Origin of the sequence: Candidatus Zymogenus saltonus (genome assembly GCA_016929395.1) — a bacterium.
Classification (GTDB): Bacteria; Desulfobacterota; Zymogenia; order Zymogenales; family Zymogenaceae; genus Zymogenus; species Zymogenus saltonus.
In genome coordinates this window covers 57,672-115,342 of record JAFGIX010000003.1, presented here as the reverse complement: position 1 = coordinate 115,342, position 57,671 = coordinate 57,672, and the positions used below count along the sequence as shown (strand labels likewise).

At 51.9% G+C, this 57,671-nt stretch carries 44 protein-coding genes and 1 riboswitch (2 of these 45 cut by a window edge); of the genes, 13 read left to right on the top strand and 31 right to left on the bottom strand.

Annotation, left to right across the window (positions count from 1 at the left end; translation table 11 throughout):
• Window positions 1-574 carry the 3' portion of a TAXI family TRAP transporter solute-binding subunit gene (locus JW984_00850; protein MBN1571727.1) on the top strand. 383 nt of this gene lie to the left of the window's left edge, so the window shows 574 of its 957 coding nt (coding positions 384-957); its start codon lies beyond the left edge, outside the window; the stop codon is at window positions 572-574.
• Window positions 575-762: 188 nt separating this feature from the next.
• A complete protein-coding gene (locus tag JW984_00845) occupies window positions 763-1,815 on the top strand; it encodes a hypothetical protein (protein ID MBN1571726.1) in 1,053 nt (350 codons plus the stop codon).
• A gap of 158 nt (window positions 1,816-1,973) precedes the next feature.
• Here the strand turns inward: JW984_00845 and JW984_00840 are convergent, their stop codons facing one another.
• From JW984_00840 to JW984_00830, 3 genes are all read right to left on the bottom strand, one after another.
• Window positions 1,974-3,704: an AMP-binding protein gene (locus tag JW984_00840; protein ID MBN1571725.1), complete on the bottom strand. Its 1,731-nt coding sequence runs from the start codon at window positions 3,702-3,704 to the stop codon at window positions 1,974-1,976.
• 452 nt (window positions 3,705-4,156) lie between these two features.
• A complete protein-coding gene (locus tag JW984_00835) occupies window positions 4,157-5,389 on the bottom strand; it encodes an inner membrane CreD family protein (GenBank protein ID MBN1571724.1) in 1,233 nt (410 codons plus the stop codon).
• A 90-nt stretch (window positions 5,390-5,479) separates the two neighbouring features.
• The gene (locus tag JW984_00830) at window positions 5,480-6,559 is read right to left on the bottom strand and encodes a DSD1 family PLP-dependent enzyme (protein MBN1571723.1); all 1,080 of its coding nucleotides are present in this window, start codon (window positions 6,557-6,559) and stop codon (window positions 5,480-5,482) included.
• Between the two features lie 253 nt (window positions 6,560-6,812).
• Here JW984_00830 and trxA point away from each other — a divergent pair, with 253 nt between their 5' ends.
• Complete coding sequence (trxA, locus tag JW984_00825; protein MBN1571722.1) at window positions 6,813-7,142, top strand: thioredoxin; 330 nt, start codon at window positions 6,813-6,815, stop codon at window positions 7,140-7,142.
• Between the two features lie 552 nt (window positions 7,143-7,694).
• Here the strand turns inward: trxA and rfaE2 are convergent.
• The 8 genes from rfaE2 to JW984_00785 all read right to left on the bottom strand — a co-directional run bounded on the left by rfaE2 (window position 7,695) and on the right by JW984_00785 (window position 17,195).
• Window positions 7,695-8,171: a D-glycero-beta-D-manno-heptose 1-phosphate adenylyltransferase gene (gene rfaE2 / locus JW984_00820; GenBank protein MBN1571721.1), complete on the bottom strand. Its 477-nt coding sequence runs from the start codon at window positions 8,169-8,171 to the stop codon at window positions 7,695-7,697.
• 12 nt (window positions 8,172-8,183) lie between these two features.
• The gene (locus tag JW984_00815) at window positions 8,184-10,769 is read right to left on the bottom strand and encodes an AsmA-like C-terminal domain-containing protein (GenBank protein ID MBN1571720.1); all 2,586 of its coding nucleotides are present in this window, start codon (window positions 10,767-10,769) and stop codon (window positions 8,184-8,186) included.
• Window positions 10,770-10,794: 25 nt separating this feature from the next.
• The gene (locus JW984_00810; GenBank protein MBN1571719.1) at window positions 10,795-11,715 is read right to left on the bottom strand and encodes a DUF2520 domain-containing protein; all 921 of its coding nucleotides are present in this window, start codon (window positions 11,713-11,715) and stop codon (window positions 10,795-10,797) included.
• An 18-nt stretch (window positions 11,716-11,733) separates the two neighbouring features.
• A complete protein-coding gene (locus JW984_00805) occupies window positions 11,734-12,636 on the bottom strand; it encodes a hypothetical protein (protein MBN1571718.1) in 903 nt (300 codons plus the stop codon).
• 545 nt (window positions 12,637-13,181) lie between these two features.
• Window positions 13,182-13,550 carry a roadblock/LC7 domain-containing protein gene (locus JW984_00800; protein MBN1571717.1) on the bottom strand — a complete coding sequence of 123 codons (369 nt, stop codon included), beginning with the start codon at window positions 13,548-13,550 and terminating at the stop codon, window positions 13,182-13,184.
• 73 nt (window positions 13,551-13,623) lie between these two features.
• A complete protein-coding gene (locus tag JW984_00795) occupies window positions 13,624-14,538 on the bottom strand; it encodes a response regulator (GenBank protein MBN1571716.1) in 915 nt (304 codons plus the stop codon).
• Window positions 14,539-14,771: 233 nt separating this feature from the next.
• The gene (locus JW984_00790) at window positions 14,772-16,109 is read right to left on the bottom strand and encodes a sigma-54-dependent Fis family transcriptional regulator (GenBank protein MBN1571715.1); all 1,338 of its coding nucleotides are present in this window, start codon (window positions 16,107-16,109) and stop codon (window positions 14,772-14,774) included.
• A 3-nt stretch (window positions 16,110-16,112) separates the two neighbouring features.
• A complete protein-coding gene (locus JW984_00785; GenBank protein MBN1571714.1) occupies window positions 16,113-17,195 on the bottom strand; it encodes a PAS domain S-box protein in 1,083 nt (360 codons plus the stop codon).
• 263 nt (window positions 17,196-17,458) lie between these two features.
• On the opposite strand from JW984_00785, the gene JW984_00780 reads away from it, so the two are divergent.
• From JW984_00780 to JW984_00770, 3 genes are all read left to right on the top strand, one after another.
• Window positions 17,459-18,514 (top strand): histone deacetylase, encoded by a 1,056-nt coding sequence (locus JW984_00780; protein MBN1571713.1) that lies wholly within the window; start codon window positions 17,459-17,461, stop codon window positions 18,512-18,514.
• Window positions 18,515-18,840: 326 nt separating this feature from the next.
• On the top strand, window positions 18,841-22,056 hold the full coding sequence (locus tag JW984_00775) for an exodeoxyribonuclease V subunit gamma (protein ID MBN1571712.1): 3,216 nt from the start codon (window positions 18,841-18,843) through the stop codon (window positions 22,054-22,056).
• Window positions 22,057-22,109: 53 nt separating this feature from the next.
• Window positions 22,110-25,484: a UvrD-helicase domain-containing protein gene (locus tag JW984_00770; GenBank protein MBN1571711.1), complete on the top strand. Its 3,375-nt coding sequence runs from the start codon at window positions 22,110-22,112 to the stop codon at window positions 25,482-25,484.
• Between the two features lie 323 nt (window positions 25,485-25,807).
• Here JW984_00770 and asnS read toward each other — a convergent pair whose 3' ends face one another.
• The gene (gene asnS / locus JW984_00765) at window positions 25,808-27,106 is read right to left on the bottom strand and encodes an asparagine--tRNA ligase (protein ID MBN1571710.1); all 1,299 of its coding nucleotides are present in this window, start codon (window positions 27,104-27,106) and stop codon (window positions 25,808-25,810) included.
• A 202-nt stretch (window positions 27,107-27,308) separates the two neighbouring features.
• Between asnS and JW984_00760 the strand changes: the two genes are divergently transcribed.
• The 5 genes from JW984_00760 to JW984_00740 all read left to right on the top strand — a co-directional run bounded on the left by JW984_00760 (window position 27,309) and on the right by JW984_00740 (window position 33,548).
• Window positions 27,309-28,061, top strand: coding sequence for a sulfite exporter TauE/SafE family protein (locus JW984_00760; GenBank protein MBN1571709.1), 753 nt, complete (start codon window positions 27,309-27,311; stop codon window positions 28,059-28,061).
• A gap of 510 nt (window positions 28,062-28,571) precedes the next feature.
• A complete protein-coding gene (locus JW984_00755) occupies window positions 28,572-29,537 on the top strand; it encodes a 3-hydroxyacyl-CoA dehydrogenase family protein (protein MBN1571708.1) in 966 nt (321 codons plus the stop codon).
• Window positions 29,538-29,786: 249 nt separating this feature from the next.
• Window positions 29,787-29,930: riboswitch (molybdenum cofactor riboswitch) on the top strand.
• 336 nt (window positions 29,931-30,266) lie between these two features.
• A complete protein-coding gene (locus JW984_00750; GenBank protein MBN1571707.1) occupies window positions 30,267-31,874 on the top strand; it encodes an aldehyde dehydrogenase family protein in 1,608 nt (535 codons plus the stop codon).
• Between the two features lie 351 nt (window positions 31,875-32,225).
• Entirely contained in the window at window positions 32,226-33,062 is an 837-nt protein-coding gene (locus JW984_00745) for a peptidylprolyl isomerase (protein MBN1571706.1), read from the top strand.
• Between the two features lie 84 nt (window positions 33,063-33,146).
• On the top strand, window positions 33,147-33,548 hold the full coding sequence (locus tag JW984_00740; protein MBN1571705.1) for a hypothetical protein: 402 nt from the start codon (window positions 33,147-33,149) through the stop codon (window positions 33,546-33,548).
• Between the two features lie 728 nt (window positions 33,549-34,276).
• Here JW984_00740 and JW984_00735 read toward each other — a convergent pair.
• The 7 genes from JW984_00735 to JW984_00705 all read right to left on the bottom strand — a co-directional run bounded on the left by JW984_00735 (window position 34,277) and on the right by JW984_00705 (window position 44,613).
• Window positions 34,277-34,903: a tetratricopeptide repeat protein gene (locus tag JW984_00735; GenBank protein MBN1571704.1), complete on the bottom strand. Its 627-nt coding sequence runs from the start codon at window positions 34,901-34,903 to the stop codon at window positions 34,277-34,279.
• Complete coding sequence (locus tag JW984_00730) at window positions 34,900-35,460, bottom strand: tetratricopeptide repeat protein (protein ID MBN1571703.1); 561 nt, start codon at window positions 35,458-35,460, stop codon at window positions 34,900-34,902. The genes JW984_00735 and JW984_00730 overlap by 4 nt, the downstream gene beginning before the upstream one ends.
• Before the next feature lie 119 nt (window positions 35,461-35,579).
• Window positions 35,580-37,214 (bottom strand): chaperonin GroEL, encoded by a 1,635-nt coding sequence (groL, locus tag JW984_00725; protein ID MBN1571702.1) that lies wholly within the window; start codon window positions 37,212-37,214, stop codon window positions 35,580-35,582.
• A 31-nt stretch (window positions 37,215-37,245) separates the two neighbouring features.
• Window positions 37,246-37,536 (bottom strand): co-chaperone GroES, encoded by a 291-nt coding sequence (gene groES / locus JW984_00720; protein MBN1571701.1) that lies wholly within the window; start codon window positions 37,534-37,536, stop codon window positions 37,246-37,248.
• A 327-nt stretch (window positions 37,537-37,863) separates the two neighbouring features.
• Window positions 37,864-39,405: an Rne/Rng family ribonuclease gene (locus JW984_00715; protein ID MBN1571700.1), complete on the bottom strand. Its 1,542-nt coding sequence runs from the start codon at window positions 39,403-39,405 to the stop codon at window positions 37,864-37,866.
• A 73-nt stretch (window positions 39,406-39,478) separates the two neighbouring features.
• A complete protein-coding gene (locus JW984_00710) occupies window positions 39,479-42,139 on the bottom strand; it encodes a DUF2344 domain-containing protein (GenBank protein ID MBN1571699.1) in 2,661 nt (886 codons plus the stop codon).
• The gene (locus JW984_00705) at window positions 42,139-44,613 is read right to left on the bottom strand and encodes a GAF domain-containing protein (GenBank protein MBN1571698.1); all 2,475 of its coding nucleotides are present in this window, start codon (window positions 44,611-44,613) and stop codon (window positions 42,139-42,141) included. The genes JW984_00710 and JW984_00705 overlap by 1 nt, the downstream gene beginning before the upstream one ends.
• Before the next feature lie 303 nt (window positions 44,614-44,916).
• Here JW984_00705 and JW984_00700 point away from each other — a divergent pair, with 303 nt between their 5' ends.
• Both JW984_00700 and JW984_00695 read left to right on the top strand, forming a co-directional pair.
• Window positions 44,917-45,609 (top strand): hypothetical protein, encoded by a 693-nt coding sequence (locus tag JW984_00700; protein MBN1571697.1) that lies wholly within the window; start codon window positions 44,917-44,919, stop codon window positions 45,607-45,609.
• 130 nt (window positions 45,610-45,739) lie between these two features.
• Complete coding sequence (locus JW984_00695; GenBank protein MBN1571696.1) at window positions 45,740-46,225, top strand: DUF488 domain-containing protein; 486 nt, start codon at window positions 45,740-45,742, stop codon at window positions 46,223-46,225.
• Window positions 46,226-46,284: 59 nt separating this feature from the next.
• Here the strand turns inward: JW984_00695 and JW984_00690 are convergent, their stop codons facing one another.
• The 12 genes from JW984_00690 to rplU all read right to left on the bottom strand — a co-directional run.
• Complete coding sequence (locus tag JW984_00690; protein ID MBN1571695.1) at window positions 46,285-47,250, bottom strand: hypothetical protein; 966 nt, start codon at window positions 47,248-47,250, stop codon at window positions 46,285-46,287.
• Window positions 47,247-47,801, bottom strand: coding sequence for a biotin transporter BioY (locus JW984_00685; protein ID MBN1571694.1), 555 nt, complete (start codon window positions 47,799-47,801; stop codon window positions 47,247-47,249). Before JW984_00685 ends, JW984_00690 begins: the two co-directional genes overlap by 4 nt.
• Window positions 47,798-48,538, bottom strand: a complete 741-nt coding sequence (truA, locus tag JW984_00680) for a tRNA pseudouridine(38-40) synthase TruA (GenBank protein MBN1571693.1) — start codon at window positions 48,536-48,538, stop codon at window positions 47,798-47,800. Before truA ends, JW984_00685 begins: the two co-directional genes overlap by 4 nt.
• A 1-nt stretch (window position 48,539) precedes the next feature.
• Window positions 48,540-49,337 carry an energy-coupling factor transporter transmembrane protein EcfT gene (locus JW984_00675; protein ID MBN1571692.1) on the bottom strand — a complete coding sequence of 266 codons (798 nt, stop codon included), beginning with the start codon at window positions 49,335-49,337 and terminating at the stop codon, window positions 48,540-48,542.
• 9 nt (window positions 49,338-49,346) lie between these two features.
• Window positions 49,347-51,785 carry a hypothetical protein gene (locus JW984_00670; GenBank protein MBN1571691.1) on the bottom strand — a complete coding sequence of 813 codons (2,439 nt, stop codon included), beginning with the start codon at window positions 51,783-51,785 and terminating at the stop codon, window positions 49,347-49,349.
• Between the two features lie 9 nt (window positions 51,786-51,794).
• On the bottom strand, window positions 51,795-52,817 hold the full coding sequence (locus JW984_00665) for an aspartate-semialdehyde dehydrogenase (protein ID MBN1571690.1): 1,023 nt from the start codon (window positions 52,815-52,817) through the stop codon (window positions 51,795-51,797).
• A gap of 22 nt (window positions 52,818-52,839) precedes the next feature.
• Entirely contained in the window at window positions 52,840-53,964 is a 1,125-nt protein-coding gene (leuB, locus tag JW984_00660) for a 3-isopropylmalate dehydrogenase (protein ID MBN1571689.1), read from the bottom strand.
• Window positions 53,961-54,461, bottom strand: coding sequence for a 3-isopropylmalate dehydratase small subunit (locus JW984_00655; protein MBN1571688.1), 501 nt, complete (start codon window positions 54,459-54,461; stop codon window positions 53,961-53,963). The genes leuB and JW984_00655 overlap by 4 nt, the downstream gene beginning before the upstream one ends.
• A 118-nt stretch (window positions 54,462-54,579) precedes the next feature.
• A complete protein-coding gene (gene proB / locus JW984_00650) occupies window positions 54,580-55,704 on the bottom strand; it encodes a glutamate 5-kinase (GenBank protein ID MBN1571687.1) in 1,125 nt (374 codons plus the stop codon).
• A 59-nt stretch (window positions 55,705-55,763) separates the two neighbouring features.
• Window positions 55,764-56,783: a GTPase ObgE gene (gene obgE / locus JW984_00645; protein MBN1571686.1), complete on the bottom strand. Its 1,020-nt coding sequence runs from the start codon at window positions 56,781-56,783 to the stop codon at window positions 55,764-55,766.
• Window positions 56,784-57,159: 376 nt separating this feature from the next.
• Entirely contained in the window at window positions 57,160-57,417 is a 258-nt protein-coding gene (gene rpmA / locus JW984_00640) for a 50S ribosomal protein L27 (GenBank protein MBN1571685.1), read from the bottom strand.
• 217 nt (window positions 57,418-57,634) lie between these two features.
• Window positions 57,635-57,671 carry the end of a 50S ribosomal protein L21 gene (gene rplU / locus JW984_00635; protein ID MBN1571684.1) on the bottom strand. The gene runs 275 nt beyond the window's last position, so the window shows 37 of its 312 coding nt (coding positions 276-312); its start codon lies beyond the right edge, outside the window — the gene reads right to left on this strand; the stop codon is at window positions 57,635-57,637.

Sequence of the window (57,671 nt, the reverse complement as noted above, 5' to 3'; positions counted from 1 at the left end):
CGAAAAAAACAACGTCTTGGACATGACGGAAAAGATGATCTATCTCGGGAGAAAGGGCGATTACAGGAGATACGGGGCATACGTAAGCCTGAAGTCTCTCGGGGTTGAAAACTTCCACGAGGGGGGAAACGAGTGGGATTACGAAACGTCCGCGGAGCTGATGATCGACGGCTCTATAGACGGGGCCGTGTATTTTGGAATTCCCCCGGTTAAGGCGGTTCAAGATATTAAAAAGGTCATGGGAAGCTCCCTCGTTATCCTGTCGGTCGACGATTCCGCCGTCTCGGAGTTAAGGGGGTCTTCCCCGATCTGGTTTTCGCACACGATTGCCGCAAACAAATACCCCAAACAAAAAGAGCCGGTGGTAACTGTGGCAAAACCTATCCTACTTGTGTCTACAAGATCGTTGAACAAGAAGACGGCGAAGGCTCTCTTGTCAGACCTCTTTGATGCAAAGAGCATGGAATATCTCAATTCAGTCAATCTTCCGATAGACGCTCAGATGAGCCAAAGATACAAGGTGATAGAGTACCACCCGGGAGCCGTGGAATTTTTTAAAAGCGGTGGTGATTGAATTCCACGGCCTGATTCCCTGCAAATGGCGATTACCTTGAAGATACGGGCCTGCCGGGGAAATTGTTAAGAGATGAGAAACGGCCTAATAGTGTAAAAATGGCCGATTTCAAGATGTTACGTTTCATATTCAAGTTTAGACAGACCTTGCATTTTTAAAAAACACTTACGAGTCTTTTGGGGAATAAAATGATAACGATCTCCCTTGAGGGGAACATAGAGACGAGGGGTTTTGAAGAGGGAAGGTACATAAAGGATATTCTGGAGAAAATCATCTGGGGAGACGCCCTCAAGCAGATAGACAACATGGACGGGCGGGCGCTTTCCAAGAAGATGGGCAGGGCCTACGGCGAATCGCTTAAAATGGAACTTAAAAGGATAAACGCCCTCTCGAGGGGGGCGGTCATCGAGCCGGAGGAGCTTTTCAAGATTTATTTGACGGAGCTGGGAGAGGTCTTCCGGTACGCCCCGCCAACCACGGCCCTTCTTATGGGCCTGTCCTATAAGAACTTCGAGGAAGGATTCCCGGCCCTTTGCGTCAACCTCGACGCGCCCTTTTACCTGCACCCCTTTATGACCTTCAAGAAGATATACGCCGATGACGAGTTCTCCCGACTCGAGGTCTCCCTCATCACGTCCCCGGGAGCGATCTTTGGTATCAACGACGGGGGGCTGTCCGTTGCCCTGGGTCTGAAGCCCTTCGAGGGGAACGGCAAAGGCTTTTTACCCCTGTCCGGAACCATTTCCGAGATATTGAGGAAATGCAAGAGCGTGGACACGGCAAAAGAATTGATCGGCAAAATCCCGAGGGGGGCTTCCGGCATGATGGCAATCGCCGACCCGAACGAAATAGCCGTCGTCGAGCTGACACCCGACTCTTTTTCCGTAAGGGGAGAAAGGGAGGGCTTCATCGTGTCGACGCAGCACTTCCTGTCGGAGCGCCTCATGAGCGTGGATCTGCCCCACCTCGAGGTTCACCCCGAGACTTCGCCCCCGGAGCTGTTTGAGAGGAGGATATACGACCTGAGCGAGAGGAGGTTCGAGGAGACCTGCGATGTAATAAAGAGCAAGATCAGGTGGAACGTAAGCGGAATAACCGACGCCATCTCATCCGGTAAGGACCTCCTTTATCTTACGGAGGGATACTACAAGACCTCCATTTCGGCGGCCATGATACCGGGGAGAAGGTGCATCTACCTCAAGGAATCGAGGAGGGAGCCCTTCATCCGCCACATCCTGTAAGATAATCAAGATTGACTTTTTTTGGATCGGCGGGGACGGCAAATTCAGCTTTTGAATGTGAAAGCCGCCTGCAGAAAAAGGGGGGCATATAAATATTGCCCCCCAAACATTTGACTTCCAAATTTTCAGGCCGGGAAAAAGAATCAAAGAGACGAATCTCAATCCTTCTCCTCTTCGAGCCTGTCCCTCAAGACCCTCTTCAGTACCTTCCCGGCGCCGCTGACGGGGATCTCGTCTATGAAATGGACCTCCCGAACGTGCTTGTACTGGGCGATCTTCTCGTTGACGAAGCCCATGATCTCTTCGGCCGCGGCCTTGGTATCCGGCTTTAGCTGGATGAAGGCCACCGGTATCTCGCCCCCCTTTTCGTCCTTTTTCCCCACAACGGCGCAGTGGGCAACCTTTGGATGCTCGAAGATTATCTCCTCGAGCTCCCTCGGGTAGACGTTGTGGCCTTTGTATATGACCATATCCTTCTTTCGGTCGGTGATGTAGAAATAACCGTCCTTGTCGCAGCAGCCGATGTCGCCGGAGTGGACCCAGCCGTCGATCAAGACCATCTTGGTCTCCTCCGGCTTGTTCCAGTAGCCTTTCATGACCTGGGGCCCCTTCATGCATATCTCCCCCTCCTTTCCTGGCCCGAGGGGCTCGCCCGTCGTCAGGTCGATCACCTTGGCGTAGGTGTCAAAGACAGGGATGCCGACGGAGCCGGGCTTCAGCGCCTTTCTCGAGGGAGGATTTGCCATCCCCAACATCGTCACCTCGGTCATGCCGTAGGCCTCGCTGACGATTCCTGAGAAGGCCTTGAGCATCTGGTCGAGAACGGGGACGGGCAGCGGCGCCGCTCCGGAGACCGCGAGCTTGATGTTTGACATATCCACCTTTTTAAACTCCGGGTGCTGCACCAGCGGGATGTAGAGCTGGGGCGCTCCGCCCATCATATCCGCCTTGTACTTCTCCACAGCTCTGATATATTCGTAGGGATCGAACCGTGGAAATACGATCAGCGTGTGCGAGCCGTATATGAGGTTGTTCAGGTAGCCTATGGTCCCCATGGCGTGGAACCAGGGGACCACTACCAAAACCGTCAGACCCATCTTCAGCGGCTGATCATCGTTTTTAGTTATTTCCTTCTCGACAAGGGAGAGGTCGATATCCAGGATGCCGTCCTTGTACGTGACGTTGCCGCCGGAGAACCAGTGGGTCGTGTGCGCCACGTTGGCGATCACGTTCAGGTGCGTTATCATAACCCCCTTGCTCAACCCCGTCGTCCCGCCGGTGTACGAGAGGTGTGCGATATCCTCTCTCGGATTTACCTCGACGTTTACCGGGTCGGTGCCCCCCTCCTCGAGGAGGAGCTGAAAGTCCTCCCCCGTCTGGACGGGGAATTTTTTAAGCGTCTTTACCGGCGCGGTCACGGGCGGGTAGGTGTCCGCCAGAGATACAACTATCAGGGTTTTTACCTTAGTCTTCTTGTAGACATTCAGTACGGGAGCCATTATCAGATCGAGGGTGATGAAGGTCTCGCAGCCGCAGTCGTTCATCTGGTATTCCAGCTCCCTCTCTCCCCCCAGCGGCGAGAAGGGGACGAAGATGGCCCCCAGCTTCAAAACCGCATAGTAGGCAATGGCGAACTGAGGGCAGTTCGGAAGGTGGATACCCACTCTATCTCCCTTCTTCACGCCCCTGGCCTTCAGCGCATGGGCGAACTTGTGGGAGAGGGTCAGAAGCTCCTGATAGGTAAGCTCCATCCCCGCAAATCGGATTGCCACCCTGTCCGGATGTTTCGTCGCGGTGGAGTTAAGAATCTGATACACGGGGATTTCGGGGTAATAAAGGGATTTCGGCCTCCCCTTTGGCCAAGCCTTATAATTTTTTTCATCTGCCATAACGATTCCTCCATAAATTATGAATTTTGGTTATAAGTAGATATATACATGTTTAGAAAATCGAGGCTGAAATCCTTTAAAACCGATTGCTCCAAATCTTAAAACAATGTTTAGTATTCTACCCTTATTTTACCTTCCATACAACAACTTATTTTCAACCCGTCCGATTGTTGCGATCACTGCGGTTTATCGCATATACGAGTAAAAAGGCAAAAAAACCTTTCAATTTTGTATACAGGCAAAAAATAGGAGGGAAGCGGAACCGCAAATTTTTCGGTTAAAGGCTCAAGGGGACGTCACCATCTGCAATCGAAACCCTTAATGCAATTCTCCGGGGATTCTCATGCATCAGAGACGCAGCGGGGGAAACGGCCTTTGCTTAAAATCAAAGTGCCATTCCCCCCCGCCGAAAGCGACAGACACGGCTTAAGGACAGAAATCCCCAAAGAGCACTATTTTTTGGGGAGGGCCTTAAACTTCTCGTCCCAGTCTATCCTCCCCGTCATCTGCATCAGGATAGCAAGGGTGATGATGGAGGTGATCGTTATGATTAGGCCCGTGTATCCCTTGAAGAAGAAGCTGTACGAAAAGAGGACCAGATAAACGATCTGTGATATGCCCGCCTCCACGAGCGCAAACCTGGCCCCCACCACAAGCCTCAAGTAGCTCACCACCAGAAGCACCGACACCGCCGCCGAGATAATGAACGAGAGGTTGACATCGAGATGATCGACGAGGTATGCGAAGAGGAGGTGAAAGGCAAAAAAGGCGGATGCCAGGAAGAAGAAGTTCATCGGGTGAATCCGTATATCCCTCAGCGTGGTTATGATAAATATGATGAAGAAGAAAAAGAAGAGGGACACCGGCGCGAAGAAGGTTATCTTTGCCGCCAGCGGTCCCGGGTTCAGCTTCGTCGGCATCTCGACGGCGATCATCTTCCCTGAGATCTTCTTCTCGTAATCCCAGGTCAGCTTCTTCCCGGAATCCGTGTCCTCCATCGAGGTTGGGGAGATGGAGCCTTCCGGAAAATCGACGGCCTTGAAGTCGGTATTTACCGTCATAGAAAAATCGACCACCTCCACAATATCTTCGTCGCCGAACTTGTAGGCCCACTCCGTTTTGCCACGGGACAGATAGACCGCCCTGAACGTCAGCTCCTCGTTGGGTCCAAGGCTTACGGTCTTCCCCACACCCTCCTTTCCCCAATCAAGCTTTTCAACCTCCTTGCCGTCGATGTAAAAATGAAAGTCGTCGTACTCGTTGTTTGAGGATGGAAACCTGAACAGGATATTGAGATCGACCTTGTTGTCGGTGCTGTTTTTTGTCTTATAGGTGCCGTCAAAGCCGACCGCGTAGGTGCTGTACCACAGAAGCCCCTTCCTCCTGTAGTCGAGGGAGAGGTCCACATCTATGTCGCTCCTCTCGATCGGGAGATTCCCCGACACGGTCCTAAAGGTCTTAACCTTCCTCTTCAGCTTTTCATCGTAACTGGACGTGTCGACCTTGTAGGAATAGCCGAAGAGGGGCGCGACCTGGTGCTGGGCGGGGCCGTAGAGGCTGTCCACCTCGTACCCGAGCCTCTCGTCGACCTCGCTGCTCCTGACCTCGAGGGTCGCCCCTAGGATCATCCACGCAATGGATGTGCAGATAAAAATAAATACGAGCGCCGCGATCTTCTTAACCATGATTATCCCCTTTTAATCCGCTTCTAAAACAATTTTCCTTTCCCTTTCCGACAAAAAGGGGAAAACATGGTTCCAAAAATATCTTAATATCTAAACGAACTTGCCCCTGGCGGAGATCTCCCATACCCCTTCGAGAATATCGTCTTTCACCACGTAGAACCTGTCGTGGAGGTTAATTGTGGTGCAGCCGTGTGTCGGGACAAGCTCGACCTTCTGGCCGATCTTGAGCTTCGAGGCGCCCTCGAAGGTCATGTGGCCGTGCTCCTCCGAAAGGGAGGAGACAGAAGCCCCCTCGATCCCGACAACATGGGGCTGGCCGAACTCGGAGCTTACCGACTTCATCCCGCAGTCGAGGATAACGTGATCCCCGTGGATCGAGATTACCGAGGTCAGGATGGTCAGCGCCTGCCCGAAGCCGAGGTTCAGGTAGCCGTATGTGACGTCCATCGTAAGGTACGACCCGGCCTGAACCTCGGTCACCCCCTTGACCTTCGATGCGATGTCGTAGGTGCCGGTCCCCCCTCCGCTGACGATGGGGACCTCAAAGCCCTCCTTTTCGAGGCCGTTCTTATAATCCACGAGGGCCTCCATGCACCCGGTCCCGAGCCTTACCCTCTCCTCCTTCTCGAACGTGAAGATTATGTGCCCCTCGTAGCCCATGATGCCGGCGAGCTCGAGGTTTTTCATCCCCTCTATCTCCTTTGCCAGCCCGACGGCCTCTTCAAAGCTCCTGACGCCGCATCTCCCCATCCCCACGTCCACCTCGATGATGACCTTCAAGATTTTGTCTCTGTTTTTGGCGCCATCGTTGAGCTCGGCCGCGTTGGCTTTATCTTCCACCGCCACTTTCACGTCGGCGAGGTGAAGGAGATCCAATAGCCTCATGATCTTCGAGGCGCCCACCACCTGATTGGCAATCAATATATCGCCTATCCCGGCCTTTGCCATCACCTCCGCCTCGCCCACCTTGGCGCACGTAATACCGATCGCCCCGGCGTTTACCTGTTTTATCGCCATCACCGGGCACTTGTGGGTCTTTATGTGGGGCCTGATGTCCGAGTCCACGCCCCTAAAATAGTCGGCCATCTTTCTGAGGTTGCCCTCGAATTTCTCAAGGTCGATTATCAATGCGGGAGTATCTATATATTCCTTTTTCGTCTTGACTCTCATGTATTCCTCCTATTATCTGGAAACCGCCCGAATTTTTTGAGGGTACATCCCCCACTCGCCCCCCTCACCAATGCCTGCTTTTTCCGTCACGGTTTGAAATATCGATTGCAATGCCCATAATCATGTTTACAATTTTGAAAGTCAAGTATATATTATGTGCTTTTTTCAATTTCTTCCTTGATTTTTGAAACCTATTAATTATATTATCATCTCATTTATAGAAAGATGAACACTAAATCTGGAGGTGACCATAATGGCATCAAATAACGTGTTGGAGATAAATGACGACAGTTTTGACAGCGAGGTCTTGAAATCGGACAAGCTCACACTGGTGGATTTTTGGGCTCCTTGGTGCGGACCCTGCAAGATAATAGGACCTATAATCGATGAGCTGGCCGCGGAATACGAGGGGAAGGTAAAGTTCGCAAAGCTCAACGTGGACGACAACCCGAGCACGGCTTCCAATTACGGCGTCAGGGGAATCCCAACGATGATTCTCTTCAAGGACGGAGAGCCAAAAGACCAGATCGTCGGGGCGGTCCCGAAGAACCATCTGGAAAAGGCGATCAACGATTCTCTTTAAGAACAGACACCGCCGTCGTTAAGATTGGAAAAGGTTTTTTGGCAGACGGGACAATTGAATTTGGGATTTGGTTGGTTGGTTAGATATTACGCCAATATTAGTGGAGAGCGGGTCGAAGAAAAGCTGGGAGTGAGCGGACAGAAAGCGGGAAGTGGGCGGTTGGACAGCGGGAAGTGGGTCGATAGACATTAGACAATTAGAGGACCTTGAGATAATGGAGTGATTCTGAGTTCGATTTAACTCCCCATTTTGAGCGACCGCTGATTTTAAAAAACTATCGTTTTAACGACACGGACAAGGCAACTTGCCCGTGTTTTTATTTGAACAGATATTAGAGATCACATACCAACCCTGATTTTATATGCCACATATCTACATATCTCGGCCGTAACCGACACGGTCATATATAAAGAAGCCTCACGCCATTACACCTTTCAGTGTATCAAATGCGCTAATCAAAAAAGTCGGGGGCCGTCCCAATACAGACAAGGTTAGGAGAGCAACCGACACCTAAACGTCGTTACAAATCCGGTCTTCTTCCAACAACAAAACTTAACCGCCCCTGATCTTCTCGATGATCGATGTGGTGGAACTCCCCGGGGAGAGCTTCGCCCTGACCACCCTTCCGCCCCAGGACTCCACCTCCTTTCCCCCTATTATCTCCCCCGCCTGCCAGTCTTCCCCCTTTACCAGCACATCGGGCTTGAGCTTCAATATCAGGGAGAGCGGATCCGATTCGTCAAAGATCACCACGTAGTCGACCGACCGGAGGGAGGCGATGATCTCGGCCCTGCTCTCTTCATCCTGCACGGGGCGGCCTTGACCTTTAAGCCCCCTCACCGAGCTGTCTGAATTTACGCCGACCACAAGGACATCCCCCTCCCCCTTTGCAACGGCCAGATACCTGACGTGCCCCACGTGGAGGATATCGAAACAGCCGTTGGTAAAAACGACCGTCTTTCCCTCCGCCTTGAGGCCCCTTATGACCCCGGCCAGCTCATCACTTTTGTAGATCTTATCTCTCGACATTTTTTAAGTCCGCTACCTCGGAATAAGCCCCTTTAGGGGGAATTTGTAAATTCTCTCGAATATGTTAAGCGTCCCCTCCCCCAGCGCCTTTAGGGTCATAGAACTTACCTGAGGGTCTTCAAAGGAGCCGGTTACCTTGAAATATGTCGTGAAGAGGTTCCCGCTGTCGCCGGTCAGGACATATCCAACGACGGGTATCTTGTTTACAATGAGATCTATCGTCTCGAGCATCTGAAAGCCCAGAACCATGTCGATCTCCTCTTTGACCATATCGACGCTCCCGACGCCGGTGACCTTTATCACCCTGCTGTCCATAAACAGGTTCTTCGTAGTCGCCACACCGTCTTCGATGACAAAATCGGCCGTTATCTTTTCAAAGGGGACGCCCTCCGTTGTGATCTTCGGGAACTTCAAGCTCAAGTAGTTCGATATCTTCATAATCGAGATGATCTTCGACAGGACGCTCAGTTTTTTTATATTTCCGTTATATATCTCAATCCTGGCGTCTCCGTCAAACGTTTCGAGGATACGTCCCGGTTTTCCCGGTTCGGACTTCAAGGAGAGCATGAAATTCAGCTTTCCCGCCAGGTCTTTCAGGATCATCGTGTCCGAAGAAAATGAGGCGAGATCGGTCCCCTCCCCCGTAAGGTTGAGGTAAAACAGTCCCTCGTCTTCCTCCGAGTCGGTGTATATATACCCCCAGCTTCCGTAGCAGCTTCCGCCATAGAGGGTAAAACCCATATCCTTCAAGAGGAGATACCCATCCTCGAAGAAGAGGTTTGTCGAAAAATCCCTGATAAAGAGGGAACTATCCCCCGTTCCGAAAAATTCAACGAGGTCTACGTAGGGGGCCTCGATCGACATGCTGAGCCTCGGATTTTCAAAGTTCGTCAACATGCCCTTTCCCCTCAGCTTTGATTCGGGAAAATCAAGCTCCACCGGCGGGATGTCCATATGATCGCCCTCGAAGATCAGGGATGTATTTAAGGGCACAAAGGTTGCGTTTACGAAAGGCACCTTCATAGACCAGTCCACCAATTCCACCTCACCGAATATAACCGGGGGGTCGGAAATTTCGGCTATCGGCCCATCTATCTTCATCCAGCCCCTCGCCCGCCCGACCCCCTCTGTTTGGGATAGGAACGGGAGGATATCCAGGAATTTAGACGCCAGGATGTCCTTGACGTCCTCAAACGCCATGTCCTCCACCTTTACGTAGAAGTCCCTCATATAGGGAACCGTGAACGAATCCACGATCTTCCAGTGAAATTCGGATATCTTTCCAGCAGGAGACTTAAAGGCGACGTTTTTTACATTAACCACATCGCCGTTAATCGACACATCGGCGGAGCATCCCCTGACCACGATCTCCTCGAAGTTCAAGACGGTGTCTTTGATCTTCGACTTTATCTTAAAAACCGTATCCTTATCGCCTATCTTCAGGGGATTTCCCTTCAATCTGACATCGGCATCCACCTCCCCCGACACTATAAGCTCCTCCAGCTCCTCCCTCAGCTGATCCTCCATAAGGTGAAGGGGCAGAAGCGACAGGTCCCGCTTTAGATCAAAATCGGTAACCTTCGACCTCAGGTCGACAGTGGGCGGGGCCTCCTTCCCCTTCGGCCTCCGCTTGATAGAAAGGTTCAGGGAGGTATCCATGGAGCCCCTCGATATATCGAGGTCTTTTAACAAAACATTTTCCGGATTGGATACAACCTCTCCCGTCAGGGCCATATGGTCGAGATTCAGACCTTCCGGATAGAGAGGAATCCCCGAAAGGCGCAGACCCTCACCCTTTACCCCCCCGTTCATTCCCCAGTTCTTGCCGTCCTTATAGAATATGTCTATCTCGCCGTCGACAATCCCCCTGACGGAGGCGTTATACTGACCTTCGAAGATGAGATCCAGAAAATCGAGGCGCACATCTCTTATCCAGACCTTGGAAACGAGTCCCTTCTTTCCGTTATACTCCCCGATCGATTTGATCCTCCCTTCGAAATCGCCCCCTGGCGGTGAAAAAGATATTGTGTATTCGGTTTTCCCCTTTCCGAAATTGCCCATCAACCTCAAGTAGAAGAGGATGAACGTGTAGTCCTTGTCCTCGGTCGGCCTCTTGTCCTTGATCTCGACCACCGCGTGGGTGATCAAGACCTCTTTCAGGCTCGTTTCCCCCGTTATCTCGGAAACGGAGGTGTCGAGATAAGATAGGGCTTTATTTTCGATATCCTCATCGCTCTCGATCGTAATTGATATTTTCGGCGAAATGACCCTTACCTTTTTGGGCATGACCTCGCCGGAAAGGAGCTTCAGGAACCTTATCCCGAAGATAACCTCTTCGGCGTCAATCGAGGGCCCGTTGCCTTTGCCGGCGAACGAGAAGCTTCTTCCCCTGACGCCGAAATAGGGAAACAGGGAAAAGTCGATCTCTCCGAGGGAGACATCGTCCCCCAGAACCGCCTTCAAGCTCTTTATTATCTCCGGCCTGTATTTTTCAAGGTCAATGGAAGTTACGGCTATTATCAGAAGCTGGAGAAATATCAGGAAGATAAGGACGAAGGCCTCAATCCCTATTCTCACCTTTTTACTAATTACGGGCATTGTTTTTCAAAGCATTTATATTCTATTAATTCCTGAGGGTTCCCCTCATCTTTTTTAAGATCGCCTCTGTCGTGCTTTGGTTCTTTTCGGCGGCGTCGACCGTCAACATCCCCATCACGCGATAGAACTCCATGAGGTGAGGGACCTTTACCCTTATTGTCTCGATATGATCCGAGATTGTCTCGCAGTCGCCCCTGGCGATGGGGCCGGTGAGGGCCTTGGGCGTTCCCAGTTTCTTGATGTTGTTCAGCGTCCCCTCGATCAAGGGCATGAGGGCGTTTATGGCGTCTTTCTCTCTCATTCCGATAGCCGCGTACATCTGGACGGCCGCCCACACCAAAGAGACGAGGTAGTTCGATGCAACCACCGCCCCGGCGTGATAGAGGGGTTTCTCCTCCTTTGGGATGATTAGCTCGATACCGTCGAGGAGTTTGATTATCTCCTTAAGCGGAGGCATGGCATCTTTGTCCCCCTCCAAGCAGAAGATCGAGCCGGGGATGTTCTTTGCCGCCTGAGAGAAATCGGCAAAGCTCTGCAGGGGATGCATGGACGCGAGCAGCGCCCCCGACGTCCTCGCCGCTGCGAGGACGTCCGAGGTCAAGGAGCCGCTCATGTGCAGGACGATTTGCCCCGGCCTCAGACACCCTCCCTCCGCCATCTCCTTGGCGGCGTCGCCGATCGCCCTGTCCGGGGTAGTGATAAAGATGATGTCCGCGCCGTGAAAGCTTTCGACGACAGACCTGTCATTTCCGTCGACGGGATTGTCTATCGTTTTGACGCCCCCCATCTCCACCGAGGCTTTTTCAAGCTTATCCTTATTTGTGCTCGATATAAAGGCTATCTCGTAGCCGTGCTCCTTCAAAAGGACGCCTATCGCCGTTCCGACCTTACCGACGCCAACGATTCCGATCTTACGTTTTACACCTTTACCTTTGTCGGCCATCATAAGCCCCCCCAAATAAAGCTATATAAGAAACTTATTAACCTCGGATTCAAGCTCCATTTCGAGTTTACCATTGTCCACCGCAAATGAGTTTTCCATCTCCGCCCTCAGCACCAGATCGCGATAGCCGTCGCTTTTAAAGTAATCTTCAATTTCCCTTGATATCGGCAATATCTGTTCCCCCGGTGACCAATCAACATACTCACCGGTTACCTCGTTTATCACGCAATTCAAAAGCACGGCCGTTGAGGCCGTGGCGAGGGGAATATCTTTAAGGTCCCTCATCATTGCGCGGAGCTTTCCTTCCATTTCGGGATCGTAAAAGAAGAACTTTGGACTGTACATGAGCGCCCCGTGAAAGTATTCGGGGACATCGACAACACCCTCGTATCCGAGCCTTTCGCAGATACATACCAAGACCCTCTCTAGATCCATCAGTATACCGAGCCCCGGAAACTTCTGGCCCGGGAGTCTCGGCCTATTTTTTTCAAATTTCGCATTAGGATTCTGTAGACTCAACCACTCGATCATAAGCATTCTTACGTTTCTAAAGCTGAAGTCCTCTATAAAGGTCTTCTTCGGCTCGAATATCCCCTCTTTTACGACAAGCTCCATAAGGAGAACGTCCTTACCGTCCCATTCCGAATATAGCCTCAACCTGTGGTCGAACGAGTTCTCCCCGCTGATCTTCATTTTGATATTTGAAAAACCGCACTCGGAAATCTTGTCATTAATTTCCATTTCGCAAAAAAGGTCCAAAAGCTCCTCCGAAGAGTAGAGATTCAGAAAGAGTCCCCCCCTCTTTTTGTAGATGAGCTCATCGACCGCGCCGCCGAAGTCCAATTCAAGAAAATCAACTGCGGGGCGCTGCGGCCTGACGTACATCAGGTTTTTCAGACGGTTGATTTTATCCTGAAGAGTCACGGATTTGACACCAAATTATTGATTTAATGATATTACTTTACTCCTTCCACGTCAAGGCAAAGGGAGGTTAAGGAACTCACTTTTCAATAAAAAAAGGGGCCTTTTTTAGGCCCCTGACAAGATTATTCACTCAATGTTCTATAGACTATTATCGGTTTTTCACATGAACAACCTTTCATAGATAAAGGGGTAAATCGGGCTGTGACCGGCCGATTATGCCTCGAGGATTGGGAGAACTCGTCATAAACAAACTGACCGACAACTCCACGAATCCCCAAATTCCGTTCCTGACAAACGATCCACCCCTGTCTTTCCCGGACACCCGTCCACCCCCTCCTTATCTATCAACTTCCCCACCCCAATTTTGCCGTTTCATCCCCCGACCGTCTCCCCATCTCCCTCTTTTCTCCCCATCTCCCTCTTTTCCCCCCGTCTCTCTCTTTTCTCCCCATCTTCCCTTTTTCTCCCCCTCTTCTCCTCCTCCCCCCCTTACCCCCGTTTTCCTCTCTTCCCCCTCTTCTCCCCCTTTTCCTACCCCCCCCGCGTTAAACGAGCTTGGAGAGATCTTCTACAGCCCTTTTCATGTCGAGGAATATAATCCCGAGCTTGGCGTCTTTTCTGACGAGTGTTGTGAGAACGGCATCCTCGCCTGCGTTCATGAGCAGCACATATCCGTTCACTCCCCTGATGAAGACTTGATCGAGCTTACCCCTGTTGAGCTCCTGGGCTGTCCTTTCACCGAGGGACAGCATGGCCGCCGACATTGCGGCTACCCTGTCTTCTTCGACATCCTGGGGAAGTGCCGAAGCCATAATAAGGCCGTCCACGCTGACGATAGCGGATGCCTCTATATCCGGGGTACCGGCTTCCAAGTCCTTCAGAATATTTGTCATGCTTTCAGTTCTGCTGGCCATTTAGACCTCCTTTGATATTTCTATTTTTTTTGTATGTTCCCTTAAAATTTCAGGGTAGTTATTAATCCTTTGCCTAGCTTTTCGCCTTGGCTTCTCTCTCTTCGAGTTTTCTCAAGTTGAATTTGACCATCTCGTTTTCCGGTTGGAGTTTCAGGGCCTGATCCCACTCCTTTTTGGCTTTCTTCAGATCATTTTCCTTGAGATATATAAAACCCATATCGAGATGTTCAAAGAATTCAGAGAGGTCTTCTTCTTTCTCATCCACTTTTACGGCGATCTTTTTCCCTTCGACCGGTTTCGATGCCTCATCCGCTATTCTCAGACCCTCCATGACGAGAAACTGCCAGTCCTTTTCGATGGTGCTTTTCTTCGGGGTGTCCGCCCGTGTGGATGCAAATGTGCCCTCCGGCCAGCTAAGGATTTGATAGAACGCATCCTCCCCTGTGGCATTGCCGGTTTCGGCGTGTACTATCTTGCCTTCTTTAAAGAAGATTTTCCCCTCTCTCGCCCCGCTCTTGATTGAGAGGGAAGAGCTTGACTTCCCGAGGCATTTCATCTGGATGACGTCCGTGAGTAGGAGGTCTGAAAGCTGTCCCTCGAATCCCTTCCTCTCCTCCTTCAGGGTGTCTATTATGATTTTTCTGATCTCTTTTATCTCGAAGGGTTTCTCGATGTAGTAGAGCGATCCCCTCATATTTGCTTCTCTCTGAACGCTTGGAGATCCGTAGGCGGTAATAATTATGACCTTAACGTCCGGGTATTCCTTCCTTATCTTACTTAGCAGGTCGAGCCCGGAGATTCCCGGCATTCTGATGTCCGTGATGACGAGCTTAATATTTTTTTGGGCTTCCAGTACCTTCAGGGCGTCTTCGGCGCTATTTGCAACGATTACATCGAATTTGTCCTTATCCTTTGAGAGGCTTTTGGACATGCTCCAAGTAAGGGTTTCCTCGTCATCAACTATCAAGACTTTGTCAAGATCGGCCATACTATAATCTCCTAATCTTTCAATTCTTCAATGCACTGTCATATAAGAGCAATTATTGTGCCAAAGTGGTTGTGGGTGGGAATTTTGCGGCAATTTTCCGGCGGGAATTATATCAATAATTACAGGGCTTTAGAGAGTGTTTTCGGCAGGATATTTTTTATAGAGGCGATTTTCTTGAATGGATTTCGCCGGTGACCGGAAATCGGACAATCGGGGCGTCCTAAATTCGGACACTAATCTAACTCGTATTTTCTGAGCTTTTCAAAGAGGGTCGATCGGGATATCCCCAGGATCTTGGCGGCCTCGGATTTGTTCCCCGATGTATGATAGAGCACCTTCTTTATATAGTCCCGCTCCACCTCGGAGATCTTCTTCAAATCCACGCCCATCTGCGCCTCCCCGCCGCTGACCAGCTCCATGGGAAGGTTTTCAACGTCAAGCTCGTCGGAATGAGAGAGGATAACGGCGCGCTCTATAACGTTCTTGAGCTCCCGGACGTTCCCGGGCCAATTGTAGTTCATGAGGATGTCTTGGGCCTCTCTGGAAACGGATAGGATGTTTTTCCTCAGCTCCTTATTCGCCATGGAGAGGAAGAGGTCTATAAGTTCGGGGATATCCTCCGCCCTGTCCCTTAAGGGCGGCACCTCGATGACCATTACCTTAAGGCGATAATAGAGGTCATCACGAAACCTGCCCTGCGAGACCAGCAGGGAGAGGTCCTGGTTTGTCGCGGTGATAACCCTGACATCCACCTTTATCTCTTTAACGCCTCCTATCGGATTGAACGACTGGGTCTCCAAGAATCTGAGGAGCTTCGGCTGGAGGGATAGCTGCATCTCACCTACCTCATCCAAAAAGAGGGTGCCGCCGTGGGCGAGCTCGAAGAGACCCTTCTTGTTCTCCTTTGCATCGGTAAATGCGCCCTTCTTATAGCCGAAGAACTCCGACTCCAGAAGGTTTTCGGGGATTGCGCTGACGTTTATCTTGACCAGCGGGGCGTCCTTTCTGTCCGACGCCCTGTGGATGGCCGCGGCCACCAGCTCCTTTCCGGTTCCGCTCTCTCCTACAACGAGGACCGGGGTCCTGGGGGTCTCCGCAACCACGTCGATAAGCTCCTTGAGCGCCCTCATCTTCGGACTTCTGCCTACAATCTCCGTGTGTTCGGCCCCCCTCGCCCTTCTTAAGGTAGTAAGCTCGCTCTTTAGCTTTGAATCCTCCAGCGCCCTATGAACGATGAACTTGAGCTCGTCCAGCTCGAAGGGCTTCTGTATATAATCGGTGGCCCCTTTCTTCATGGCGTTGACCGCCACCGTCACATCCGAATAGGCGGTCATAACGAGTATCGGTATGTCCGGCTCGAACTCCTTGATTACCTTCAGCAGATCAAGTCCGTCCGTATCGGGCAGTCTTATATCCAGAAGCACGAGATGAACGACCGAGTCTTCGATCAGCATTTTCGCCTCGGCCCCGGTCGCGGCCGAAATCGCACTGAATCCCTCTCCATTGAGGACCTTCTTGAGGGAATCGGACATCAACTGGTCGTCTTCAACAATCAAAACAATTGGTTTCATTTTTTAAGCCATAGCGGGAAGGGTGATAACGAATTTTGCGCCCTCTCCCTTCTTGCTGTGGACAACGATGTTGCCCCCGTGCTTTGTAACGATTCGATATGTTATGGAAAGGCCGAGACCGACCCCCCTCGCCCTGGTTGTAAAAAACGGATCGAAGATTTTGTTTATATGCTCCTCGTCTATCCCGATGCCTGTATCCTCCAGGATGATCTCCAAAAACTCCTCTTTCTTCTCCTTTTTGTTTTTTACCGAGATAACGATCTTTCTCTCCTTGGATTCTTCCATGAAGATAATTGCGTTTAAGAAAAGATTTAGAAATACCTGCTGGAGCTGGGAGAAATCCGCATATACGGAAAAGGGATTATCATCGTATTTTTCCACCACCTTGATTTTGTTATTGTTAATGTCTTTGTTTAAGAGGAGAAGGACCTCCCTGATAACCTCCCTTATGTCACAGTTGGTAAGCTCGGGCCTTTTGGGTCTTGCAAAGGAGAAGAATGTCCTGAGCATCAAGTCCAGGCGGTCTATCTCCTTTACTATCCTGCTCAAGAACTCCCTCTTCGGATCGGACTCGTCGATCTCCTCCTCCATCGCCTGGGCGGTGGTCTTTATGGCGGCAAGGGGATTTCTGATCTCATGGGCTATACCGGACGAAATCTCCCCCAGCGAGGAGAGCCTGTCCATTCTCAGAATCTCCTCCTGCATCCTGTGGATTTCCGTCAAGTCCTTGAATGTAATGATATGACCCCCCAAACCTCCCGCATCATCGGAGAGGGCGGCCGTGCTGAAGCCGATGGAGATTTCTTCGCCATTTTCTTTTTTGGCATTCGTCTCCTTGCCCACACTCACCTCCCCCGCCCTGAACTTGGACGAGACGATATAGTTATAGTCATCGGGACTGAAGATCTCCTTCAAATCCATCCCGATAACCTTCTCCTTCCTGTAACCCAAAATATCCTCCGCCGACTTGTTGAAGTATGTGATCTTACCTTTTTTGTCGATGGAGATAAGGCCGTCCTGAACGACCTCGACCATGCTCTCGGTAAATTCCCTAAGGGTTTCCAGCTCTTCAGTAACTTTCTTCATAAAATAAGACCTTTTTTAAATTAAGCCCCGTCTTGATTGAAAATCACGATTTCAAACAGCTTGCAAGAAATCAAAGAGTCCTCTCTTTTTGTATAATATCAAATAGAAATATCAATTGTCAAACGTCAATTGCCGGCCAAATCACCAGTTAAATTTATATTTAAATTGCCGCCTAAAAACATTGATTTTTTCCGCCGTTAGTGATATTTATTAGAGGTGGAGAGATCTTACCCCCACATATCAAATATTTGAGGAGTGTAGCGATGACAAAGACCGGTATAGTTACGGACCCTATTTACATCGAGCACGATACAGGGAGATTCCACCCCGAAAGCTCGGAAAGGCTCGTGGTACTTTACAAGATGCTCGAAGACGAGGACATTGCCGGAAAGTTCGTCCAGATCACTCCCAGAAAGGCCTCCCGGGAAGAGATCGGGCTGATACACAAGCCCTCGTATTTCGACAAGGTCGCCGCCACAGCGGGCCTTTCCCACTCCTCTCTTGACCCGGACACCCAGACCTCGGAGAAGTCGTTCGACGCGGCCCTCTTCGCCGCCGGCGGCCTCCTCCTGGGTATAGACGATATGTACGATGGGAAGCTCGACAACGTCCTGGCCCTGGTGCGCCCGCCGGGACACCACGCCGAGGCGGACCGGGGGATGGGCTTTTGCCTCTTCAACAACGCCGCCATCGCGGCGCTCTACGCGATAAAAAAATATTCCCTAAAAAGGGTCCTGATCTGCGACTGGGACCTCCACCACGGAAACGGCACCCAGCACTCCTTCTGGGAAGACGACCGCGTCCTCTACTTCTCCACCCACCAGTTCCCATACTATCCCGGGACCGGAAGCCTCAGGGAGGTGGGAGGCGGAAAGGGAGAGGGATTTACCGTCAACGTTCCTCTGAACATAGGAAACGGCGACGCCGAATACTACAAGATATTCAAAAAGGTCTTGGAGCCGATAGCCGAGGAATACAAGCCTGAGCTCGTGATCGTTTCGGCCGGCTTCGACATATATTTCAAAGACCCGCTGGGAGGGATGCAGGTAACGCCCCAGGGCTTTGCGGCCCTAGCCCAGGTCCTCATGTCGATTGCCGAGAAAAGCGCCGGCGGAAAGCTCCTGATAACGCTGGAGGGGGGATACCATCTCGGGGGGCTAAGAGATGGCGTAAAGAGCGTAATAAAAGAGCTGATGGGAAAGGATTCGACCGATCCCGATATAACCAAAAAGGATATCGACGACGCCTTCGGGAGGATCTCAAACGAGATAATTGCAGCCGTGGTATCGGTTCAAAAAAACTACTGGAACTGCTTCTGATCATCAGGGCCACAGGGTACTTCTCGTTGTCTTTAAAACAGGGGGGATCAATTCTCTTTACAATCACCCTTTATGGGGAGGTAGTCTCACGGGGAAAGTCGGATTAATGTGCCCTCTTGATGTTTAATATCAACATGTCGCCCATATCGCCACATCGCTATATAGACATATCACAATACAGATATGCAGATATAGTAATCAAGCCGACTTACCTCGACTTACCATATATATGCTCCCAATTAGTAAACTAAAGCATCGAAAAACCGATGCTTAATAAAACAACAGATCAAATGATGTAACCGTAATTTAATGAACGTCACGAAAAGATGGCAAGACTTTTTTCAGGCCCCTTCCAACCCTTCCTCGAAGACAATTTCGTAGAGCTGATCTCAAGAATAAAGGGGGAAGACCCGTTTGTCTCCATAACGATAATCACCCCCACGGGGACGCTCCTGAAAAGGCTGACGGCGCTTCTTACCGCACCAGCTCCCGAAAATGAGGGAAGGACCTGGATCAACCTCCACTTCTTCACCTTCTACACGCTCTCCGAGAGAATCCTTAAGGCTATGCGATTCGATTTATCGAGGCCGGCCGCCGGCGCGGTCCTTCGCCGCCTGATAAAAGAGATGCTGGTAAGTGCGGCCGAGGAGAATGAAATCGTAAAAAGCCTCAACACCTACGACAGCTACGCAGATCGCCTCTTGAGCCTCTTCTCCCAATTGACCTCCTACAAGGTCTCGGCGCTGAAAGGCGGGGGTGGGCCCGAGAACGCCGTCCTCTCCCTCTTCCATAGATACAACATGGAAAAAGTCCGGGCTGAAGAGGACGGCAATCCAATTTACACCAGGGAGGAGATAATCAGGATCGCCTCACAAAAGATCGGCGACGACAAAGACAATCCCCTCTTGAGAAATGCAATCCTCTACGGATTTTACGACCTTAATCCAATTCAGCGGGATATTGTTAGGACGCTGAGCGGGGTCGGCGACCTCCACATCTTCTCCCCCCTTACAGGGAAAGAGCCTTTCTCCGGATACGGAAGGCCGACCCTCGATTTCTTCCGCTCCCTGATGGATGAGAACGACGGCGAGATTACGGACGCCGTCCCCGACGACCGGGGAGCCCTTTTCGCCCTATCCAGCCGCCTCTTTTCGACGGAGGCGGACGGCGGGACAGACCCAGATGGGTCTATAAGGGTCGTCACCGCCTCCGGGGAATCGGGAGAGGCCCAGGCCGTCGCCTTACAGATCCTTCGGATCAGGGAGGAGTCTCCCGACCTTAAATGGAGGGATATAGGAGTCACCATGCGCGACCTCGCGGCTCAAAGGGAAAACCTTAAGGATGTCTTTGAGAAGTACTCTATCCCGGTCTGTTTCGACGGCGGGACCCCCCTCGAACCCTATCCGGAGGTCGCGACCTTCCTGAATCTCCTCTCCGTCTGTGCAACGAAGCTGAAGAGAAAGGAGATAACCACACTACTCTTCTCAGACTATTTCTCCTGGCCCGGGATTCCCAATGAGGAAGAGGAGTGGGTCAGGGACAACTCCCACCTCGCGGAAGCGATCGCCAGGGACGCCGGGGTCGTCTCCGGCGCAAACGAGTGGAAAAAGGCCTGGGAGGAGGGGGGGGCGCAAATCGCCGTCGAAGACTACAGCGATGAAGACGAGGCCTCCCTGATATTCAGGAGGGAGAGGCGCCTGGACATGGAGAAGTTCAAGCTTCTCACGAGAGAGGCGATAACGGGCCTGATCGACGACATAACGGACATTCCCGACCCATCGACCCCCGAAGAGCACTCGGGAAGATTTGCGGATATCCTCCTGAAATATATCATCCCGCGAGGGGACGACAAAGCCCCCTACGAGGCGGTCAAGGAAATAGTTTATTCGATGGAAAATATCGGCAAGAAACTCCCCGCCTCGAACGACAATATAACGCTAAACGATTTCATCTCCCTTCTGAAAAAGGAGATCGCCGATGGGAGGGTCGTCTCCAACAGGGATGTGGAGAGCGTCTTCGTCTCCTCGGTCATGGGAATCAGGGGGCTCTCGTTTACGACGCTGTTTCTCATGGGGCTGAACGAGGGGAAGTTTCCTAGAACGTTAAGGATCGACCCTCTCATATCGGAGCAGACGAGAAATAAACTGGGGTTGCCCATCGCAAGAAACCGTCTCGATGAGGAAAGGCTACTCTTCGCCCTGGCCGTAAGGTCGGCAGGGGAGAGACTTGTCCTATCCTACCAGCGAAGCGACGACTCTGGGAGAAAATCGATATACTCCGTTTTTTTGAGGGAGCTCCTCTCGTGGGCCGAGAGTGGGGGGAGAAAATGGCATGACATCTATGGGGAAAAGGAGGCCCTCCCGGGAGACTCGGCCGTTCACTACCCGAGACTCCTCCAAACGGAGGAAAAAAATTCAAAATACACCGAAAAGGACCTCCGGGTGTCGACCGCCCTCGGGAGCGGCTCTGCCGATATAGAAAAGGTCAGGGGGGTCGTCTTCGAATCGAGTTTTCTGAAGGACGGGCTTATATCCCTGGATGCCAGGTCGACGGAAAAGCCGTTTTCGACCTACGACGGCGTTATGGGAAAGTCGGACGGAATTCTCGAAAAGCTCCTCCCTATGAGCGCCGGTAAGCTTGAAACCTACGCCGAGTGTCCCTTCCGATTCTTCATGAAATACGTGATCGATGTGGACATAACCGAGGAGCCGGACGAGGAGGAGGACATCGAGGCGAAAGAGATCGGCACCATCTACCACAGGACGCTCGCCCGCCTATCTAAGGAGCTTAAAGAAAATCGGCTCCTCCCCCTTTCAAGGGAGAATCACTCCGAGGCGTCAAGGCGCCTTGGGGAGATAATCGAAGACTACGCAAAGAAGAAGCTGGCCGGCAGGATCCCGAGGCTCGTCGTCAGGGCGAGGAAAGAGCTTTTAGAGGAGACGCTCGGGGAGTTAATCGAGAGGGAGTTCAAAGAGAGGCCGGAGGGGGATAGATTCATCCCCGCACACTTCGAGGTCTCATTCGGCGAGAGACGTATCGAGGGGAAGGAGCCTACATACCCCCCCCTCGTGATCGAGATACACGGCAGGAAAATCCCCTTCACCGGCAGGATCGACAGGATAGACGTAGACGAGGGGGAGGGGGCCTTTCGGGTAATTGACTACAAAAAGAAACAGAGTAAACCAAAAGTGCTTTCAAGTCAGGTTGAGGAGGGAAGCCACTTTCAGATCCCCATCTATCTTTTGGCCGCTAAAGAGGTCATCTTATCAAACAAGTTTAATCCATACGAAGGGCTTTTGGTCTTTATTGAATACGAGGAGGGTAAAAAGACCGAGGATATACTGGGAGGAGATATTGAATTGATATTTAAAAGGATGAGGGAGAACGCTTTAAAAGTGATCGATTCCATCGAGGGGGGAATTTTTTACCCGGACGCCTCCGGCCCCTGCGACTACTGCTCCTACAAAGACATCTGCCGGTACATCACAAAGGGCATAAACAAAAAAAGGGTGGAGAGGACCGAAGGGGAAGGAAAGATTTGACGAGGGCGGGGCGCATTTCAAACTTGAAATATCGGACGGCCTGAAAAAAAGATATGGGAAGAAACGACATATCAACCACAATCAAGGCAATCAAGGGCAACATGGTGGTGACCGCCGGGGCGGGAACGGGAAAGACGACCTGCCTCGTTGAAAAGGTGATAACGCTTATCGGCGAGGCGTACATCCCGGTGGAGAAGATCCTCGCCATCACCTTCACAAAGGCGGCCGCCGCCGAGATGGTGGAGCGCCTGAGGGTCGAGATAGGGAAGAGGGCAAAGACCGAAATGGGCGAGGTATGGAAGATCGCCCTAAACGACCTCGAGCGGGCCCAGATAAGCACCATCCACTCGCTTTGCGCAAGGATATTGAGGGAAAATCCGATCGAGGCGGGGATAGACCCGGACTTTAAGGAGGAGGAGGAAACGATCAATATTCTCCTGACCGAGGAGATATGGGATGCGTGGGCCAAGGAGAACCTCTGGGGCGGGCACGAATACGACGACGACCTCGTGACGCTCATCAAGAGGTTCGGCACCGAGGGGATAAAGGCGATAGGGATGGAGCTCTCAAAGCGCCCCGACAGGATCGACGACTACCTGAGATACAGGGTCGACGGGGAGGCGGAGAGGAAGGAGTTTCAGAAGCTGCTTGCGAAAATAAGGGATGAACTGTCAGGATCCGATATTGAGGCCAAGGAGGAAGACCTCCTCTACCAGAAGTGTATAAAGACAACTGAGATACTCGCCAAAAACAGTCTTGAGGAGATGGCGGATTCATTAAATGGAGTGGATTCGAGAAGGGTCGTGGGCAGGGAAGAAAACTGGGCTTCAGCCGATACTTTCACTTCAGTAAAGGAGATGTTCTATCAACCGGGAGGTGTGATCGATACACTAAAGGAGCTGAAACCCTTCCTTAAACAGCTCGAGGACGACAAAATTGCCGAGACCGCCGTCCGCGTCATGTCAGGCTTCGTCCGCTTCATCAGGGAGGAGAGGATCGGGCGGGGCGTGCTCACCTTCTTCGACCTGATCTACGAGGCGAAGAGGCTCCTTCAAAAGAACCTCGAGGTCCGGAGGCGCTACCAGCGGGAGTTCGACTACATACTCGTGGACGAGTTCCAGGACACTGACCCGATACAGGGGGACATAATCCTCTTTCTGGCCGAAGACGGCGCAAAGGCCGAGAGGCCGGAGGACGTAAAAGTAGGGGGCGACAGGCTCTTCATCGTGGGCGACCCGAAGCAGTCGATCTTCAGGTTCCGCGAGGCGGAGATCGGGGTCTTCTATGATGTAGCCGATAAGATCAAAATTTCCGGTGGGGAAAAGCAGGAGCTCGCCAACAGCTACCGGAGCCAGAAGCACCTGGTCGAATTTCACAACGCACTATTTTCCAGCTATATAGGATATGAGGAAGAGAGATACGCCGTCGATTACGATCCCCTGACCCCAAGGATCGAGGACATCCCCAACATCGACGGGGAATCCGCCGTCGATATCGTCATCTCTAATTCAACCGGCGGAGGCCTTGCGGATGAGGTCAGGGAAGAAGAGGCGGAATATATCGCGACCCGCATCCTTGACATGGTGGAGGGGCAGGCGGAGGGAAAGATCGTCAGGGATAAGGAGACTAAAGAGCCAAGGGCGGTCAAATACGGCGACATCGCGATACTCATACGAACCATGACGAGCGTCTCGATATACGAAGAGGCGCTGAAGAGGGAGAACATCCCCTATATCATAGTGGGCGGGAGGGGTTACTACCAGCGTCAGGAGATAAGCGACCTGATAAATATCCTCTCGGTCGTCCTTGATCCCACAGACAAGAGGGCGCTCGTGGGCGTCTTGAGGTCTTCCGTCTTCGGCATCGACGACGAGACCATATACCGGCTTGCGGAAGGGGACAAGCTGAACTACAGGGTTAAAGCGGGAGACGACCGTGTCGAGAAGGCCTACAAGGTCTTGAGACACCTCCACAGGATCAGGGGGGGCAGGACTCTCTCCGGCCTCTTAGACGAAGTCTTCGACAGGACGGAGATAATGGAGATAAATGGATTCGGAACCGGGGGAACGCAGAGGGTGGGAAACCTGACGAAGATAGGGAAAATCGCAATGGAGCTGGAATCGGCCGGCCCCGTCACCCTCACCTCCTTTATCCACCTCCTGAGGGAGTTCGTTGAGAGCGATCCCGACGAGGGGGAGGCAGTGATAACCGAGGAGGTGGAAGACTCCGTGAGGATCATGACGGTTCACAAGGCAAAGGGTCTCGAATTTCCGGTCGTCTTTCTCCCGAACCTCGGCAGTAAACTCAAGCTGGATCCGAGGGGCGGGATTTACGTCGATACTACCTCTAAGGGTACAATTTCCGGAGTAAACCTGAAGACGAAAAGGAAGCGGCTCATGTCAGATTTAGGATACAACATGTATCTCAAGGAGAGGGAGAGACAAAGAAACTTGGCGGAGGAGAGACGGATCTTTTATGTTGCGACAACCAGGGCGAGGGACAGGCTGATACTCCTGGGGAAAAAGGATGTCCCCACAGACAACCTCATGAAGGATATTCGCGGATTTCTTGGAGTCGATGAGCGCGAATGGCCGAAGTTCAGGTGCCGGCTCGTTCCCCTCAAGAAGCCGGAAGAGGGACAAAAAACCGCCGTCAAGAGGAAGAGACAAAAGATGTCCGACTTCACCATTGGCGGGGGGAACACAAGGGAAATAAAGGAGGCGAGGGATAGGGAGAGAAATAGACAAGAGGAGTACAAGAGGGCGTTGGACACCGCCCTCTACGGCTCAGTGACCGGGGAGGCCAAGGATGTTTCGGAGGCGTTCAGGGGTGTCGATTCATACGTAGACGGCTCATTCGAGGGGGAGGGTCGGGGAAGGATGTTTGCGGGGGGTACGGGGCCTATGCCACCCGCCGGGGACGTCCCCCTTCTCGTGGGGAGCCTCCTCCACGCCGCCCTTGAGGGAATCGACTTCGCCGAACCGCCGAAAGGAGACGGAGTTAAAGAGCTGGTGCAAAGGGCGTCCATCTCCCTGCAAATAGGGGATGATATAAGAGACGAGGTCGCCTCCGAGACTGTGGCGCTCGTAAAAAAATTCCTCGCCTCGGACGCGGCAAAGGAGATCGCCTCGTCGGAGATAATTGGCAGCGAGGTTCCGGTGATCACATCGAAGGGCGAGAAAACATTGGTGGGGAGGATAGACCTGATCTACGGGAGGGATGGCGAAATCGTTGTCCTCGACTACAAGACGGACAATGTCGGCGCCGGGAGTGAAAAAGAGGCGGCGGAAAAATACCGGTCTCAGATGGAGACATACGTAAAGGCGGTCGCATCGGCTATGGGCGAAAAAGCCGAGGGGAGATCGATAAGGGGGGTCGTCCACTTCGTCCGCACCGGAGTGACGGCGCCGGTCTTCACCATGGGTTAAGGGAAAACGCCGAAGGTTAAAATTTCAGTCACTTTTTTGAATGGACGAATCCTCGCTCAACGGACATAAGCGATTTTATACGAAAAGCGGCCGGGCATCGAGAAAATCGAACCGAGGATCAACGATGCCGGTCTTCACCGTGGGTTGAGATTTGGCCGGCGAAAATTTTCAATTCAAGAGATTGCCGCCCATTTTTGAATGAGCCGCAAACAAAAACCAACCTGTTATATTCGGAATCACGCCCACCGTTGAGGCCGACACAATATAAATATCTTAGCAAGAAATATTTAGGCAAGATTTAAGGCCGTGGTAGAAGGGATAATCTAAGGATATATCCTCCCCATCATCCTCGGAAACGGTATCGCCTCCCTGAGGTGCTCGATGCCGCATATCCATGCCACCGTCCTCTCTACCCCCAGGCCGAAGCCGGAGTGTTTAACGGAGCCGTAGCGCCGAAGGTCAAGGTACCAGCCGTAAGCCTCCTCCGGGAGGTTTTCCTCCCTGATTCTCGCGAGGAGCCTGTCGTAGTCATCCTCCCTCTCCGAGCCGCCGATGATCTCGCCGTACCCCTCCGGGGCCAAAAGGTCGCTGCACTTGACGAGCTCCTCCCTCTCCGGGTGCTGCTTCATGTAGAAGGCCTTAGCCCTCTTCGGATAGTCGTAGACGAAGACCGGCTTCGTAAAGAGCTTGGTCAGGATCGTCTCGTCCTCCCCGCCCAGGTCTTTTCCCCACTCGACCTCCTTCCCCTTGCCTTTCAGGAGCTTTACTGCCTCGTCGTAGGAGATCCTCTCGAAGGGTAGGGTCACCTTTTCGAGGCGGGCCGTGTCCCTCTTCAGCACTTCCAGGTCGCCCGCCTTCCGGTCGAGGACCTTTTTAACAACAAAGGAGACGAGCCGTTCCTGGAAGTCCATGTTCCCGTCGTTGTCCACGAATGCCATCTCCCCCTCGGTCATCCAGAACTCGGTCAAATGCCGCCTCGTCTTCGATTTCTCCGCCCTGAAGGTCGGCCCGAAGCAGTAGACCTTCTCGAAGGCGTAGATGGCCGCCTCGAGATAGAGCTGCCCCGTCTGGGCGAGGTAGGCGTTTCCGAGGTCGAAGTACTGGGTGGAGAAGAGGGTGCCGGCGCTCTCCCCGATGGCTCCGGTCAGAATCGGCGTGTCTATCAGGACGAAGTCGTTCTCCCTGAAGAACTCCCTTATCGCCGTTACCACCTCGTCCCTTATCCGCATTATAGAGAGCTGCCTCCTCGACCTCAGCCAGAGATGGCGGTTGGTGAGGAGGAAGTCGGCTCCGTGGGATTTGGGCGTTATCGGGAACTCCTCCGATTCGCCGATTATCTTAAGGGACGCAGCGTGAAGCTCGAAGCCCCCCTCGGCCCTCGGCTCCTCGGAGACTGTGCCGGTGACCTCGAGGGCGCTCTCCTGCCCGAACTTCTTTACGAGGTCAAAGAGCTCGGTCCCGACCGCATCTTCTTCAACAACGCACTGGGTAATCCCCGTCCCGTCCCTGACGATAAGAAAGCGCACCTTCCCGCTCCCCCTCGATTGCATGAGCCAGCCGCGGATCGTCACGGACTTGCCCACGTTGTCCTTGAAGTACTTGATGGATGTAAACTCGGCCATAGAAACTCCTTTTGCCAAATTATATTTTACGAACCGGTTAAAAGTCAAGGCACAAAAGAACCCCGTCCGGCAGATTCAAAGGGAGATTACTGAAATAAGATTATCTTGTTGTGACCGGATAAAAAATTGAACACCCCTACATAAGGGATTGTCAAAAGGTCTATGTCGTAGTATAGTCACTTACTCTCTTTTTGAGGTGAAAATGGAGGCCTTTTTCAGATTTCCGGTGGAGATTTCCATCGCCCTTTCGATAGTCGTCGTGTTCACCGCATTCTTTTTGAGGGGGTTTACCGGCTTCGGTTCGGCGGTCTTCGGCGTCCCCCTGATACTTTTGATGGCGGGGATAGGGTTCGTCGTCCCCGCATATCTGATTTTGGACGCGGCCGCCACCGGCATCCTGACGATCGAGACGAAAAAATACTTCAGTTGGAGGATAGCCCTCCCGGTCGTTCTGGGGATGATCCCCGGAAACGTGATCGGCACATATATTCTCTCCTCCTACGACATCCCGATCTTAAAGATCATCCTCGGCGTTTTAATACTGATATTCTCGCTCTACATATTTTTCGTGAAACAGACCCCGGAGATAAAAGACCGGCGGGGCTTCTTGGGCTTCATCGCCGGCTCCGTCTCCGGCGTCCTGGGGGGGATCTTCGGCGTCAGCGGCCCCCCTATAGTGATCTATCTGAAGTACCGGATTCCCCAAAAGGATATGTTTCGCGCCCAGATCGTCCTTCTCATCATCTTCGAGAACGTCTTCAGGATTTCCCTCTACACCTTCGGGGGACTTTTTAATCCGTTCAACCTCATGTTCGCCCTGATACTCCTTCCAGCGATGGCGGTGGGGCTTTTTCTTGGCTCCCGCTCCAACATCAAGGCGAGCCAGCGGACCTTCGACATCATAGCGGCGGGGATATTGACGATGGCGGGGGCGGGGCTGATCTTCGGCTTTTAGGCCGGTGGGGGGAATCTGTCAAATTGGCCTAAGAAATAGACAGATACCGCATTTTAAGATATTGTTAGGTTTTAGAATAGACGCTTCTGATATGTGTTTCTTCCGAATTTTGAGAACTCAAAGGATATTTGAGTTTTTTAGCGGGGGAAAATGGTATTTCGGTTTCTAAATATAGTAACATTTTATAACCAAAAATGTTTAGCGTCCTTCGAGTTTTAATTGAAACCATTTTCCCCCCGCTTTATTTCTATTGTAGCAGAATCCCGATAGATTAATTGAATTTTATCAAGGGTTATAATCGCCAAAAGCGACGGCCCTTTGGGCCGCCCTTGACAAAATTCGAGATTCTGCTACCCTTAAATTTACTATACATACCTTAAAAAACAGAAAAATCTATAGATGTAACTATTAATCTTTTAAGAAGGTACTCAATAACCTGACGAAACTAATATGTAAAATCCTAGCTTCTTGTTAGTCCTCTCTATAATACCCTATTAAGGAGTAACCGTAATGAACTTTAAAAAGGCGTTGGTGTGCGGCTCCGGGACGATGGGACCCGGGATCGCCCTGAGCTTTGCGATGGGGGATACACCCGTCTCCATCACGGACATAGACGACGGCGCCCTTAACTCCGGCCGGGAGATTGTCAAAAGGGGGGTCGATCTATTCATATCCCAGGGGATGATACCGAAGGGCAAAGACGCCGAGATAATGGGGAGGATCGAATTCACGGCGGATCTCGAGGCCGCGGCCAAAGACGCCGACCTGGCGATCGAGGCGGTCTCGGAAGTCCCCGAGACGAAGGAGACCGTATTGAGGGAGCTCGACCGCCTTTTGAAGCCGGCCGCGATAATAGGGAGCAACACGTCGACGCTTCCCGTGCCGGAGATGTATCCGGACATAAGGCCGGGAAGGCTAATCATCACCCACTACTTCAATCCGCCCCACATCATGCCCCTTGTCGAGATCGTGAGGGCAAAGGGAACGCCAGAGGACGCTATCAAGTCTCTGAGGGCGTTCTACAGGAAGATCGGCAAATACGTCGTGGTGCTGAACAAGTTTCTCCCCGGCTTTCTGGTAAACAGGGTGCAGATCGCCGTCATCAGGGAGACACTGTTTCTCCTGGAGGAGGGCCTTGCGGGGCCGGACGAGATAGACACCGCCTTCAAGTGCTGCAGCGCGTTGAGAGGCGTGGTCCATGGCCCCTTCGAGCACATGGACATGGTCGGGATCGACATCCTGAACTCGGCCGCCGGCTTCGTCTTTCCCCTTCTGGCAAACACCACGGAAGTCCCCAAGACCATCTCCGATCTCTTCAAGGAGGGGAGGCTCGGTTACAAGGGAGAAGGGGGCTTTTACGATTACCCCAAGGAAACCAAGGAAGAACATATCACCAAGAGGGATAGGGCGCTTATCGAGGAGCTGAAGCTCTTCAACAGGCTGGTGTCCGACGGCAAGATCAAGATAAAGGAGTGAGAATCGAAAGTTAAATTAATCTCCGCCGTGACGGCGATCATGCGGGCATTGCCGACTAAAGAGGCGGGAAAGGCCTTTTTCCCACTCTACCCCCCACGATAATCCAACCGTTTTTCTTCTCCCCGTCTTGACGGGTATCCGACAATGTGAGTCGAAAAGGGGAGGCGCAAAAGGAACGGACCGCTCGTTTTTTGTCAAAAGGTCAATCCAAGAAGATTTTTATTGACAAAAAGCCCTCCGCTGGTATCATATTGGAAAATTCTTCGAGCCTACCCGCCTATGGGTGGGGCCATTTAACACAGAGTGGTCCACATCTATGGCGGCTGGCCGATAGGGTTCAGCTGGAAACGGCTGTGCCTCCCGTGTTTGGAAAGGAGAATTTTTTAAGGGTCAATGACACTTCATTGATGACACTATATTTTTGTGTCATCCTATCCCTATTTTCCTTTCCAAACAAAATCAAATCAGAAAGAGAGGCGAACGGTCTCTTTGTTGCGCCGTGTCTTTGTGTCTGTTTTCTCGTATCCTAAGTACCGAGGCAAAAAACGCCCCCGTAAAGGCTTCCTGCCCTAATAATGCTTGAATCGCATGTGCATGGAGGAAGCGATCGGAAGGAGAGTCTCGGAGCTCACCTCATGTTGATAAATCGGCGTAATTGTAAAAATGCAATCAAAATTCAATTTTATGGCCCTGTTTTGAATAACTTTTTTAAAAAAACAAGGAGGTAACATGAGCAGAGATGCTTCTACCGCAGAAAGGGAGGTAAAGAGGGATATAGGCTTTACCATCTGCAAAGATCCCTCAACGGGAGAGGAGATAGGGAGATCTGAGCTTAACACGCCGGAAGACGTGAAACTTGCCGTGGCAAAGGCCAGGGAGGCCCAGCCGCTGTGGGCCGAAAAGTCGTTCAAGGAGCGGAAAAAGGCAATGTTTAAGATCCGCGACTACGTCATCGAACATGCGGATGAGCTTTCCGAGATAATCAACAAGGACAACGGAAAGACCAGGACCGAGGCGATGACGGCCGAGGTCTTCGGAACGGTGATGCACATCGACTATCTGGCCAAGAACGCGGAACGTTTTTTGAAAGACAAGAGGCTCAGGCCGTCCAATCCGATGCTCGCCTACAAGGTAAGCAAGATCGTAAGGGTCCCGTTCGGGGTAATTGGAATTATATCGCCATGGAACTACCCTTTCACCATTCCCTTCGTGGAAATCATCATGGCCTTGATGGCCGGAAACGCCGTAATCTTAAAGGTGGCCACGGAGACCCAGATGATCGGACGCGCCATAGAGCGGTGCATTCAGGCGGCGGAGCTTCCCGAGGGGATCTTCTACCATTTCAACCTCCCGGGCCGCATTGCCGGTGACGCAATGTTATCGGCGGGGATCGATAAGCTCTTCTTCACCGGAAGCGTCGAGGTGGGAAAGGAGCTTATGAGAAATGCTTCCGAAACCCTTACACCCTTATCCCTCGAACTTGGGGGTAACGACCCGATGCTGGTCTTCCCCGACGCCGACGTCTTCCGGGCGGCATCGGGCGCCCTCTGGGCCGGCATGACGAACTGCGGGCAGACCTGTGCCAGCATCGAGAGGATCTACGTCCACAAGGATGTGCATCAAAAGTTTGTGGACACGCTCGGCGAAATGATCAGGAACCTGAGGGTCGGGCAGGACGTGGATTATTGCGTCGATATCTGCGCCATCACCATCCCAAGCCAGATGAACACGATTCAAGATCACATAGACGATGCCGTAGCCAAGGGCGCAAAGATCTACGCCCAATCGGATTATCCGAGAGCCAGCAAGGGCAATTTTATGCCAGCCATTCTCCTGACCGATGTGAACCACACCATGCGGGTGATGCTCGAGGAGACCTTCGGGCCGGTCATCGCGGTTATGAAGGTCGATGATATGGACGAAGGCTTAAGGCTGGCCAACGATTCCAAGCTCGGCCTCACAGCATCGGTCTGGTCGAAGAACAGGAAGCTGGCGGAAAAATACGGCCGCAGGATCAAGGCCGGGGCCGTTATGATCAACGATCATTTGATGTGCAACGGCCTGCCGGAAACACCCTGGGGAGGATTCAAGGAATCGGGCATCGGGCGAACCCACGGGGAATTCGGATTGCAGGAGATGACACAGCCCATATGTGTCGTACAGGACTACCTCATAGGGGCAAAGCGTAACATGTGGTGGTTCCCCCACGAAAAATCGATCTACGACGGAATACAGGGAATGATCAATTTCACCTATGCAAAGAATCCGATAAAGAGATTGGGCGGCGGACTCAAGCTGATGAAGACCTTCATGAGGACCTTCACGAAAAAGGATTGATTTATCGTAGCAGGTTCGGGCGTAAATCGGGCGCAAAGGATCAGTGAGCAGTCGAAGAATCGGGCGTAAATCGGTCGCCTTCTCCCGATGCGACACGGGATGTGAAATGAGGCGGTACCGTGCAGGTTGTTTTATCAAATCCGATTTACTTTAAGTTTCAAGACGACCCGAAGCGAATTTATCGCCTTAGATCTACTAAAATATAAAAAATCCCCGGGCATTGAGCTCGGGGTTTTTTTTCTTCGCGGCGCTGCCGTTAAAAAAATATACCGTCAAAGAAAGACAAAATTATCCCCTTGACATATCGGCCCGTGCCGGATAAACTCACTTAAAAAAATGGAGCTATTCATTATGTCAAAAAAAATAACCGTTTTGCTTATTGTCGCCCTTTCCATATCGATCTTCGGATGCGGTAAGAAGGTCGCGGAGGGCGAGGGGTGGGTAATTAGAGATAAGGAATTCAAGGAGAAGCTCAGCTCATTGCCTCCGGACATAGCGGCCTATATGACTACCGATGAGGGCCAGAAAAGATTTATCGAAACCCTCGTTCTAAGAGAGATACTCTGCAGAGAGGCGGAGAAAGAGGGCATCACCAAAGATAAAGAGGTGCTCAATAAAATCGAAAGCGCCGAGAGAAAAGTCATTATCGAAGAATACCTTGACAGGAAATTTAAAGATGAGATACCGGTCACCCAGGCGGATATCGACGAGTTTTACGAGACAAACAAGGATTCTTTTGACAACGCCGAGACGATCAGGGCGAGACATATCCTTTTAAAGACGAGGGATGAAGCGGAAAACATCCTGAAGATGCTCAAAAAGGGGGAAAGCTTCGAGACGATGGCCAACGAATATTCCGTCGGTCCCTCCGCCTCCAGGGGGGGCGACTTGGGCTTCTATAAAAGGGGGCGAATGGTTCCGGAGTTTGACGCCGCCGCCTTCGCACTCAAAAAGCCGGGGGATATCAGCGACATCGTGCAAACCAGATACGGCTACCATATTATTCAGCTCGTCGACAAAGACCACTTGATAGAAAATTTACAGGCAAACAAGAAGAAAAAAATACTGGACAATTATATCAAAGATCTAAAGGAAACCGCAGAGTACAAGATATATTACGAAAACCTCACACTAAAAAAGGACATTAAAAAGGAAAAGGTAGAAGAGGAGGAGGATACAGAGGAGTGATTTACCCATTTCCATTCCAGACAGGCACGTCCGATTATTTCTAAAAGTAGTGTTCTTTTCGCCCGAACGAGGGGGGGATAAACAATGAAAAGACCTTTTTGGGGATTTCTTTTTTTAGCCTTTTTTTTGTTCTCCTGCGCCCACTCCTCTTCTTTGAGTATCGACAGGAAGGAAGGGCGAAGGATGTACTACGAGTACCCGAAGGATAGCGTTTGGGATGCCTCTGTTGTGGTTTTAAAGGAGCGAAAGTGGAAGATAACCGAGATGAACAGGCCGGAAAATCTCATTAAGGCCAAGATGAGCTCCAAGATTGCCGGTGTCAATGTTCGGCTGCTGCTTACTTTCAAGGCCGAGGGGAGCGGCACATGGCTCGAGATAAAGGAGAAGATACCTCCCCAGTTTACCCCCGGTACCACCTACAGGTACAAATTCGATATCAACGAGCTGTTTCACGAAATAAACATAGAGCTCGACAGGAGGATGTGAGGCGACCAAGGCCCTATCCACCCGATTTTAAAACCCCCCGCCGATCGTTCTGTTTGCCCCGTCATCCCGTTTATTAGACAAAACAGTTGATCTGCTGTTTTTTCGTCCGTTCGCCCTGCCTCTAAATTGCTACGTTGCACCGTTGATCCGCCGCCCCGCTTTTATGCTGCCATGTTTCATTATTGCCCCACTGAGCTATTGAGCTATTGTCCCATTAAGCTATCGTGACATTGCATAGCCATACAATTACATTTTTTGACCGTCACCTTATCACAAGGGTCGGTGGATTTCCGCAGGCCGGACTAAAAAAGACGACTCTCTTTTTTAAGAGGAGATTGCCCGTTGAAAAAAGCCGAAAAAAGGGGTTGTAGTGAAAAAAACCTTCAATCCTTCGGTGAATATCCCTTCATCTAAGGGGGTTTGTCATATCCACAGATCGTTTCGTCGAAGGGTGGATTTTTTTCCAGTAAAAAACATTTAAGAAAATCCTTTTCCCTTATGGCATATTAAAAAAATGCCCCGCTTGACTGGAGCGAGGCATAAAAAAATTTTCTATTTTAATAGGTAAAAACCCCTCGTCCCTCTCCAGCCCATCGCATTTAAGAATAATTGAAAATTGTCCCCCCGCCCCCCCTCTCCACAGCCCCTTTTTCCCCAAACCCCCACCCCCCCCCGTGCCCCCCATGTAATAAAGCCATGATCACCCGGCCCGTTACGCTCCAAGCGGACTATTTACCACAGTAGGACTCGTCGCGCTCACACGCCGTTTTCAGATCTTCATCGGCCCCCGTTTCATCCCCGAGCCTCCGTTTCACCTCGGCCCTGAAGAAGTAGGCGAGGGCGTAATTCTCATCGAGCTCGATCGCTTTCGTGTAGGACTCCTCCGCCTTCTTGAGAGAGTCTTCACCGCCGATTCCCCTCAGGGCCTCCCCCAGGAGGAAATGAGGAATCGGGTCGTTTTGGTCGATGGAGATAAGCTCCTTCAGGGGCTCAACGGCAAGTTTGTAGTCCCCTTTTTTAATATAGGCCGCTCCAAGATTCGAGAGGGAGAGGAGCCTGACACCCCTGTCCTGGCTCAACTCCATCGCCTTCTTCGAATCATTTATGGCCCCGTCGAGCCTTCCCAGCTGGATCAAAGTAAGGGAGCGGTAGGCGTAGGCATGGGCAATGCCGGGATCGAGGACGATCGCCCTGTCATACAGATCGAGGGCCTTTTTGTGTTTGCCGTTGTTGGCAAGCTCGATCCCCTCTTTAAGTGTCTCCGTCGCGGTTTCCGCCATCGAGTGAATGGGTAACGTAAAAAAAACGGCGGAAACGACCGCAACGATAAATGATATGAACAATCTTAACTTCATGGTCTGTAATATTCACCTTTGTATTTCGGGTCCAAATCGCAGGCCTTATCGAAATCTTTTTTGGCCTGGTCCTTTTCCTTGCGGCGCCAGTGCTCCTTCCCCCTGAGATAATACGCCTCGGCGTTCTTCGGATCGTGCTCGATCACGTAGTCAAAGTCCTTCATTGCGCTTTCAGAAAACTCCATCCATCCGTAACATATTCCTCGATAGAGATAGATTGTGTAGTAGTCTTTCTTGAGCTTTATTACCGAGGTGAAATCCTTTGCCGCGAGGGCGAATTCATCGAATATCTCCTCCTCCCGCTCCTTTGTCATGACGGGACTGTAGACGATCCTGTAAAGCTCGCCCAATTTGTAATGGGCGATACCCCTGACCCTGTAGGCCTCGATGTCCTTATCGTTCTCCTTGATCTTCTCTGTCGCTTTGTGGATTACCTGCTTGTAGACATTGACCTGATCGATGGGAGTCACTTCCTGAGACGATGCAAATCGAGGATACACCGCAAAGAGGGCAATCAGTATCGAAAGTAAGATTATTTTAGGTTTTAAATTGCGCATGTTACCTTATTTATAACTTTTCGACTTAAAAGTCAAGAATATGTATGAAACCTTTAGAAATGGATATGATTGGACAAAAAAAGACCCCGACCCGAAAGGGGACGGGGTCTTGTCGCGATTTAGTACATTCCGCCTCCCGGCATACCTCCCGGCATGTGCGGCATTCCGCCGCCTCCGCCCTCTTCCGGCTTCTCCGCAACCATTGCCTCGGTGGTGAGGAGCAATCCCGCAACCGATGCGCTGTTCATAAGGGCAATACGGGTGACCTTGGTGGGATCGATAATACCCGCCTTCATCAGGTCTTCGTACTGCATGGTCTGGGCATTGAGCCCGAAGCCTTCCTTCCCCTCTTTTACCTTTTCGACCACTATGGAGCCTTCCAGGCCGGCGTTTTCCGCAATCTGCCTCAAGGGCTCTTCCAGGGCGCGCTTGATAATATTTGCGCCGAAGGACTCTTCGCCGGGGAGCTTGAGACCCTCCACCGACTTGATGCACCTGATCAGCGCAACACCGCCCCCGGGGACTATTCCCTCTTCCACGGCCGCCCTCGTGGCGTTAAGGGCGTCCTCGACGCGTGCCTTTTTCTCCTTCATCTCGGTCTCGGTCGCCGCACCGACGTTAATCACGGCTACTCCGCCGATCAGCTTGGCCAGCCTCTCCTGGAGCTTCTCGCGGTCGTAATCTGAGGTGGTCTCATCGATCTGGGTCCTTATCTGCTTTACCCTCCCCTCGAGGTCCGCCTTGCTACCCGCACCGTCGATGATTGTCGTCTCTTCCTTTGTAACAACGATCCTCTTGGCCTGACCGAGATCTTCCAGCCCGATGCCCTCGAGCTTGATGCCGAGGTCTTCCGCAATCATCTTGCCGCCGGTGAGTACGGCGATATCTTCGAGCATCGCCTTTCTCCTGTCGCCGAAGCCGGGGGCCTTGACGGCCGTACAGGCAAGCGTTCCCCTCAGCTTGTTGACCACAAGCGTCGCCAGCGCCTCCCCTTCCACATCCTCAGCGAGAATGATAAAGGGCCTTCCGACCTTCGCTATCTTCTCGAGAATCGGCAGGAGGTCCTTCATGTTCGCGATCTTCTTCTCATGAATGAGGAGGTAGGGCTCCTCCAAGACCGCCTCCATCCGCTCGGCGTCCGTAACAAAGTACGGTGAGAGATACCCGCGGTCAAACTGCATCCCCTCGACGATCTCGAGGGTTGTCTCCATGCCCTTCGCCTCCTCGACGGTGATGACGCCCTCTTTTCCGACCTTGTCCATCGCCTCGGCGATTATGTTTCCTATCGTCTCGTCGTTGTTTGCGGAGATGGTGCCCACCTGGGCTATCTCCTTCTGGTCTTTCGTCTCCTTGCTGATCTTCTCCAGCTCCTTGACCACCTCGGCTACCGCCTTATCGATACCCCTCTTTATGTTCATGGGGTCGTTTCCGGCCGCTACGAGCTTTGTCCCTTCCCTGTAGATCGCCTGGGCCAAAAGCGTCGCCGTTGTGGTTCCGTCACCGGCAACGTCGGAGGTCTTCGATGCAACCTCTTTTACCATCTGGGCGCCCATGTTCTCGAACTTATCCTCGAGTTCGATCTCCTTCGCAACCGTCACACCGTCTTTAGTGATCGTTGGGGAACCGAAAGATTTGTCGAGAATCACGTTCCTCCCCTTGGGGCCCAATGTAACCTTAACGGCGTCGGAGAGGGTGTTTACTCCCTTTAAAAGCTTTTCCCTTGCTTCCTGATCAAATTTTATCTCTTTTGCCATAACAAAAACACTCCTTTATTTTTCGATTCCTTTACTTTTCGATGATACCAAGGATATCATCCTCCCTCATAATCAAGTGTTCCACGCCATCGATTTTTACCTCCGTGCCCGCATACTTCCCGAAAAGAACCCTGTCCCCCGCCTTCACGTCCAGCGGAACCTTTGTACCGTTTTCGAGAACCTTACCGTTGCCCGCCGCCACGATCTCGCCCTCCATGGGCTTTTCCTTGGCGGTGTCCGGGATAATGATTCCCCCCGCGGTCTTTTCATTCTCCTCAATTCTCTTTACGATGACTCTGTCCTGTAGGGGTCTGATTTTCATAACCTTTCTTCTCCTTTCTTTAATAGTATGAAAATTTCTTCCTCATTTTTCTTATTTTTCGGATACTGAGAAAGCGCCCGAAAAAATTTATTAGCACTCAATCAAAGTGAGTGCTAATATAATAATAAAGCAAGACCGTCTATATAGCAAGGGGAAAATGCGGAAAAAAAATGTTTTTGTTCTGAAGAATTGGGGAATATTGTTGAAATGCTTGAAATAGGTGAAAAATGCTTCAAATATCAACTAAAAACTTAAAAATCCTCGAGTCGACAATTTTTCATTATCCATATCATCAATCACGTAAAAATGCATCCATTTAAAGAACGATCACGAAAGGCTTATATCGTATTCCTCAACGTGAAGCTGGGGAACGCTCCTGATTACGACCCTGATGCCGAGCTGCTCTTCAAGCTCCACGAGCTGCTCCTGCTCATCATCGTAAAGGAGACCAGCCACATCCGGGTTTACCATTATCACCACCTTCTCCGATTTAACCCCCTTAGTGCCCTCGACGAGCTCACGAAATATCTCGTAGCAGACGGTCCTCACCGATTTCACATAACCGTGCCCCTCGCAGTAGGGGCATATATCCGTCAGCGCGTGGGTGATGCTCTCCCTCGTCCTCTTTCTGGTCATCTCAACCAGCCCGAGCTCGGATATCTTCAGGATATTCGTCTTCTTCTTGTCCGCCTTCAGCGCTTCGTCCAGCGACGTGTATACCATCTCGCGATTCTGTGACTTCTCCATATCTATGAAGTCTATGATGATCAGCCCGCCGATATTTCTGAGCTTGAGCTGATAGGCTATCTCCTTTACCGCCTCAAGATTCGTCCTCAAAATCGTGTCTTCCAAATCCCTCTTTCCGACGAAGCGCCCCGTGTTGACGTCGATGGCGGTCAACGCCTCGGTTATCTCTATTATTATATACCCCCCAGATTTCAGCCACACCTTTTTGTCCAGCGCCCTCTTTATCTCCATCTCGAGGCCGTACTGGTCGAAAATGGACTTTCTGCCGTTAAAACACTCTATCTTCCTCGACACCTCAGGCAAGAAGTTTTCCGCAAACTCCAACAGCCTCGTAAACTCATGCCTGGAATCGACCACGAATCGATCCACGTCCTGGGTCAAGAAGTCCCTGATGAGACGGTGCGGTAGGTCAAGCTCTCGGTGGATCAGAGACGGCGAGGGGGCCTTCTCTTTTTTCTTCAAAACCGACTCATAGAGCTTCAACAAAACCTCCATATCCTCCCTTATCTCCTCCTCCTTTTTGCCCCAACCCGCCGTTCTGACGATAAAGCCGGCCCCCTGTGGCTTTATCCCCTCCACGATGCTCTTAAGTCGATTCCTCTGTTCCTCGTCCTCGATGCGTCGGGACACCCCGACCCTATCCACAGTCGGGAGGAGGACGAGATATTTCCCGGGCAGAGAGATATGGGACGTCACCCTGGCCCCCTTTCCCCCTAGGGGCTCCCTCGCAACCTGAACCAGAACGTCCTGCCCCCTCCTGACCATCCCCTCGATAAGCTCTCCGTTGCCAGTAAAAGAGGGTTTTCCCCCGGAATCGCCTTTGGAGATAATATGCTCTCCGTCCCCCATCCCCCCGACGCCTTCCATCCCCACAAGGTCCTCCAGCTCGTCGAAATCGTCATAGAAATCGGTTACGTAAAGAAAGGCCGACTTCATAAGACCGATGTCGACGAACGCCGCCTCCATCCCGGGGAGAACGCGCTCCACCTTCCCCTTGTAGATATTTCCTGAAACCCCCAGGTCCTTGGGCCGCTCTATGTAAAGCTCGGTCAATATGCCGTTCTCAGTTACGGCCGCCCGGGTCTCCCATGGATGGGAGTTTAAGATTATGCTTTTTACCATATTTTAAGTAAGACCTAATTTAATTTCGTATGGGGCTCAATCATAATAGGTCGGGATTCCTCAAACGTCTTTTTCAAACGTCCCCCTCCTTGACAACCGAAAGCGATCTCGTCTCACCCTCCGGCATCCCGAATATCGTGGATAATACCTTGAAGGGGCTGGGGGAGGAGCCGTTTATCGTCTTCATCTTTAGCCTTATTCCTCCACCGTCCTCGAGAAGCTCTACCCCCTCCACATATTTTCTGATATTGATCCGTTTATCCTTCCCCTTGCTTTTATACTCGTACCAGGCCTCGTCCCTTTCGAGAAATGCGGATACCGCCCCGGCATCATCCCCAAGGTCGAGGCCTGCCCCGTTGTGGAATACCCGGTAAACCGGATCGGGAATCCGGGAGACGAAATCCCTGGCATCATCGACGGGACCGACCGCAGAGCGTATCCTTATCCCCGATGGGAGCGTCCCATTGAGGCGGGAGGTTATTTCGTCCGGATCGACCTTGCGTGTAAGCTCGACGAAGAACGGCTCCGCCGCCGCCGCCACCCCGACCGGAAGCGCCCCCCTGAAGCTTACCTTCGGCTTCGGGTTGAATCCCTCGCTGTATCTCAGCGGAAGGCCTCCCCTTTTCATCGCCCTAATTATCAGGGAGGCGTTCTCCAGGTGACTCAGGAAGCGGACGTTGCCACTCCGAGAGAAGAAAAGCAAGTATTTCAGCCGCTCCCCCCCCACGGAGACAGACTCTACCTCCGGAGATGCGGCCTCGGCCGGGGAAGCCGTTATATCACCCCCGAAGACGTTGGAGATCCCCTCCCCGCAGACTCCGCAGCCCACGCATTCGCCCCTGACGCAGTCCGGGGTTGTCTCCGCAACATAGGCCTTATCCCTCTCGTCGATCAGGAATCCGCGCTCGATCCCCGAATCGATATGATCCCAGGGGAGGGGAGAGGCCTCATCGAAAACAGCCCCGGCGTACCCGTGAATATCTATCCCCAAGTCGTGAAAGGCCCTCTCCCAGAGTCCAAAGTCGAAGTGCTCCGTCCAGCCGTCGAACCCGCAGCCCAGTTCGGAGGCCTTGAGGACAACTCCCATCAGCTCCCTTCCACCCCGGGCGAAGGCGGCTTCGACGAGGCTCATATAAGGATCGTGGAACTTGAGCTTCACACCCTCCCCGACAAGACCCTTGCGAATCATCCCCTGACGCCTCACCGTCTCCTCGACCCCGATGAACCGCTCCCACTGAAAGGGTGTGTTCGGCTTCGGGATGAAGGTCGATATCGAAACGTTTATCCGACCCTTTCTTGATGATATGTGCCTCCTCGCCATCCTCCTCACCAACCCTATCAGCTCCTCGATATCCCGGTCGGTCTCGGTGGGGAGGCCTATCATAAAGTAGAGCTTTATCAGGTTCCATCCCGCCTTGAATACTATATCGACCGTCCTCTCGATCTCGTCCTCGGTCACGTTCTTGTTTATGGCGTCCCGAAGCCTCTGGCTCCCCGCCTCCGGCGCTATCGTGAATCCGGTCTTCCTCACCTTCTTTATCTCACCGATTATATCATTGGTCAGGGTGTCGGCCCTGATCGACGGGACGGACAGGGCGACGCTCCTTTCGCCAACGTCCGTATTCAGTGCCCTCATCAAGCTCTTTATTATCGAAGTGATATTCGAGTGATCCGTGGCGGAGAGGGAAAGAAGCGAAAGCTCTTCCATTCCGGTGTTTTCGAGATCTTCCTTTGCAATGGATAATACCTCTTCGACCGACCGCTCCCTGACCGGCCGGTTGACGTACCCCGCCTGACAGAACCTGCACCCCCGCGCGCATCCCCGGGCGATCTCCACGCTGACGCGGTCGTGGACAGCCTTTACGTTCGGGACCACCGGGGATATGTGAAAAGACCCGATAGAAATTCCGTTTCCTACATCTTCAAGAATTCGCCTTCTCACCCGACGGCCGCCCCCCGGTTCGCCTGAAACATCGACATAAACCTTTTCGGCAACATTTTCGGCCTTCACCCCGCCCCCCGTATAGACCATCCCGGAAAAGACGCAAGCTCCTTCCCCTTCGGCGGACTTTCCGTTTTTATATTCCGGCTCGTAAAAGGTGGTTACGTAAACGCCCTCGATCTTTTCGAGGGCGGAGAGGATTCCCTTCCTATTTTCCTTGAGAGGGCGAAATCCCTTTAAAACCTCGCAGATTTCCACGGCCGCCTCCTCCCCGTCCCCTACAACCACGGCGTCGAAGATACCGGCCACAGGCTCCGGATTCAGCGCCTGGGCGCCCCCGGCGATTACAAGGGGATAAGACCCGTCCCTATCCGAAGAGAGGGGGGGGATATTCGCGAGCTTCAGCATGTTGACGACGTTTATGTAGGTAAGCTCGTACATGAGGGAGAAGCCGACAACGTCAAAATCCTTTATGGGTGTCTTCGTTTCCAGGGAGAAAAGATCGACGCCTATATCCATATCCCGCATCTTTTCGGCCATGTCCGGCCACGGCGCAAAGACCCGCTCCGCGTGAACCCCGTGTATTGAGTTCAGGACTCCGTAGATGATAGAAATCCCCTTATGGCTCATCCCTATCTCGTAGAGTTCCGGGAATGCGAGGGCGAACCGGAGGTCGTCCATCGCAGGGTTTCTCGAGATGGAGTTTACCTCCCCTCCGATGTACCTACCCGGCTTTGAGACCTTCGGCAGAACCGAGGCCAAAAACGTCTCTATATCTTTATTGTTTTTCATCAATCTTCCCATGCGACCCGGTAGACCTGAACCTGTCCCTTCCCCTTTATCCTGATCTTTTCCCCGACCGCCTTTGTCAAGACCTCGTCTTCGATTCTTGAATTCACCTCGCTGGAGATGAGTATCTCCCCGTAGCCGGCCTTATCCACGAGGCGCGATGCGAGATTGACCGCATCTCCGATGGCCGTGTACTCCATCCTCTTGGGCGAGCCTATATTCCCCACCGTAACCTCACCGAGGTCTACACCCACCCCGAGTCCGAGAATTACCTGATCGTTTTTCTTTCGCCTCTCGTTTATCTCCGATACCCTCGCCTGCATCTTCCTCGCGGCGTTTACAGCCCTCAAGGGATCATCCTTGCTGGGGATGGGCGCACCGAAGAGGGCCATTATCCCGTCGCCTATATATTTGTCGAGGGTGCCGTCAAAGGAGAATATGACGTCTGTCAGGGCCGAAAAATACTCGTTCAAGAGACCGACCACATCGTGGGGCGCCATTCCGTCGGTGGTTTGGGTGAAGTCCCTGAGGTCGCAAAACAGGATCGCCACCTCGAGGTTTTCCCCGCCGAGCTCGACCTTCTCGGGATCGGACATAATCTTGTCCACAAGGGCCTGGGAGAGAAATCTGCCGTATGCCTCCCTGGTATTCGCCGCCTTCCTGCTTTCTTCGATCATTATGCAGTTCTGAATGGCCATGGAGAGCTGGGACGAGAATGTCTCCAGGAGCCGAAAATCCTCCGATGAAAAAAGCTCTCCCTTCTCCTTTCCGGAAAGCCCCATTATGCCCAATATTCCGTCCCGCCCCCTGAGCGTCATCATAAGCTGCAAATCCCTTCCCCTCCCCTCCTGCGGGTTCGGCTCAAGCTTGACGACCGTGGTGGAATCATCGATGTACTGCCTGACCCAGCTCTGGGACGGGAAAATAATCTCCCTCTTTATCGGGATGCCGTAGGCGATCTTTACACGAAAGGCCCTCTTCGACCGGTCGAATAGGGATATAACGCTCCTCTTGATGCCCATAACCTCGCTTAAGGCGTCCAACGAAGTCCTCAAGAGGATTTCCAGGTCTATTATGGAGAGGAGATTCCGGCTGTACTCGGAGATAATCCTGAGATGGGTGAACTTCTCCCTGAAGATAAACCTGTCCACCGTGTCCTGAAACCACTTCCTCAAAGGCTCGTATAGGGCGCCCACGATGATGACCGGTATCAAAGCGACCCAGGTGTGGCTGATTGGGCGATCTATCCCGAAGATAGACTTTATGATCGATACAAGGACGATATATATTAAAACGAGGGAAGTGACTAAAAGGGTGTATACGATCATCCTGTTCAGCAGGGCGTCTATGTCCATCAGGCGGTATTCGGTGATGGCGAAGACGATCGAAAGGGGGAAGAGAAACGATATATAGAGAAAGAGATCGTATCTCCCGTAATAGAGTACCGGAACACCTATAAACTCAAGAAGGATAAAAAAGAGAATCAGGGGTACCGCGCCTAATACAATTCCGAGGTAAAACCATTTCACCTGATTCTCAAATTTCTTTAACGGAGAGGTATAGAACGACACCAGCAGGAAAAACATCCCCAGGCCGAAATAGAGTAGAAAGACTACTATCAAGACGGGCAATACAAGATATTTCACGGATGACAGAGGAACCGTTGGATTAATCACATAACTGCAGGCATAATATGAAGCAACGGCGGCCGCCATAAGAGCCGGCATGTAGAAGAATAGGCCGTTGCTCCACCTAACCACCCTCTTTTTGGGGAAGATATACGTCAGGTGAAGAAATAGCGGCGACACCGCGACCGCACAAATTATGATGAGATCGACAAAAAAGGGGCGAAAAAAAGTGATTTCCCTTGCTGTGAGGAGAAATAGAAAAAGGGCGAGAAAAAAGGAGATAAGGAATAGAAGGAAGACGGTGGTCTCGTATTTCTTTTTGATCAAAATAAAGAGGAGAAAGCCTATCAGCAAAAGGGAGATTATCGCCATCAATAGATGCATAGGGGAGAGGGGGACCTTCTCGACCAGCACAATGACGTCATTCAGACCCTCCTCGCTAAGCACCCTCAATTTAATCCCGTCATTGATGTCGGAGCGGACAACCCGTCTTTCAAAATCGAAGAAATGGGTCAATTTTTCCTTACCAAAACCGATTATCACGTCCCCGACCGCAAGCCCGGAATCTTTGGCGGTGCTCCCGCTCCTGACGCCAATGATCGAGAGGTCTTCCCCAACCGAAACGCCGATATAGGGAAAGGGATAAAAAAGGATAAATCCAACAACCAATAGAAAAAATAAGAAGAGACAACAGGCGGAAACGAGAAGCCGCCTCTTTTTCTTTTCTATGCCCTCATAAAACCTCGCGATGAGACCCCTCCACCTCAATTCCCTTTTAATAATACCCGCCGACTTTCTGATGGATTTGAAGGGGGAAGAATCTTTATATTTGCTCCCGTCGTCTTTCATTCAATTTTTCTGCCCTATACTTTGAGGAGAATGATCTGTCCAATCGAGTTTTATTCATAAAAAAGAAGTCTACCACGAACATAAGAGGATGTCAACGAACCTTCGGCCAAATAGAGCCGTTAAATGGCACGCCGAGGCTGAAGAGTCATTTTAAAGGGATTCCAAAGAATCTATTGCCAAAGGGGGAGAAATGATTTAAAATATTTAGACTGCAAACACCTCCGAAGAATCGAGAGTGATAATAGATGAAGATAAAGAGAATAAGATAAAACTACGGAATAAAATAGTAGGCCTTATAATATTATGATATTACCACAAAGGACACACATCCCGCCCAAGGAGCGGCTCCTCAACACAAAAAGGCGCCTGGCCGTGACGGCAATCGTATTGATTATCACGGCCCATTTCATTGGGGCCACAACCGGCGAGGAATCGAGAACCGAAAAAGATTCGAGGTTTTCTGACCCCCTGAACATCTCCTCCTTTCTGCCGCCGGAAGGCTGGGTCAAGTGGGATTTCTACGGGAAGGTCCTGTTTTCACCCTTTGGAGACAAAGACACCCGGATAGCCTATTTAGTGGAGGAAAAAGATAACACCGAAGGCAAGGGTGGAAATAGCGACAAGGGGCCGGAGTCCGAGGGGGGAGGGGGGCAATTCAAGGGGAGAGACGTTAAAAAGGGGGATGAAGACGCCGATCCGGACAACAAAATTATCACGCTCAGGGACGAAAAGCTGTCTGAGTACAAGAGGACATTTTCCACCTCCAACTACTCCATGATCGAGATAAAGCCGGTTGAGCTGAGAGGTTATCCAGGGGTAACGGTTATAGCCCTCGGGACGGAGTCCAACAAGCTCTTCGGAGGAAAGAAAATCTGGATTGTGGAATACTACACCCCCACCTACACGGTCTCTCTTACCTTTTTCGGCACGGAGGACAAATTCAAAGAGTACAAAAAGGGGGTGGAAGCCTCCTTCCACTCGCTGATAATATATTGATTCGATTGTCTCGTCTGTTTGACTCCACTCCAATTGTTCTCCTCTCGTTGGTCTTGGAGGGAAACCCCGTTTATTCTTAACGGAGAGCCGAAGAAGATTCTACCTTAATGTAAAAAGGGCGGGGATTTTATTGAAGATATATACTATAGGACACAGCAACCACGATTTCACAAGATTTGTTTCCCTCCTCATGGGTGCCCGCATAGAGCTCCTCGTGGATGTAAGGTCAAGGCCATACTCCAGATACGTTCCCCACTTCAACAAGAACAGGATAGCGGCGTCCCTTGAGGCCGAGGGGGTGAAGTATCTTTACATGGGCGACCGCCTCGGTGGAAGAACGGACTCGGGGGAGGAAGGTAAACCGGTCGCTTTCTACAAGATCTCCCAAAGAGAGGGCTTCCACGCGGGGATAGAGGAGCTTATGAAAACAGCGGGCGAAAAAAGAGTTGCAATAATGTGCGCGGAGAAAGACCCGGATCGATGCCATCGAAAGCACCTGATCTCCCGGGAGCTGAAGAGGAGGGGGGTCGATGTGGTTCACATCCTCTCCGACTCGACGACCGTCGCGGACGATGGTCAAAGCCCTCCGGGCCTTTTTAAAAAGATATTTGAATAGATATCTAAATAGATATTTGAATGGAAATTGGGAACCGGAGAAGAGGGTCAAGGGGGGGGCTACCCGACCATATCTTCACCCGGATCGGCCTCCCCGTCTCTCCTGGAAACCGACAGCTTCGTGTGGAGCTTGAACAGCACCGAGTTCAACTCTCTCATCAGCTTTCTCAGGGCCATCTTGTCCATTCCCTTCAGTGACCTGAAGACGTCCTCGTTCTCCTCGATGACGAGGGCGTAGTAGAACAGCTTCCCCCACACCTCTTCCGAATCGTCCCCCGCGGCCAAGGATTTCAGGCGGATAAACTCGTTGTAGAAATCCATAAGGTCATCGGAGTCCTCAAACGAGCCTGATCGAAATACCATCAGCATGTGACCCGTGGGGGCCGCCCATATCCCTCCCTCTCCCTCGGGGATGTAAGTTCCCGCAATCAGGGCCGACACGTCCTCATCGACGATATTTTTTTTGTCGATCCCCCGCCAATCGGCAAGGACCGCCTTCAGGTAGTGGGACCTCCCTCCCTCGGTGTCACCGACCATAAAGAAGAGGTCCCCCATGTATCCGAGAAGACGCGCCCTCTTGCTCAAGGGGAGGGAAGGATCGTCGAGCTCTCCCAAGAGCGACTCCTCCGCATCTTTGAACCTCCCCGCCTTCATGAGCAAAAATCCCGCCGGATACCCCTGGACCGGTTTTATCTCCTCCTCCCCAAAGGCATCCACGATCCTCTGAAAGAAGGCGATCTCCAGATCGTCCAGATATTCGGGTTGATACGAAATCGAATTCAGATGCCTCTTGATGGAGTAAAAGCCGCTCAAAAGCTGTGATGGCGTAGTTTCCTCGGTCATAACCGATTCGATGATCTTTAATATCTCAGCCTCTCTCCCCACATCGTCGTTTTCGGGGTACTGCCTGAGGAGGGAATACATCTTTACCTTCGCCCCCTCGAGGTTTAGGATGGATATATCCTCCATCACTCTCTTGAGTTTTATCTTAGGAACATCAAACAATGTCGGATTATCGTCAATCATCGTTTACTTATCGGAATCGGCATCCTCATCCTGATCAGGTAGAATATCCCCAGGGCCGCGCCCCCCTTGAAGATATCGCCGGCTATAGGGATCAGAAAGCCTATTTTAAGGGCCGACAAAAAAGCCATCTCCTTTCCCAAAAGATAATTTACCGAGAAATAGAGATAGGGAACTCCGAAAACGTAGATAACCAGAACACATATCAGGGTGCCCAGAGCGGGAAGAAGGTACCCCCCCCGCTCCGCAAGGAGACCCGCCGTAAACGAGGCGGGAATAAATCCCACGAGGTAACCGAACGTGGGATACAGGACGTAGGTAGGGCCGCAGCCTCCCGTAAAGACGGGAAGGCCCGCAAGGCCGACAAGCAGATACAGGATCTGCGACATCGCCCCTCCCCACGGGCCGAGGAGAAGTCCGGAGAGGTAAACCAAGAGAGTCTGGAGGGTCAGGGGGACCCAAGGCGTGGGGAGCTTGATGAAGGCGGACGCCGCCGTAAGGGCGGCGAACAGCGAGGCCAAAATATAAATCTTTAGCGATTTAGTCCTCTTCACGGGTAGGTCACCTCAACAAGATACAATCCCTGGGGGGGCGCCGTAATCCCCGCCGCTCCCCTGTCCCGGGCGTTTATGATGTCCCTGAACTCCCCGGTTCCCATCTTCCCCCAACCCACATCCATGAGCGTCCCCACAATATTTCTGACCATGTGCCTCAAAAAGGCGTTTGCCTCTATCTCTATCGAAACGAAGTCGCCGTTCAGCCTTTCCGCCCCGAAATCGATAACGTCTCTCACACTGGTGTTCGTCTCGTTCTTACCTCCGATGAAGGAGGAAAAGTCGTGGCTTTCGAGGAGCGCCGCCCCCGCCTCGTTGACGGCATCCACATCGATCTGTTTTTTTACATGCCAGGCGTAGTTTCGTAAAAAAGGGGACGGCACCTTTCCGTTGTAGATCAGATACCGATACCTCCTTGATACGGCGGACCTCCTGGCGTCGAAGTCATCCACCTCATCATCAACGCCCGTAATCCTCACATCCTCAGAAAGAAGGGAGTTCAGGCCCCTCATAAAGCCGTCACATTCTATATCGCTTGATGTCCTGAAATTTGCAACCTGCGCCAGTGCGTGAACCCCCGTATCGGTCCTCCCCGATCCGTTAATCCTCACCTTACCTTTAAGCATTACGCCGAGGCAATCCTCGACGACTCCCTGCACAGTCCTCCCCTCAGACTGTATCTGCCATCCGTAGAAATGGGTGCCGTCATAGGAGAGGGTTAGCTTGACATTTCTCATTTTAAAGGAAAAAGAAGGGTAATACAAGCATTACCGCTGCAAGGGCGAAGAAATCGGGGGTTGAAAAACGGACTTCCCTGAAACTCGTCCTCTCCTTTCCGGTGGCGTACCCCCGGCAGATCATCGCAACCGAAAGCTCGTCCGCTCGCAAAAAAGAGAGGTTAAAGAGAGGTATCAATATCGGCACGAGCTTTTTCGCCCGCTGGATAAGGCCTCCGGTCTCGAAGTTGATCCCCCTCGATCTCTGGGCGTTGATGATCCTCTGGGCCTCGAGGAGCAGGATCGGAACGAACCTTATGGTCAACATCATCATCATGGCGAAGTCATTGACGGGAACCTTGAAGCGCTTTAAGGGGGACAAGGCCATCTTCAGGGCAGTTGTCAGCTCCAGGGGGGTCGTTGTCAGTGTCAGCATCGAGGAGAGGACGATAATAAGGAGTATCCTCAACGTGATGACCGTCCCGTTCACCACACCCTCAACGGTCACGTTCACGAAACCGATGGGAAAGGGCCTGATGGATCTGCCGGGCGTAAAGAAGAAATGGGCGCAGGCCGCAAAGAGAAATAGCCATACGAAAGGGGCCACCCCCTTCAAGACGTACCCTGTGGGGATCTTGGATAACCTTATTATCAAAAATACGATAAGCCCCATCAATAAAAATTTCAGCGGGGCCTCAATAAAGAACAGGGTGACCATGAGGATGAGCAGAATAAAGAATTTCACCCTGGGGTCAAGCCTGTGAACAAAAGAATCCTGGGGCATGTATTGACCCAAGGTTATATCTTGAAGGAATTTCATGAATTATGACTACTTTTTTATTTCAGATATTGAGGTGAGAACCCATTTCGTGGTATTAATGTCCCATTCAAATAAAAGGAACTTCTTTTTTGTTATCATCCTCATAAGGGTGGTGGAATATTTCCTCTTCTCTTCTTTCCCATCCTTATTTAAAATGGCAATAGTTAAAACAGCTTCCTTCTGTTTAATCATATACTTCTCAAAAAACGATATCCCCTCATCCTCATCCATATCCTCATCTAAAAGCGATTTTTCATGTTCCTTTATGTAATTGCTCATTACGAGGAAGATTGGCAGGCCCTCACTTGTTATTTTTTCCCCGGACGCTTTGGCCTTCTCAAGTTTGCCCCGCCTATTTTCAAGCTCCTCCATCTCCTCACCATAAATCCTCTTCTCAATGTCGAGCTGAATTTTCTCTCCCTTTAACTTGCTGACTTCTTTATCAATAATCTCTATCCTGTCAATGGCGCTCAACCTTTGATTGTATTTATCCTCTAACTTTTTAATGGCTCCATCGTAGTTCGACTGCAATCTGTCAAACATCGGCTTTAGCTTCCTATACTCCTTCGTCAACTCCTCCAGCTCAAGCTTGTTTGCGTAATAACCGTGATCTTCTTCCGTCGGGACGTTATACCTCTCGAACTCCGCGATCCTCTCCTTGGCGTCGGCAATGTCTTTCTCTATCTTCTCGATCTTCGATTTCTCCTTGTTGAAGCTCTCTTTAAAACTCCCTATCTCTTTATCACGCTCTTCAATCGCGACATTCCTTTTTAGACCCTCTTCCCCAAACCTCATAAAATAACTCCCCTTCTCTTCATTGAAGACGAAGAGTTCTTTATCTATCGCCTTGAGCCTCTTTGAAACCCTTGAATATGACCTCTTTTTTATGGCGAGATCTTCCGTTACCCCATCATATTCGAGCTCTCTTGTGTACTTGGTTTTAAAATTGGCGAGGTCCTCCCTTAATCTCCTCCCGCCGGATGTGCCGTCACCGGCATCGAAGTCCACCTCATCCCCTGTTTTTACCGTTTCCCAGTTGGAGAGAAACGCCCCTTCAGGAAAGGGATTTTTCAGCTTGGAATTGAAACCCTCCTTCTTGATCTCCACCAAGATTCTATTGATCCCGCTGTCATATTCCTCGATTGAAGCCTCCCCTTTCGGAAGGGTCGCCCAAATTATAAAGCAGATCAAAAGAAAAACCGCCACGGGAATAAATATTTTCACCGACCTCACGATCAGATCAAAAGGGGATACCTTCTGGATGTATTTTCCCATGGGAAGACGCGTAACAAACCTGTCCGAGGCAAGGGATACCTCCATTTTCTCCCTGTCCATTTTAACCGACCGATCATCCAAATCCCACTTCGGAAAATCCGTCGAGGTTCCAAACTCCGCCGTTTCGTGCCCCTCCGTGGAAGTTTCAAATCCGGAAGTGTATCGTTCCGCTTCAAAGTCAATTCCTACCTCCGCCCCGGCCGTCCCAAGGGAACCTCCCCCCTGGGCATCCCCAAGGTCGATATCAAATATATCGCCTACCTTATCCTCAATCCGGTCAACGGTGGATGCGAATTCCCTCTTCTCCTCCTCCGTGGGGGTCTGCATCTCTGAAAACCGATCACGCCCTGCTACAATTTGATCTTCACCACGGGGAATAATCCCTATCTGATCGACCTTGGGGGGTATTATCTCCCGGGCGCCACTCTCCTCCCGTGTTACCGCCGTATCCTCGCCTATTAATATCTCCTCCTCCTCATCGAAGTCATCGGTCTCCTCCAGCTCAATAATCACCTCCATATCTCTGTCAGTATATTTCTCAGGGACAAACTCGAATTTCACTTCATCCTTGCCCGCCCTCGATCCGACTCCCGATTTCGGCACGTCCCTTGAGGGAGTCCTGCCCAGAGAACCCATATCCGACGACCTCTCGATCTCCACCTCCTCCTCTTCCCCCGGCACCTCCAGAACAATCTCCTCTTGCGTGGATACCTCTATATCCACCTCTTCGCCTATCTCGAAATCGTCGAATTTCTGATCCCGAAAAAGCTCCGCCCTGTCGACCGGCCCCTTATCCGATTCATCTTCGATCTCATTCCCCCTTCCCTGGAGGTAGTAGAGGATCTTTTCCGTTGTATTCTTGTTTGCGATAATCGAGGTCCCCACAACGGGGGATTTGTTGAAGTGTTTCGCCAAAAAAAGGAGGAGGGATTGATGAGTGGAGTTGTCGGAGGCAATCTGCGAAAGGGCATCCTCTCTCAGCCTCAAGATCGATTTTCTCGCCTCCTCCCTTACGTTAGTCACCTGGTCAAGAAAAAGCCTGGCCAAGACGCGGGGCGGAGTGGGTGTGCCGTCGGGAAGGAGCCCCTTGGATAAGGCAAGACGCTCGTCTGTGGGAATATTCCCCTCCTGCAGGAGCTTGAGATATTCTTTTTCTATGCCTGCAATGGTCATTTTAGAAAACTACAAATGGTTTTCTATTAGATATTCGGCTATTTGTACGGCGTTCAGCGCCGCTCCCTTCCTTACGTTATCGGACACGATCCACATATTGATGCCGTTGGCGATGCTGAAATCCTCCCTTATCCTCCCAACAAAGGTCTCGTCCTTTCCCGCGGCGACCGTGGCCAGAGGATAAATATTGTTACTCGGATCGTCCACCACTTGGACTCCGGGGGCTCCTTTAAGGATCTCCCTTACCTCATTGGGGGAGAGCTTTTTCTCGGTCTCTATATTTACTGACTCGCTATGGCCGTAGAATACGGGGACCCTCACGGTCGTTGCGGTAACTTCGATGCTGTCATCCTCCATTATCTTCTTGGTCTCGTTTGTCATCTTGATCTCTTCCTTCGTATAGCCGTTTTCGAGAAAGACGTCTATGTGGGGAAGACAGTTAAAGGCGATAGGGTGGGGATAGACAACGGCATTGCACTCCCTGGAGTTCAACACGGCCTTCGATTGCTCGGTAAGCTCCTTTATCGCCTTCATTCCGGTGCCGGAAACCGCCTGGTATGTGGAGACGACGACCCTCTTGATCCTCGCAACGTCGTGAATCGGCTTTAAGACCACCACCATCTGGATGGTAGAGCAGTTAGGATTGGCTATGATTCCCCTGTTCTTGTAATCCGCAATGGCGTGGGGATTTACCTCCGGCACCACAAGTGGGATATCCGGCTCCATCCTGAATGCGCTGGAATTGTCTATGACCACGGCCCCGGCGTCCGCGGCGGCGGGGCCGAACCTGAGGCTCCTGTCCCCGCCGGCGGAAAAGAGGGCTATGTCCACGCCCGAAAACGAACCCTCCCCGAGTACATCCACCGTAAATTCTCTGCCGTTGCACCTGATCTTCTTCCCCTTGGAGCGCTCCGATGCGAGGGGTCTAAGCTCCGCGACCGGAAACTTCCTTCCCTCCAACGTCCTTATCATCTCTTCTCCCACGGCGCCTGTTGCGCCGGCCACCGCAACGCTGTACTTCTTCTCAACCATAACTTGCTTCAGCACTCCTTTTCTATCCAACATTTAATGTTTTAATATTTTCCGCTATATAATCGCCCATCTCGTAGGTGGAAACCTTCCTTCCCTCCCCAATGAAGATATCCGCCGTCATCAGGCCGTCCGCAAGAGCCCTCCTTACCGCCCCCTCTATCATCTCGGCCGACTCTATCTCCATCAAGGAGTATCTCAACATCATCGAGGCGGACAGGATCGAGGCTATCGGATTGGCGACCCCTCTGCCGGCAATATCGGGGGCGCTCCCGTGCACCGGCTCGTACATCCCCACACCACCCGCTCCCCCATCCTTGACTTCCCCCAGGCTCGCCGACGGGAGCATCCCTATGGAGCCGGTCAGCATAGCCGCCTCATCGCTTATTATATCACCAAAAAGGTTTGTTGTCAAAATGGTATCGAAATCGCACGGCCTCCTTATCAGCTGCATGGCGCAGTTGTCCACGTACATATGCTCGACCGTAACGTCGGGGTATCCTTTCGCGACCTCGCTTACGACCTCCCTCCAGAGGGCCATCGATTCGAGGACGTTGGCCTTGTCTACTGAAGTCAGCTTTTTTCTCCTCTTCTCCGCAATCTTGAAGGCGGTATCGGCGATCCGCCTGATCTCCGACTCCGAATAGGACAGGGTATTGATCCCCACCCTCTGACCGCCCTCGTTTCTTATCCCTCGGGGCGTCCCGAAATAAATCCCCCCGGTAAGCTCCCTCACCACCATTATGTCGATGTCCCGGATCACCTCCTCCTTGATCGTGGAGGCCCCCACAAGCTCCGGGAAGACGATCGCCGGCCTCAGGTTGCAGAAGAGGCCGAGGGTGGACCTGAGCTTTAGGAGTGCCGCCTCGGGACGTTTGTCCGTTGGGAGACCGTCCCACTTGGGGCCGCCCACCGCTCCCAGGAGGACTGCGGAGGATTTTCCGATCACATCGAGCGTGTCCTCCGGCAACGGGACGCCGTACTCGTCAATCGCCGCACCCCCCACAGGGCACTCGACAAAATCAAACTTTATATCATCCTTTGAAGCATCCCTGGAATCGGAGACCGCATTTAAAACCTTTACCGCTTCCCGCGTTACCTCGACCCCAACCCCGTCCCCGGGTAGGAGTGCTATCTTATACCTCTTCATTTCCCCTTTTTTATCCCCTTCTTTATATGACCGATCAGCCCCCCGTCCGCCAAAAGCTCGGCCATAAAGGGGGGTATAGGCTTTGCGGAAAAGGTCTTTCCGGACGTGACGTTCTTTATCTCCCCTTTCCCCGTGTCCACCTCCACCTCGTCCCCCGCCTTTATTCCCCTTACCGCCTCCGGGGATTCGAGTATGGCAAGCCCAGTGTTGAAGGCGTTCCTGTAGAATATCCTCGCAAAGCTCTCGGCGATTACGATAGAGGTGCCGGACACCTTGATTGCGACGGGGGCGTGCTCCCTCGAAGATCCGCAGCCGAAGTTTCTCCCGGCGACCAGTATCCCGCCTGTGCGCACGCTCCCCCTGAAATCTGGGGCGTAGTCCTCCAGGGCATGGGAACCCAGCTCCTCCGGGTCGGAGGTGTTTAGAAACCTCGCCGGGATTATCGCATCGGTGTCCACATCATCGCCCACTTTGTATGCCCTTCCCTTATGTCTCATGCTGACCCCCCCCTTTTTTTTAAAATATCGCTTCAATCCATTCCGACGCCACCTGCATCCGCCCTCCCCCGTCAGCAAAACCCGCCCGACCCCGCCCAATCTTTTTTACCCGGGATCCCTACCTGTGGATGAGGACGAGGTTGTCCCGATGTACCACCTCGTCCGGGTGTTTATCCCCCTTCCCTCTCCGTATCTCGCCGGTCTTCTTTCCCTTTATCTCCATGAGTTCGTGATAGTTGTAATTCACCTGTCCCCTGGCGAACTCCTCCCCCTCGGGCCCCAATAGAGAGACTATCTCCTTCTCCTTGAAATTTCCCGTGACCATAACGATTCCGCCGGGCAGCAGGCTCTTCCCCCCGTTGACTATCGCCTTGAAGGCGCCCTCGTCCACCTCGATCGTTCCGGTAACCTTAGGCGAGTACCTGATCCAGTATTTTTTGCTCTTCATCCCGACTTTCTTCGGGAGAAAAAGGGTCCCCACATCTTTGGCGTCAAAAATATCGATTATGGAGTCCTTCTGGACTCCACTTCCGATTATCGCCGGTATTCCCATCTCGACGGCCATCTGTGCCGCCTCGACCTTTGTCTTCATCCCTCCGACCCCGACCTTGGTCGAGGTGTCCGCCGCGAGATGGCTTGCCTCCTCCTTGACGTTTTTCACAATCGATATCAATTTGGCATCTTTATGGAGATTCGGGTCCTTGTCGTAGAAACCCGCGGTATCGGTCAACAGCAGGAGGAGGTCGGCCTCGACGAGGTTTATCGTCTGGGCGGCGAGAAAATCGTTATCGCCGAGGCGAATCTCGTCGACTACCACCGTGTCGTTTTCGTTGATTATCGGGATTATCCCCAAATCGAGAAGGGTGAAGATCGTGTTTCTCGCGTTGATGAACCTGTGTCTGTAGCTCAGGTCCCTGTTTGTCAGGAGTATCTGGCCGACTACGATCCCGTGGTTCTCGAACGAGCGCTCATATGCCCTCATGAGGGATGTCTGCCCGACGGAGGCGGCCGCCTGCAGCTCGGCCATCGCAGTCGGCTTCGCGAGAAAGCCGAGCTTGGGCACTCCCGCCGCTATCGCGCCGGAAGACACTATTACACACTCGATTCCCCGCTCCTTTACAGCGGCGATCTCTGATGTGATCCTCTCAATGGCGACGATATTAAGGCCTTCCTTTGCCGTGAGGACGCCGCTCCCTATCTTTACAACGGCCCGCTTTACGTTTCCTATCAGCTCTTTTCGCATAATATCAATTAATCACGTCAATCACGCCTCTAAAAGGGGAATACCGCCCTCCCCGATGTCTACTCCGCCTCTTTTTTACCAAGCCCCTCCATCACGCCATACACGGCATTCAGGAGCCTCTTGGTTCCATCCCCATTGATAGCAGAAATGGGGAAAATGTCAATATCTAATGTGGAGAGTCGATCCACAAGCTCGTCAAATTTCTCTTTGGAGCCGGGGAGGTCTGTCTTGTTCGCCGCCACCACCTGGGGCTTTTGATAGAGGGCCGTGCTGAAGGATTTAAGCTCGGAGTTCAGAATCTCGTAATCCCGGGCCGGGTCCCTCCCGCTCTGCGGATTCAGGTCAAGGAGGTGAATCAGGACCTTGGTCCTCTCCACGTGCTTCAGGAATCTCGTCCCCAACCCCACCCCCTTATGCGCCCCCTCGATGATCCCGGGGATGTCGGCCATCACGAAACTCCTCCCGCCGTCGAGGGATACGATCCCGAGGGTCGGGGTAAGGGTGGTAAAGGGATAGTCGGCGATCTTCGGCCTCGCCCTGGAGATCTTGCTTATCAGGGTAGACTTGCCGGCGTTCGGAAACCCAATAATGCCGACGTCGGCGATAACCTTGAGGGAGAGGCGGATAACTGCCGACCTTTCGGGACCTCCCTTCTCAAATTCCCTGGGCGCCCTGTTTGTCGGGGAGGCGAAGCGTGCGTTTCCCCTGCCCCCCCTTCCGCCCTTGAGCAGAAGAACCTTGACGTCCGGCTCGACCACATCGACGATCAGCTCTCCTTTTTGAGCGTCCAGAACCTCGGTTCCCATCGGAACGGGTATTATTAGGTCTTTTCCGTTTTTCCCGTGCTGATCCTTGCCCTTCCCGTGGGCGCCGCGCTTTGCGGCCCAGTGCTGCCTGTACTTGTAGTCGAGGAGGGTGGACATCTGGGGATTTCCGACTATATAGACGTCTCCGCCGTTCCCGCCGTCGCCGCCGTTCGGTCCGCCTTTTGGGACGTACTTTTCCCTGCGAAAGCTCATGCAGCCGTCGCCACCGGCCCCTGACTTTATCTCTATTGTCGCCTCGTCAACGAACTTCACCCCGAATATCCCCCATAAAAAAAGGGCGAACGATCTCAAGTCTCCTCAAGCCTACGTCCGCCCTTTGATTTTCCGTCTATTGCTATATTTTCAGAATCGTTCGAGCCTCAAATACCCGTAATTCTAATTATTTCAATGGATGAATATCAAATCCCGCTTGGATCCATATAATATATAAGGATTCGTAAGGGTTGAGGAGTCCTCCGAAACATTATCATTCGTTTGAGAATATTTTAGAATCGATCGCCGTCCCCCTTGCAACCCTCATCCCTTTGCACAGATCACCCACTTGCATCCTCATTCTTTCTGACTCCACCCCTCCATTATCCCCATCCCCTCCGCCCGCGACGGCCGACCGACAAGACAAAAACCGTTATCAGTCTTCGGTGATGACGCTGACTTTCTTCTTGCCGCCGGAGATATTACCGAACTCTACTTTCCCGTCTATCAGGGCAAAAAGGGTGTGATCCTTTCCCATCCCCACATTGACTCCCGGGTGAATTTTCGACCCCCGCTGGCGGACGATGATGCTCCCCGCGCTGATCGTCTGTCCGGCCCCGCACTTGAGGCCCAATCTCCTGCCCGCGCTGTCCCTTCCGTTTCTGGAACTTCCCTGTCCCTTTTTGTGTGCCATGGCTGACTCCTAAAAGTTCTCCCTCATTTATATAAAATTAATCCAAGATAATTACTTCACAAATTATCTATCTCCAACCCTACTTACCACTTCCGTTAAGACATCCACTTAAAAGTGCCCCCCCACGCTGCAATAAATCCGATTCCCCCCCATCCCCCCCTGCTAACCAAAACAGCCAGATTCGCAATTTACCCAAACCCCAAAGGGAAATGGAGATTTACACGACTATCTCGTCGATCTTGATTCTCGTCTGG

What these genes read in the sequence shown, in the direction of transcription:
- JW984_00845 (MBN1571726.1), top strand. Translation starts at nt 763, where the DNA reads ATGATAACGATCTCCCTTGAGGGGAACATAGAGACGAGGGGTTTTGAA.
- JW984_00840 (MBN1571725.1), bottom strand. Translation starts at nt 3,704, where the DNA reads ATGGCAGATGAAAAAAATTATAAGGCTTGGCCAAAGGGGAGGCCGAAA.
- JW984_00835 (MBN1571724.1), bottom strand. Translation starts at nt 5,389, where the DNA reads ATGGTTAAGAAGATCGCGGCGCTCGTATTTATTTTTATCTGCACATCC.
- JW984_00830 (MBN1571723.1), bottom strand. Translation starts at nt 6,559, where the DNA reads ATGAGAGTCAAGACGAAAAAGGAATATATAGATACTCCCGCATTGATA.
- trxA (MBN1571722.1), top strand. Translation starts at nt 6,813, where the DNA reads ATGGCATCAAATAACGTGTTGGAGATAAATGACGACAGTTTTGACAGC.
- rfaE2 (MBN1571721.1), bottom strand. Translation starts at nt 8,171, where the DNA reads ATGTCGAGAGATAAGATCTACAAAAGTGATGAGCTGGCCGGGGTCATA.
- JW984_00815 (MBN1571720.1), bottom strand. Translation starts at nt 10,769, where the DNA reads ATGCCCGTAATTAGTAAAAAGGTGAGAATAGGGATTGAGGCCTTCGTC.
- JW984_00810 (MBN1571719.1), bottom strand. Translation starts at nt 11,715, where the DNA reads ATGATGGCCGACAAAGGTAAAGGTGTAAAACGTAAGATCGGAATCGTT.
- JW984_00800 (MBN1571717.1), bottom strand. Translation starts at nt 13,550, where the DNA reads ATGGCCAGCAGAACTGAAAGCATGACAAATATTCTGAAGGACTTGGAA.
- JW984_00795 (MBN1571716.1), bottom strand. Translation starts at nt 14,538, where the DNA reads ATGGCCGATCTTGACAAAGTCTTGATAGTTGATGACGAGGAAACCCTT.
- JW984_00790 (MBN1571715.1), bottom strand. Translation starts at nt 16,109, where the DNA reads ATGAAACCAATTGTTTTGATTGTTGAAGACGACCAGTTGATGTCCGAT.
- JW984_00785 (MBN1571714.1), bottom strand. Translation starts at nt 17,195, where the DNA reads ATGAAGAAAGTTACTGAAGAGCTGGAAACCCTTAGGGAATTTACCGAG.
- JW984_00780 (MBN1571713.1), top strand. Translation starts at nt 17,459, where the DNA reads ATGACAAAGACCGGTATAGTTACGGACCCTATTTACATCGAGCACGAT.
- JW984_00775 (MBN1571712.1), top strand. Translation starts at nt 18,841, where the DNA reads ATGGCAAGACTTTTTTCAGGCCCCTTCCAACCCTTCCTCGAAGACAAT.
- JW984_00770 (MBN1571711.1), top strand. Translation starts at nt 22,110, where the DNA reads ATGGGAAGAAACGACATATCAACCACAATCAAGGCAATCAAGGGCAAC.
- asnS (MBN1571710.1), bottom strand. Translation starts at nt 27,106, where the DNA reads ATGGCCGAGTTTACATCCATCAAGTACTTCAAGGACAACGTGGGCAAG.
- JW984_00760 (MBN1571709.1), top strand. Translation starts at nt 27,309, where the DNA reads ATGGAGGCCTTTTTCAGATTTCCGGTGGAGATTTCCATCGCCCTTTCG.
- JW984_00755 (MBN1571708.1), top strand. Translation starts at nt 28,572, where the DNA reads ATGAACTTTAAAAAGGCGTTGGTGTGCGGCTCCGGGACGATGGGACCC.
- JW984_00750 (MBN1571707.1), top strand. Translation starts at nt 30,267, where the DNA reads ATGAGCAGAGATGCTTCTACCGCAGAAAGGGAGGTAAAGAGGGATATA.
- JW984_00745 (MBN1571706.1), top strand. Translation starts at nt 32,226, where the DNA reads ATGTCAAAAAAAATAACCGTTTTGCTTATTGTCGCCCTTTCCATATCG.
- JW984_00740 (MBN1571705.1), top strand. Translation starts at nt 33,147, where the DNA reads ATGAAAAGACCTTTTTGGGGATTTCTTTTTTTAGCCTTTTTTTTGTTC.
- JW984_00735 (MBN1571704.1), bottom strand. Translation starts at nt 34,903, where the DNA reads ATGAAGTTAAGATTGTTCATATCATTTATCGTTGCGGTCGTTTCCGCC.
- JW984_00730 (MBN1571703.1), bottom strand. Translation starts at nt 35,460, where the DNA reads ATGCGCAATTTAAAACCTAAAATAATCTTACTTTCGATACTGATTGCC.
- groL (MBN1571702.1), bottom strand. Translation starts at nt 37,214, where the DNA reads ATGGCAAAAGAGATAAAATTTGATCAGGAAGCAAGGGAAAAGCTTTTA.
- groES (MBN1571701.1), bottom strand. Translation starts at nt 37,536, where the DNA reads ATGAAAATCAGACCCCTACAGGACAGAGTCATCGTAAAGAGAATTGAG.
- JW984_00715 (MBN1571700.1), bottom strand. Translation starts at nt 39,405, where the DNA reads ATGGTAAAAAGCATAATCTTAAACTCCCATCCATGGGAGACCCGGGCG.
- JW984_00710 (MBN1571699.1), bottom strand. Translation starts at nt 42,139, where the DNA reads ATGAAAAACAATAAAGATATAGAGACGTTTTTGGCCTCGGTTCTGCCG.
- JW984_00705 (MBN1571698.1), bottom strand. Translation starts at nt 44,613, where the DNA reads ATGAAAGACGACGGGAGCAAATATAAAGATTCTTCCCCCTTCAAATCC.
- JW984_00700 (MBN1571697.1), top strand. Translation starts at nt 44,917, where the DNA reads ATGATATTACCACAAAGGACACACATCCCGCCCAAGGAGCGGCTCCTC.
- JW984_00690 (MBN1571695.1), bottom strand. Translation starts at nt 47,250, where the DNA reads ATGATTGACGATAATCCGACATTGTTTGATGTTCCTAAGATAAAACTC.
- truA (MBN1571693.1), bottom strand. Translation starts at nt 48,538, where the DNA reads ATGAGAAATGTCAAGCTAACCCTCTCCTATGACGGCACCCATTTCTAC.
- JW984_00675 (MBN1571692.1), bottom strand. Translation starts at nt 49,337, where the DNA reads ATGAAATTCCTTCAAGATATAACCTTGGGTCAATACATGCCCCAGGAT.
- JW984_00670 (MBN1571691.1), bottom strand. Translation starts at nt 51,785, where the DNA reads ATGACCATTGCAGGCATAGAAAAAGAATATCTCAAGCTCCTGCAGGAG.
- JW984_00665 (MBN1571690.1), bottom strand. Translation starts at nt 52,817, where the DNA reads ATGGTTGAGAAGAAGTACAGCGTTGCGGTGGCCGGCGCAACAGGCGCC.
- leuB (MBN1571689.1), bottom strand. Translation starts at nt 53,964, where the DNA reads ATGAAGAGGTATAAGATAGCACTCCTACCCGGGGACGGGGTTGGGGTC.
- JW984_00655 (MBN1571688.1), bottom strand. Translation starts at nt 54,461, where the DNA reads ATGAGACATAAGGGAAGGGCATACAAAGTGGGCGATGATGTGGACACC.
- proB (MBN1571687.1), bottom strand. Translation starts at nt 55,704, where the DNA reads ATGCGAAAAGAGCTGATAGGAAACGTAAAGCGGGCCGTTGTAAAGATA.
- rpmA (MBN1571685.1), bottom strand. Translation starts at nt 57,417, where the DNA reads ATGGCACACAAAAAGGGACAGGGAAGTTCCAGAAACGGAAGGGACAGC.